Raw genomic sequence first — 55650 nt, 5'->3', positions numbered from 1 at the left:
CGAAGAACAGGATTCAGACCAGGATCAAGCGCTCAAGCGCTCTCGTCTCTCTTAATAACCGCCAGCCAGGAATGCCTGCATTCCTGGTTGGGGTTTTTGAGCTTTTTGCATTTTTTCAGCACGCTGTTGGGTGCTTCCAATTAGCCTTAAGTTTTTCTTGACGAAATGCTAAATTGATAATTCCAAATGTTATCGAAATCTCGCTAAAATGTCCTTCTCCCTCAGGGAGAAGGTGCCAACGGCGGATGAGGGGATCACACATCATTCATTAAATACTTATAAATAACATCCATTACTAAATTAAATTGTTGCTGTACTTCATTATTCCAATAACCTTAAAATTTCATAGCCTGAATTATTAAGAGAGTTAGTCCTTCTATTATCGTATTCATTTTGCCTGCACTCATTCTGCTGACCACCATCTATCTCAATAATTAGGGTCTGTTGACAATTCACTCTTTATAGGCGCAATATATTCTTGTTTTGCGCAAGATCTATCGATTCCGCGAACAAGTCGCGGAAAGTAGGCTTGAACATAATGAAAGGTCAACAGCCCCTAATTTTTTTTCGATACAAATGAAATCTACAATATAGGTACCAATAGGGCATTGTCTTCTGAATTTAAATCCTTGAACTCGTTGTGCCCAGGTGAGTTCCATATTTTAATGTCCATGCAGATGCTGTTTTTGCGTAGGCTTTTTGTATTACCAATTAATCCCATGCATTGAATTCATTTTTGGTTGGACTCAGTATTTTAATAGATAATTTTAATCGTTTTAAGATCCCCTCATCCGCCGTTGGCACCTTCTCCCTGAGGGAGAAGGACATTTTTGCGAGATTTCGATAACACTTGAAATTAAAGATTTAGCATTTCGTCAAGAAAAATTTAAGGCTAATTGGAAGGTTGGGTGTTCGTGATTCATTATTGTCAAATGAACTAAATTAATCTATAATGTTCAATTTTTCACCTCAAAGAGGTTAGTTGATCCAGTATGAACTCTTTAAAAACCCCATCGCAACACGCCGCACACCCCATCGCTCGCCGTATTCCCTGGACGATATGGAAACATGAATTTGATTATCAAGCGGTTGCTCAGGAACTCGCGTTCATGGATTTGGATTTCGACACCTTTTGGCAGCGTGTGAATCGTTGGTACAAACCTTATAAAGCTTTGTTGTGCATGTTCTTGGGGCATCAGGAGGCTTCTTCTGAAGAATTGTTATCTGTGCTCTTGAAGGTTAATAGGAACCATTTGCATGATGTGCTCAAGGCGCTGTTGGTTATGGGACGTATAGATCTTCTGGAGCGTTATATCACGCACCCTGATGTCAAAATGGCTCCTAAAGCTCTGCAACGCTTTTGGATTAGTGGATGCGTTACTGCTGCACAATACGGTACTCTATCGTTCATGCAATTTCTGGCACAGCGCTTAACACCTGCGCAGTGGTGGAATGCGATTGAAGCCGATGATTTTGCTGTGTACATCCAAGCAGCAGCAAATGGTCAAATGGCTTTTTTGCACTATCTTGAAAATAACTCCAATCCTATTAACCGACGTGCGGCTGTACTGGTTCAGAATTCTCGGGCATTCAGAGAGGCGTTATCAAACGGGCATACGGAGATAATAATACATCTGGATACCCTGATGTTACCGGAGTACAGGAACGCAGCGCTTGCAGCGGATGACTTTGGCGCTCTGCTAAAGGCCGCGGCAAACGGTCATACCGCTACCCTGGAATATGCCGAGCGATGGATGACGGAAGAGCACATCATGGCCATGGTTCAGACCAACCGATTTGAGGCGTACCGAAAGGCGGCTGCCAATGGACATGCGGATACCTTGCGGTACCTGGAACGCCGAATGAGTCCAGAAGACATCAATACTGCGATTCGGGAAAATCACTTTGAGGCCTATCAAGAGGCTGCCGCACAGGGATGTGTTGAGATTCTGCAGTATCTTGAGTCGCACATGACGGAAAAACAACGAACTGCTGCAGTTGTCGCCGGTTACTATCAGGCATACCGCCAAGCTGCTATAAACGGCCATGTCGCTGCCATGCAGTACCTGGAGTCACGAATGCTCTCCGGACGCAAGCCTGCCGCATTACGAGCAAATCAATATGAGGTGGTGCGAGCTGCGGCCGAAAGAGGCGATGTTCCGACCCTCGAGCAGTTGCAAACAGGATTAGAAGACTTTATCTGGAGAGAAGCACTGAGTGTCAATGATTTCGAAATCTATGGCAAGGCTGCAGAACAGGGTGATATGGCGTTCCTGCTGTATCTGGAACGTTGTATGACTGAGGAACAAATAGCTGATGCGCGCTCAATGTCTAACTATGAAGGCGATGGCTGCACGCCGTATATTCAGGCCATTAGAAACGGTCATATGGAGATGGTGCAGTACCTCGAATCCCGGATGACGTCTGAACAAGTATTCGAGGCCTGTCAATACAGTGATTTTAACCCCTATGCCTTGACGGACAATCTCGATATACTCAAACACTTGGAGTCTCGTCTGTCCAAGGTACAAATCTACAGTATTGTAAGTGCAGACTCCTGGTCAGCATACCAAGAGGTCTTGAGTGGTTCAAACCTTGCCATTACAGAGTACCTCGAAACTTTTATGACTGTTGATGAAATCAAGCAGAAGTTAAGGGCGCAAGATTATAACGTTTATCATTATGCGATAGGTTCTGGTTGCCTTTCGAACCTCAGGCACATAGAGCAATATCTGGATAAAGCAGAAATTCAGCAAGTGCTTCGAATAAATAACTACGAAAAGTACAGCTATGCCATATATCGTGGCTTTATTGATATTGTGAAGTACTTTGAAGAACACTTTCTATCGCATGAAGAAATTAGGAATATAATTCAATCCCATGGTTATGCATCGGCCCGAACTGTTTTATTAAGAAATAATGAAATCAGCGAGTACATTAAAAGGTTTATGACCCCTGAAGAAATAAATCAGGTGATCCGGAATAACCGTCTTGAGGAATGGGAATATGCTCTTCGCGGCAATAACCTGGAAATCCAGGATCTCCTTGAGGGCTTCATATCACTTGATGAAATGAAGTGGATGCTTCAAAAGAATAATTATCGTTTATTCAAAGAAATTGCCTCCAATGGTCATACCGAAACTCTTCAGCATCTGTTTGCACTAATGCCTTCGGATTTCATGGCGGCAGCACTGCAGTCGAATGATTATGAAGCATACAGAAAGGCTCTTGATAAGTGGCGGGTTGATGTCTTGCCTTACCTTGAGTCCTACATGCCTCCTGAACAAATTTGTGCCGCAATTGTGTCTAATAATTATCGATTGTATGTTTTGGCAATGCGACATCCCGACGTCGGTCCTTATGTGGAGAGACGATTAAAGCAACTGGGATCTCCTCAGATTCCTGACCGGGTTATCGCCGATATCTGCATTGATGCTGCGGCAGTTGGCAATACATCAATTTTGCGGCACCTGGAACGCTCGATGACTCCAGAGTTTTTGAATACTGTACTTCGATGCCTTTGCGGAATTGATGATTTTCAGGTGGTATTCAACACCGAGTCTTTTAGTGAATTTCGCCTCACCCGATGCGCCAAAAAACATCCCGATACACTGTGGCATCTTCTGCACTACCCGACATTTATAGATTGGGCGCTCTTGCACCAGGCGGAGTGTGGTGATGTATTGCCGGTATTTTTGTACGAGCGCTGTGAGGTATGGCGAGCTGAAGCAAGAGCCTTTACCGAGAGTAATCCAGACTCAGTCTTTACGTTGGATGAGGCGAATACCGCTTTTGCTCTGCGTGCGGCAATAGGATTTACTCGACATAACAATCCCTCATCGCAACAGCTTTTGCACTTTTTACTGCATCTACCCAGCGTACGTGCCCAGGCACATACGGTGCTTCTCAATGAGGAAAACGCACTCCTGCGTGCAGCAATTCGTCACCAAAACCAGGGGGCGATTCAACTGCTCATGGCAATACCGCAGGTGCATGATCTGGCGCAAGCCCATAATTATTATGCCGATGACGTTACCGGTGATGTGGACATCCGAACCATAGTAGAGGATAGGGAATCGTCTTTACGTGCTTTATCACCGTTGGAGCAACTTCGCTTCTCTCGTCTTAAAGAACATTATGCGCATACGGCTTTCCTCAGCACAGACCATTTAATGGAAGAGCTACGTGACTATCTACGCAAACGTTATGAAGCCAAACCGGCTCGCATCACTCTTCATGGAAAGGACCTCGTCCTGCCCCTGACCTGGGAGGCGTTTCAGCAGCTTGGCCTCAGCGGGGAAGCGCGCGCCAGTGCATTGAGGGCTTATTACGTACATGATGTGCATACTGCGCTGCGCTGGATACTGAAACCCAACCCATGGATGGCGGTTAATGCGTCCTTTGCTGAGGGGAAACCGGAAACGGGATTGGGTTATGCGCCATTTGAGGGATACAGCAAAGAGATTGTACTTCTTTGGGCTGCGGCAACCGACGAAAAGGCGGAGCCAACCCAGGGGCATACTCTTAAAGGGCGGATCAAACATTTTATCGCTATGCTTGCCCTCATCAATCGCGCCCATAACTGGGATAAAATACGTCCTGCAAAACGCCTTGATGGTAGAGAGGTTATGGAGTATTACGATGATCTGGAAGGCGATAATCCAAGTTGTTTTTCAGGGTGCCTGCGTCGTCTTTTTCATTCGATTATTGGCCATCCTCTGTTGCGTGCACTTGGAACAGAACTTCTTGATGAAGAACTTCGTGAGTTCGCACGAGGGTATTTTGCTTCCCGAATCACCCCTGATAACCTGAAGCAACTTGGTGATATAAAGCAAGTGCTGGTCGATATGGTCGCATTAAATGAGCAGCAGAGCGAACTTCTTCGTGGACTGGACATTTCTGAGCAGGAATTCAATGCGTTTATAGAGAAACTGTCTGAAAAATATAAAATGGAATGGAAGCCAGTCCATGTGGCGTATCTGAAAGAGCGTATTGCGCTTAAAGAAAGTGCCGCCTATCATGTCACTCGACTGTGGTCACTTGTCGATTTTCCACGGCTTCTCGAATCTCAAAAAATATCAGCCACCGCAACGGCATCGACCTCCGGTTTCTTCGCTGCAACCAGTGGAACCGCTTCTTCCTCAGTGCCTGTGAGCGACGACAGAGCGAAGCGCGATCGTCCTGATGAAGATTGCGAAGAACAGGATGCAGACCAGGATCAAGCGCTCAAGCGCACTCGCCTCTCTTAATAAAAGCCAGCCAGGAATGTCTTTATTCCTGGCTGGCTGTTTTGTCTTGTTGCCAGGAGCATTCCAAAAGACTGGCAGTTACCCATTGGCATGGCTATCCTAACCGGAAAGCCTGGTCATTTCGTCTTTTGCACAACCTGTTAATGAGCATCATCCCAATTTGCGCCTGTTCCAATAGAAACCAGTAAGGGAACAGACAGCTCAACCGTATGTTCCATGAGATCATGGATTTTTTTAGTACATGACTCGACTTCTTCATGACGTACTTCGAAAACCAGTTCATCATGTACCTGCATGATCATGCGGGCTGGAGGATTGATTTGCGAATTTTGCCACTTTGCTACGGCAAGCATGGTTTTTTTTATGATGTCTGCGGCTGTACCTTGCATGGGAGCATTGATTGCCATGCGCTCTGCAGCCTTTTGACGCATCATATTTCGGGCATTAATTTCAGGCAAGTACAGCCTTCTTCCAAATAACGTTTCTACATAACCCAGTTGATGCGCTTGCTTTCGAGTACGTTCCATATAGTCGAGTACACCGGGATATCTTTTAAAATAGGTATCAATGTAATGTTGAGCGTCCTGACGTTCTACGCCCAGTTGTTTGGCCAGGCCAAAAGCCGACATACCATAAATCAAACCAAAATTAACCGCTTTGGATTTTCTTCTTTGTTCCGATGTGACCTGATCGAGAGGGGTTTGAAAAATCTCACTGGCTGTGGCGGCATGTATGTCCCATCCATTGGCAAAAGCCTTCAGTAAATTGGTATCTTGAGACAGGTGCGCCATAATCCTTAATTCAATTTGAGAATAATCAGCAGCAAGAATGACACAGCCGGGAGGGGCAATAAATGCCGTTCGAATTAATCTGCCTTCTTCACTTCGTATTGGTATATTTTGCAAATTGGGTTCGCTTGAGGACAAGCGTCCAGTTGCCGCTACTGCCTGATTGTATGAAGTATGAACTCGATGAGTGTTGGGATTTATTTTTTTGGGCAAGGCATCTATATAGGTCGAAACTAATTTGCTTAAGCTGCGATACTCCAATATGACCGCGGCAAGTCTGAAGTCATAAGCCAGTTCCTGTAAAACAGATTCCGCCGTGGATGGTTGACCAGTCGGTGTTTTTGATAGAACCGGTAGTTTCAGTTCATCGAATAAAATCTCCTGTAATTGCTTTGGGGAATTGAGATTGAATGGTCTTCCAGCCAATTGAAGCGCTTCGTTTTCCAACTCTCCAATGCGCTCTTTCAATCGTTTGCCATGATCGTTCAGGGTTCTGGAGTCGATTAATACACCATAACGCTCCATATCAGCAAGCACGGTGAGTAAGGGCATTTCAATAGTCTGAAATACTTCGCGCAATGGTTCATCCATCATAGGATATAATTTATGGTGAAGCTGTAAGGTGATGTCGGCGTCTTCTGCGGCATAGATCCCTGCCTTGGCTACAGGTATCTGGTCAAATCTGAGTTGTTTCGCGCCTTTTCCGGCAATTTCCTCAAAACTGATGGTTTTAACGCCTAAATATTTTAATGCTAATGTGTCCATGTCATGACGTCCAGCACTGCTGTTGAGTACATAGGACTCTAACATGGTGTCGTAGGCTATTCCTTTTAAGGTTATGCCATGGTTCTTAAACACTTCATAATCGTACTTTATATTCTGGCCAATTTTTTTTATATCAGGATGTTCCAGTATGGGTTTTAAAGCGGTTAAAACTTCTTCCCGATTCAGTTGAGGACTGCCATCTGTATGTATTAAAGGGATGTACATCCCTTTGCCTTCCTCAATGGCCATTGAGATCCCAACAATTTCTGCTTCCATGAAGTCAAGGCTGGTCGTTTCAGTATCAACAGAAAAAATGGAACTTTGTTCCAATTGATTTAACCAGTGGTTTAATTGTTGATTGGTTGTAATGATTTCATAGGATTGATAGGACGCATTCGATTCATCCGTTTGAACGTGTTGATTTTCTTCCTGTCCTAATAATTCTTTAAGCCAGTTCTTGAATTCCAATTCACGAGTCAGGTCGATTAATTGTTCTTTGTCTGCTGGCTTTGGTTTTAAATCATTCAGGGTTAAAGGAAGATCCAGATCTGTTTTTATGGTGACCAGTTTTTTGGATAAGGCCAGTTGAGGGATGCAGGCGCGTAGATGTTCGCCAATTTTACCGCCAATGTCATCTGCATGTTGAATCAGGTTATCCAGAGTTTTGTATTCATCCAACCATTTGACTGCGGTTTTAGGGCCGCACTTGGTCACTCCGGGCACGTTATCAACCGAATCACCAACAAGCGTCAGGTAATCAATGATTTGCTCCGGTGCTACGCCAAATTTTTCTCGAACCCCCGCTTCATCCATACTGTAATTGCTCATGGTATTGATCAAGGAAACATGCTGGTTGACTAATTGAGCCATATCCTTGTCTCCAGTCGATATGACCACCGGCAAACCAAGTTCTGTTGCCTGACGGGCTAATGTGCCAATAACATCATCTGCTTCAACACCATCGATTATGAGCAAGGGCAGACCCATAGCCTGCAAAAGCTGGATTAAGGGTTGGAATTGAGAACTGAGTTCTACAGGCATGGGCGGTCTGTGCGCTTTATATTCAGGATACCACTCATCTCGAAATGTTTTTCCTTTTGCATCAAAAACCACCGCCAGTTCTTCAGGTTGGTAGTCCTTTATCAGTTTTTTTATCATGTTGGCAACCCCGTAGACTGCTCCAGTGGGTTGCCCTTTTGAATTGGTTAAGGGAGGGAGGGCATGAAATGCACGAAAAAAATAAGATGATCCATCAACCAGTATTAACGGGGCTTTCATATTTATTCCGCCTCTTGTGTGGCTAAACGCTTATTTAGGGATGCAACCTGTTCGGTCAAAGTTTTTATATTTTTGCGCATTAACGGGATGCGATTGACCGACAGTTCGTGTTTTATTGCCAAATCTTTTGGGCGTGCGGGATTGCCTAAATATATGGTTCCCTCTTTTAAATGTTTATTGGGTGGGACTCCTGTGCGAGCACCAAGAATAACACCATCGTCGATACGAACATGATCACTGACACCGACATTCGCGGCAAAAATCACGTTATTGCCTGTTGTCGTGCTTCCGGCAATCCCGGTAAAGCCGCATAAAATATTGTTTTTGCCCAATTTAACCGAGTGTGCAACTTGAACCAGGTTGTCAATTTTAGTCCCCTGACCAATCACGGTTGCCCCCATTGTGGCTCTGTCGACAGCGGTATTGGCACCAATTTCGACATCGTTTTCAATAATTACCCGGCCTAAATGAGGTACTTTAAGATGTTGTCCGTCGACAAAAGTATAGCCAAATCCATCCGAACCAATAACAGTTGATGCGTGAATCGTTACCCCTGACCCTATCTGAGTATTATCGTATACCGTTACATGAGCGTGTATGGTGGTGTTATCCCCCATTACGACGTCATGGCCAATGTGTATGTGACTTTTAAGGATGCAGTTGTTCCCTATTGTGCTTCCCGATTCAATCACGACGTAAGGACCGATAGACACGCCTTCACCCAGTTGAACGCCTTCACCTATAACCGCAGTTGGATGAATGCCTGCAGTTGCTTTTTTAGGAGGATTAAAATGATTGAGTAATTTAATAAAGGCCTTGAAAGGATGTTGAACCTGTATCAAGGGTTTGTTGGATTTTATTGTTGATTGACCCACTAATATGGCGGCTGCTTCAGATTGTTCTGCCAATTCAATATTGCCTTCACCCTCGGCAAAAACTAATGAGCCGGGAGTAATATTATCTATAGGGGATAATGAGGATATTAAAATAGAGTCATCACCTACTACAACTCCATGAACCAGATTTGCTATATCACAAAGTGAGGTATTCATTCATTAACCTTTTTATTCTGCAAAATAGATCGATTATATACCCCTTATTCCCCATTTTCGAGCGAATACGGAGATAAATCAGTACGGTTTCATTGTTTTGTCATATGCAGATGTGGGTTGTTAATTCGCTTTCGCGAGGATGATCTATAAAAAGTGAGGATCGTTTAGGAACAGGCGGGGAACATCGATATCGGAATTGTCAACAGACCTTAGGGGCTGTTGACATTTCATTATTTTCAAGTCTACTTTCCGCGACTTGTTCGCGGAATCAATAGATCTTGCTCAAAACAAGAATATATTGCGCCTATAAAGATTGAATTGGATCCCGTGAACAAGTCGCGGGACGTCGAAAGTTGAATTGTCAACAGACCCTAATATTTCAATAGAAAAAAAAACTTAAATAAGGTATAAAAAAAGGTAATGAGCAGTTAATTCAATGGTTCATTTTCTGAGTTTATTGGTCAGACTCATGTGAAATCAAAAGGATGGGATATGTTAAAAAGAATAATGATCGCTGGGTTAGGGGCTTCTTTTTCAATGAGTGTTTCTGCCGCAGAATTGGTTTATCAAGAAGAAATACCTGTACTTTGGTCGTCGATAATTACCTTAAGTGGCGGTGCTTCCTGGGCTTCTCCCGGGCAAAATCAATATCTGTATCCTGAACCGATTCCGCATTTTGATTACTATGCCTACAATTCGAAGACCGGTGTGATGGGAAATGCAGAAATTTTCTTTGGATTGCAGCGTATGGTTCGACCTAATATCCTGGGGGAATTGGGATTGGGTGTGGCTGGAGCCAGTGATGCCAAAGTGACCGGTACAGTCAATGTTGACGGGGTTCCTGATTTTTATTCATTTCAGTATAAAGTCAATCACGTTCGGGTTGAGATGAAGGGCAGGCTCATCGGAAATTTGGTTCAGCCTGTACAGCCTTATATTAGCGGCAGTTTTGGAGCTGGATTTAATAATTCACATGGATTCAACTCATTATCAGTCAACCCTTATTTATACCCATCGCCCTGGTTTGCTGATAGCACAACCATCGCCTTTTCTTATACTCTGGGCGCAGGGGTGCAGTTAATGCTTAATCCTAATTGGCAGGTTGCCGTTGGATATGAATGGGGAGATTGGGGTAAAAGTTATTTGGGGGATGATGGCAATACGATTTCCAAAGGACCGCGATTATCTCATCTTTATACCAATGAATTATTGTTTAGCTTAAGTTATTTGTTTACCTAGTGTTCTTTCAATGAGCGAAAGAACACCGGTGATGGTCAGCCTCTGTATTTGCGCAGTACTAATGCTGCGTTTGCACCACCAAAAGCAAAATGATTGGATAAAGCAATTTCAATCGCTTTGGGACGAGAGACATTGGGTACGTAGTCCAGATCGCAGGCAGGATCAGGGGTGTTTAAATTGATGGTGGGTAACAGGATGTCGTTCTGCAAACACAAGGTTGTGGCTATAATTTCCATGGCGCCAGCGGCACCTATTGTATGCCCTGTCATGGCTTTTTGAGCTGTGATGGGGATTTCATACGCCTTTGCTCCAAAAACAGATTTTATGGTCTCCGTTTCTGTACTGTCATTTAACTGAGTTCCGGTGCCATGAGCATTGATGTAATGGATGTCATTTATAGATAATTTGGCATCATTTAATGCGGCAGTGATTGCACGGGATTGGCCTTGAGAATTAGGTGCTGTGACGTGAAACGCATCGCAGCTGGCACCAAAACCAATGATTTCACCGAGAATTTTTGCTCCTCTTGCTTTAGCTTGCTGGAGCTCTTCCAAAATTAGTATGCCGGCACCATCGGCCATGACCATTCCATCTCGATTTAAATCGAAGGGACGACTGGCTTGAGAGGGGTTTTCATTGTTTGTTGACATGACGCGCAGTTTACACCAGCCAGCCATTACTGATTCCCAAATCAGAGACTCTGTTCCACCACATAACGCGGTAGAAATGTTTCCCTGGGATATTTGTTGATAAGCAGTGCCTATGGCTTCTCCGGAAGAAACACAGGCATTGGATATGGTGGAGTTGGGTCCACCAATACCAAAAGCAATGGCTACGTGATTCGCAACAGAGTTTGGCATTCCTCGAATCACACTCAAAGGCGGGATTTTTTTCCAGCTTTCAGTATAAAATGCCTTATAGCCTACTTCCAACTCAGGGTGACCACCAAGGCTTGTACCGATGTACGTTCCTGCAGACGCAAGATCTTCTGCCGTCAGCCCAGCCTGTTCAATCGCATGATGTGCACAATACAAGGCATACTGAGCTGCTTTGGGATAGCGTTTGCTTTTATTAAATTCTGGAAAATTATCCAGTGATAAATCCGTTATTTCCCCAGCAATTTGAGTGGTATAAGGGGACGGATCATAGGCTTGTATTCGTTTGATCCCACATAGACCCTGGATTGCGGCATTCCAAAATTTATTAATTCCAGTTCCAATGGAAGAAGTAATTTCCATGCCAGTGATCACAACCCTTTTTTTCATTAATGGTCCTTTTTATTCAATATATGATGCCTTCCTTTAGGCAGCTATCAGCAATACTAAAGGTGAGGTTTAAATAATGTCAAGCTCTAATTAATATTAGTTTCAGCGGACTTGAAGCAGCGTTTATGAACGAGGTCGGGTAGGTTCGTTAATCTAAAGCTGCCACGTTCTGTAGTGTTAATCATCTGAACATTATGAAGATACTGCCGAATCATAGTTTTTGTAATTGCTTTAAGTTTATTTCCCAGTAGTCACAGGCATTTTGGATAAGAAAACCCAGTCTTGAATACAAGTTAAGCGCTTTAAGATTATGTGTTTCAACATCCAGATTAAGGTGAGGTTTACCTTCGATTAATGCTTGATTGATGCAATAAGTAATTAAAGAGGTTCCTAAACCTTTACCTTGATATGCGGGTAATATGGCGATATCGGAAAGAGTGGCTCCATTTTCTTGCCAACGAATATGGGCTTTCCCAATGGGTTTGTTATTTTTTATTGCAATGATGATTTGGTATTCTCTTCCTTCGATTATATGCTGGAATCGCTCAACCGATTCGACGTAATGTTTGGGAAAGCAGACTTTATCAATGGCTGATAAAACAGGAATATCATTCATGTCGGCTTTACGAAAAGTCAACGATTTATTCGTATCAAGTAAAGGGTTTAACTCTTCCCGCTCCATGTTATATTCACTATGAAGGTAAGTAAATCCCTTTTCAAGTAACCATGGATCATTAAGATGTGAAGGACTTGAGAAAATCAATCGCTGAAATTCATGGTATTCAATAATGGGTATTATCGATTCTATGAGCTGCCTTGCTATTCCTCGTTTGCGTTCTGAGGGTTTTACCATAAGTGCGATTTCAACAGCATCTTCATAAAAGAAATAAGCACTTAAAAATCCGATTAACTCTTCCTTTTCATAATAAAGCAAGCTGGCTGGCAATGTACGAACCTGGCTCAATATATGGGTATAGGTATTGGGTATGCTTCCATCTGATTTTTTACAAATGGCCATTAACCCTTCGAGTTCCTTGAGTTGATGCTGATTAAGTTGGTTAAAGTTGGTAATCATAGTGGTGTTTATTATTTATATTTATTATTGCTAAGATTAGCGCGTTTTACCGAGAATTGCTTATTTTTTAGAAAAAAGTTTGAGATAAGCACCATAACCCCTTTGCGCCATTTGATCTTTGGGGATAAATTCTAAAGAAGCCGAATTAATGCAGTATCGAAGCCCTGTGGGTTGAGGGCCGTCATTAAAAAGATCCCCCAAGTGTGAGTCACCAATTTTTGATTTGACTTCAGTGCGTGTAAAAAATAGATAATGTCTGCCGGTATGCAAGGAAATAAATTGCATGTCGATGGGTTTGGTAAAACTTGGCCAGCCAGTTCCAGAGGAAAATTTATCAGTAGAGCTAAATAAGGGTTCTCCTGAAACAATATCGACGTAGATTCCTTCAGCCTCATTATCCCAATACGCATTTTTGAATGGTGGCTCAGTCGCGCCTTCCTGGGTCACTTCATATTGCAAAGGAGTGAGTTGCTTCAGTTTTTGTTCCTTATCAAATGTAGGATTTGCTTGAGTCAGAAAACTGATGAAACAAAAGAAGGCTACTAAAACGTATTTAATTGGATTCATGAGACCATACCTCTTCTACTCGAGAATCCCTGCCGCAACGGTATCGATAATATTTATAGCGAATCGGGTTTTTTTGATAATAATTTTGATGGTATTCCTCCGCGGGATAAAAATGTGTCGAAGGAGCTATTTCAGTATAGATATTGGGAAATGAAGGCATTAATGATTTTTTGATTGCTTCAGCCACTGTTTTTTGTTCTTCATTTAAATAGAAAACAGCGCTACGGTATTGATGCCCCTGATCACAGAATTGACCATTTTGGTTTGTTGGATCGATGTGTCTGAAAAAATAGTCAACGAGTTGTTTGTAGCTGAGTTTATTAGGGTCGAATTCTACCAGAACTGATTCTGCGTAGTTAGTCCCTCCAGCGGATACCTGTTCATAGGTTGGGTTTTTAATGGTATCACCATCATAACCAGAGGTTGTTGAGATGACCCCGGGAAGATGATCAAAATCAGCTTCCATGCACCAGAAACATCCTCCGGCAAAAATTGCCTGTTCGGTTTTGGCAAAGCCTATGGATGCTGTGAGTAGCAGGAGGCAGATAATAACTGAACGAATGAAGGGATCTTTCATGTTGGTTCCCTGTCTTGATGTTTCTGAGTGATGTCACATCATTGAATTAAGTTTAGTACAAATCAACAAGCAGGGTTGCTGTTTTTTTTAAATTCCATCATGCGTATCCATGCCGTTATACAAACCAGAATACAAAACAGCCATGCTAAAGGATTAAAATATTCGGGGCATAAGGTCATGACAATAAAGAAAATGAATGCTTCTGCTCGTTCCATTAAACCCGGGCTGTAGTGAAAACTTTTATGTGTGGTGTTGTTGGTAAATATCCCCACAACCAGAAAGCTGGTAATGCACAGCAGGATACTGCCTAACATCAAAATAGAGGCAAGGGCGTTTTGGACAGGATTCACTAAATAAAATGCAAAAATCACTGCAAATTCAACGGTTCGGTCAATGAGAATATCCATTGCAGAGCCAAAATCAGTTGATTTGCCTTGATAGCGGGCTAGTGAGCCATCAAGAGTATCCAGATACCCTGATACCAGGAGGCAGGCAATAGCTAAAAATGGTTTATTCAATAATAGGCACGGAATAAATAATAAACCAAAGAAGCCGGATAACCAGGTCATCGATAATGGTGTTATTCGCGTATTTAAACGGCGGACTAAAGGATCAACTAACAATCGTTGATAATGATGTCTTAATGTTTGTTCCAACATACTGTTTCCCTTCTTTGTTCATGAAGTCATGATTGCTGTGCTTTTTAAGCGGCTGCCCTGTTAAGAAGCCCTCCATTAACTAATGACAAAAAACACCACAAAAATCAGGCTTAAAATAATGACCAAGGGACTTTGCTTTTGTCGGGTTAACAGTTTGAGCATACTGTAAAGGATAATTCCTCCTCCAATACCATTTGCAATGGAGCCAGTGAAGGGAATCATCATGATGGTTAGCATGCATGGTGCGGTTTCACTAATATCGGGTAATTTCATATCGGTTAAATGTTTCATCATGCAACATGCTACATACAATAAGGCTGGACCAACAGCGAAACTTGGAATCATTTTGGCTAGAGGAAAAAAGAAGAGCATCAAGATAAATCCAGCTGCGATAACCAATGCGGTCATACCGGTTCTTCCACCCGCTTCAATTCCAGTAGCTGATTCTATATAGGGAGAGGTGCTTGCTGAACCCAAAAGTCCTGCTAAAGAGGATGCAGCGGCATCTGCAGTTAAACTGTAACTTAAACGTTTGGGATAATTGTGTTCCTGTTTGAATACGGTAGGATTGAGTAGTCCGATTAAAGTGCCTGTTGCATCAAATATGGCAATGAGGAAAAAGGTAAAGATAGCCTTTAATGCGGTTATACTGGTAAGACCAGAAAAATTAAGCTTTAAAAAAGTGGGCTCCATAGAGGGCGGTAAGGCAACCAAACCCTGCCAGGAAGTTAATCCGAGCATCAGACTCAATGCCGCGATACTGAGAATACTGATAATAATCGCGCCGGGTATGCGGTAATAATCAAGAGCTAATATCAGTAAAAAGCCTAAGAAAAACAAGCCGATTTCAGAATGGTTGAGATTTCCAAGACGCATTAAACTGTGGGGATCATCAATAACAATATGATTGGTTTGTAAGGCAATTAAGGCAATTAACAAACTAATACCAATTAAAATCGCAATTTGTAAATTGTACGGTATGGCTTCAATCAACAGGCGACGCAGGCCAGTCAAGGTGACCAACAGAAACAATAGACCTGAGATGAATACCATGGCCAGCGCATGCTGCCAATCAATTCCCATCCCCTGGACTACGCTATAAGAAAAATAAATATTTAATGCCATACCGGGTGCAACGCCAATGGGCGTATTGGCAATCAATCCAGTAAGGGCGCAGGCAAAAGCCGTAACCAAGCAGGTCGCGGTAAATACAGCCCCCTGATCCATACCCGCATCATGCAAAATTGCAGGATTAACGAAGGCAATATACACCATGGTAAGGAAGGTTGTCATTCCTGCCAGGACCTCGGTTCTAAGGGTGGTTCCATTCAAAAAATTGGATTTTAAAATGTTCATCAGAAGATAGATTGGTAGGAAAATATAATGCTACACAAAGACGAGGGTTATTTGCAACTGAACTGATGCGGTTTTATGAATTAAGCTGTTGGCACAAGTTGTTAGAAATTATTTCGTTGCCTAAATAATCAGTGATGATTTAACGGTTCAAATTAAAAATGGAAATTTGATATAGCGAGGACAATTTCTATTGTGATTAAGACAATAATAATGATTTCCAGGTTATGCCCATGACGGTTTTCCAGATAATTATTGAACATATCAAAAATCTCATTGAGCGTATCCAGTCGGTGGTTGATTGCATTAACTCTTCTTTGGATATGCAAATAACGCTCGAGCATGGTGAAATGCTCTTCGAGAGTGGGGTGCTGCCAAAAGTATTTGGGGTGATAAAGGAAATTACTGATTAGATTCAACTCACTCTTGGCCCCCAGAATTTCTCCAATGACCTGTTGGATTTGTTTACGGCTAATTGGCATTTCACCTTTATGAGACAAACTTTGAATCATTGGATTGTATTTATCAATCAGCGCTTCAATGATTGTTTCAAAATATTGCAATTTTACTGATTGAGAAAAACCATAGGACAAACTGAGCTTCAGCTCATCGCTGTCATCTTCCATCGTTAAACAGTCCACATCAAAGAAATCATGAGGTTCGATTGCTGTTTTGTTGGCGATTTGATAATGAAATTCATCATGGACTAATATCGCAACAGGCTTATCGATCAGGAGTTTAATCGTGTTCAGATAGTTATTGATTTCATATCGTTTAATGCCCCATGAAACGACTGTACCGTTCTTAAAAATAAACACAGTGTGATGTTTATGGGTATGAGAATTCAGTTTGAGCACATCTCGAGTTTTAGTTGAGTTGTATTCATTCGATAAATTTTTAAAATGGCTGTCTAAACGCGCTAAGTCAATCGATTTGGCAACACAAAAGCTTAAGCATTCCATGGTTATGATGATCCACAAATTGATAAGGCGTTTGCAGTACAATCAATTTGAGGCAAACGCCAATTATTAGCTTAAGTATACAATAATTTCAAAATTATTACACGCTATCTGCTGTCTCACGGCCTGGATAGGCTTTTTTCCGGTCGGTTGCTCCACCTAGCCATTGTGGGCATACTTCCAGAACTTCCGCGATTTTATCCAGTTGTTCCTTATTTGGAAGTACATGACCAAAAATCATTGAGTTTGCCAAATGGCGCGTAACTCCAAATACTTTTGAAACTGCTTTGGTTTTTTCAGTTAATTCTTCTGGAAAGCCCAGCGCAGCTAATTCGCGATTAAAGCGTTGTGAAAACACTTTACTGTTCATTTTCTCGCTCCATGAAAAAATAATTAATTCAGCACTGCCTTAAGGAGTGGCTGACCCTACATCAACACCTCGTCAATCCATGAACCAGGTAAGAGTGTTATAACTTATTTTTTTTCAATAGCAAAGACTTTTTATTAAAAAAATCAATTATTTTCATTGAGTTATCGTGTACATAGCAATATGCCCAAGGAATGTTCGTCTAGAAAAATGAGGGGGCATATCCGCCAATTCACTGTCTTATGACAACAATTTAACAGTACATTGGAGGATTGAATCATGATTCAATCCTTTGAATAGGACGGAGGTACTACCATTAAGGTCACTGTTGTAAACTGTTGTCGGTATTTATTGCTAAGGGGGATTTCAACACACTTAAAATCCTGGGCTAAAAACTGTGTTTTTAATTGATGATTTTTGATTGGGTCACATCCTTGTATAACCATCATCAATCCCTGCCTTTTTAATTCCCGTTTATCAAGCCATGGACTGAGTCTAAATGAATAAGCTTCAAGCAATTTGGGCCTGTTGGGTAGGTAGGCAGCAAGGTAATAATCGTAATTTTCATCGCCAGCTACATAGCGCAAGGGCTTATTGGTAAAGTGATTCCAATAGCGTTGTGCTTCCTGGGCCAACATATAACTGGGATTATTGGTTCGGGTGTATTTTGAGGAACAATAGTTGGCAGCCATATAGATTCCCAGACTGCCTGAATGTATTAATAACGCCATAAAAAGCAGGGGTTTTAGAAGCGCCGTTCTGCTTTTTAATTGAAAATAGGACATTATTGCTGGCACTGTGAATGAAAAGAATGGAAAACCCCATTCAGGCTGTATTTTCAGGCCAACAATAAATGAGATTAGAATAACCAAACATAAAGGAGCAATTCCCAGATAAACTAAAAAGTTCCATTTCTCCTTGGGTTTTTCATTACGAGCGGGATGTATTCGCTTGGTTTTAATCAACAGAATCAGTATTGCCAGTGCCGGCGCAATGTGCCCTAGTTGTTCACGTAACGCTTTGATGGGATAGGACATATGAGGGTGAAGTGTATAATAACTTGGGTCTTCACTTACTTTGCCATGAATAAACTCCAGGGTTAAAAAACCATGTTGGGCTACAGACATTAGATGCGGTGTGAGTATCAATAGTGTGAGTCCCATAGCCATCACTAATTTGAATAAAAATTTATATTCAAAATGCCTTAGCAGATAGATCAGCGTAATAAAAATGATGAGCAGGGATTCATATTTAGCCAGTATTGATCCTGCTGTGACTAGCGCCAAAAAAATCCAGTCTTGTATTCGATTTGTATGGATGCAGCGATCAAAAAAGTAACAGATCATGATCCAAAAAGGGAGCATGATGGTGTTTTGATTAAATTGAAGAACGAAATTAGCTTGATAATACAGGCAAAAGGAGGACATCATGCATGCGACAACAGCATCTTGAGAGCCTAAATAGCGTTTTGTTAATAGGAATATAAACAGCAAACTCGTCGATAAACATAAAACACTTGCACTAAAAGTCGCCACTTCATTATTGGCGAAGAGAAGACTCATAAAATTGATAAGCCAGGTGCCAAGAGGAGGATGGCGATTATAGCTCCATGACCAAGAGTGTCCCCAACTCAGGTTTTGTGCGGAGTCTGGTAATACTGATTGGTATCCAATAGAAGGGATCAAGATATAAATTAATGAGAAACCCAGAATAAAGAAGCCGAATACCTGTTTCGGATTAGTCGCTTCTGCATCGCGCATCAGGTATGTCTTCAGTGCTGATAAAGGACTAAACAAGTACTGTGTACGCATTAATATTATCCTGTTTGGGCTGAAAATGAACCCAGTGTATTCGATTGCCTTATTCTATGGAAGCATGGAACAAATCTTCTGTATTCAGAAAGTCAATCATAATGGTTTTCGCTCAACCTGCAAGCAAATCTGACTTTTCCCCAAGATTCTATATTTGTGACCAAGAGTCAGGGTCTTCGCTGCGAGAATTCGGCTTAGATTTATTTAACGGCAGTTACCTGATGCTGAGACATAGTTGATCCAATTAATCTGCGCAGTTATTCTTGATTTTGCGATCAAAGCTGCACCACGAGGGGGTTATAGAGCAATTGCCAATAGCCCCTATATTACGGTGGTATTATCATTAGTCAGTTTTAGACGTCATGAACAGAGCTTAATCGAATAGAATACTGCTATTAAACTGTTGAATGTCCTTGCCATTCGCATGCTGTGCAACGTGATTAATTGAATTCAATAACGGTGTGGGCTTGAAAAAATGATGCCCCGCACAGATCAGTGTTCCGGTTCCTGATAATGAAGCACCAACTGCAACAGATACCGCACTGGCACTTCCTGCTGCTAAACCGGTGAACAATGCACCGGGGCCTGTCCATGCACCTAACGCGAAACCGATGCCAAAGCCGATCACTGCAGCAATGACCGTAACAGCCGCAGCGTATGCCAGAGCTAATAGGGCACTTTTTAGTTCGTAATGTGTTCCTTTAATCGCTTTGTTACACTTTGCGACGAATGATTTTAAGCAGGGTTCTTTGTCATATATGGTTGGATCTTCAAGTGCGTCCAGTAGATTATGTGTTTCAATTCCCAGTATTTTGATGATTTTCGGGGATAAATTCTGGGCTTTATTGTTTAACTGATCCAGCGCACGATACAATTCAGAATCTTCAATGCATCGGTTTCGAGCATTTAGAATAGTCTTTCTTTGTTCGATTTCGTTGAGTAATTCTTGCGTTTTCTTTAATTCTTCTTCTTGTCTGAGCAGGACCAATTTGCGTACTTCTAAAGTAATGAGATTCAATAATTCCTGTGAACCATTTGCATTCCTTGCCGAAGTGGATAAAGCCGCTAAAAAGGGAATAAGTGCAAATTGTTGTTGTGCGTTCTCAAGAGCGTTTGGTAAAGCCGCATCGCTTTTAGTTCCTACCAATATTAACAGTGCATCAGGATTGAGTTGTCGGAACAGGGCAAGGTCATCATTGAGTTCATCGATTGTTTGTTGATCAAGGGCTTTGGATAAATCGACACAAACAAAGCCAAAATCTGAGTTGGGGAAAAAACATGAAGATAAGCCTTTATATTTGGGATTCCCGGACATATCCCATAAGCTTAGTGGAGTCTTTTTTATTCCTTCTCTATCTGGAATTTGGATGATGCTAAAATCAGCCCCAATTGAGCGGTTGTATCTTTGGCCGGCTTGATTAGTATAATCAGGATTGCTCAGCTGTTTAATTAACTCTGTTTTACCTGCACCTTCCGCACCAAAAATAAACGCTTTTAGTAACATTTTATTTATCTCAAGTTTAAGTTGTGCGTTATTATACGTCAAAGTGATAAAATCACAACCACTAATTGCCTTGGATTGATCCAGTTCATTATCTTCTCTTCGAGGAGTTCTATTGGGTTTTATAAATAATTCGGATTGAATTGATTGAGTTGTGCATGTCAAAAAATAATAGGAATGATCCCGGGACACATCAAGGTGTAACCCGGGATTCAGGATTAGCCCTGGTTTGAATCAGATGAGTTTCTCGCAAAATAATTCAAATCCAGTTCTCGTGCAGCTTTTACATCATCAAGACGTTTTACGGGTAGGGTATGAGGCGCATCTTTCAGCAGATTAGGATTATTCGCAGCCTCCTCTCTGATGGTTTTCATCGCTTGAATGAAACCATCCAATTCTTCTTTACTTTCAGTTTCAGTAGGCTCTATAAGGAGGCATTCCGGTACAAGCAAAGGAAAATAGGTCGTGGGGGCATGATAACGGTAATCCAACAGTCTTTTTGCCAAATCCATTGCCGTAATGCCGAAGCTCTTTTTCTCAGGACTCAAAGTCAGAATGAATTCATGAGAGGCTCTTCTACCAGGATAAGCGGGTGTAAATCCTGCTGAAGTTAATTTTTTGAGTAAATAATTGGCATTAAGTGTGGCGTATTCAGAAACGCGTAATAAACCTTCTTTACCTAAAACAACCATATAGAAATAAGCTCGCAGCAAAATACTGGCATTACCCATAAAGCAGGATAAGCGGCCAATGCTTTGTGGATAATCTTGTTTAGTAGCCCATTGATACTCTGATCCCGTCTTTTTCACAACAGGCAGGGGCATAAATGGAACCAGCCTTTTACTGACCGCGACAGGACCTGCACCTGGACCTCCGCCACCGTGGGGTGTAGCAAATGTCTTATGCAAGTTGAGGTGCATTACGTCAAATCCCATATCACCAGGTCTTACTTTTCCAAGAATGGCATTAAGATTGGCACCATCGTAATACAGTAACCCCCCTGCTTGATGCACCAGTGCAGCAATTTCTTTGATTTGCCGCATAAATAATCCCAGAGTTGAGGGATTGGTCAGCATGATTCCAGCTGTTCTGGGACCTACTTTACTTTTCAATTCTTCCAGATCAATGTCACCGTCTGCGCCGGTTGTAATTTCAATGACCTTAAAACCACACATGACTGCAGATGCTGGATTAGTTCCATGGGCTGCATCTGGAATCAGCATTTCATCACGAGCTGTATCCCCTCGTGATTGGTGGTAGGCCTTGATCATGGCTACCCCCGCAAACTCACCTTGCGAGCCTGCCATCGGCGTTAGAGATACTCCTGCCATACCGGTGATTTCTGCAATGTTGTTTTGTAAACGGTACAGTGACTCCAGGAAGCCTTGACTGTCTCTTTCCAGCGCTAATGGATGTCTATTGGCAAATCCAGGAATAGAGGCGGCTTTATGAACTCCTCGAGGGTTGTATTTCATGGTACAGGAGCCCAGAGGATAAAAATTGGTATCAATTGCAAAATTTTTATGGGACAAGCGGGTATAGTGGCGCACAACCTGTAATTCAGAGCAGGCGGGCATTTTGGGTGGAGTTTTACGTTGAAACTCAGCCGGTATCGCATAGGTGCTGTCTGTAATTTTAGGAGCCTGAGCTAAAGACTGCCGTCCGTTTTTGGATAATTCAAAAATCATCATAATAGGCCTTCCGTTTTTTGAATAAGTTCTTTGAACTCGTCTCGATACATCATCGGAGTGAACTCGATAAAGTGGTATTCAGCTATTTCAGCCAGAAAATAAGGATCTTTTTTAAATATAGATTCCAGGTATTCTCTATCATTAGTGTTGGCGATGATAATACCACCGGTTCGTGGCTTCATAGGACCTGAAAACAGCAAAAGTCCTTGTTTGTAATAGTAATCAAGAAACTCTCTATGAGCCTGCAGATATTTATCTACTTCATTAAGAGGGGTCAGATACGTTAATTGTACGATAAACATCAGGCACCTCGCTTGGTCATAATGGCGTTTAATGTTCGCGCATAAGTTGCGATTTCTTCTGGAGTACGCATTTCAGTAGCACAAACCAACAAAGTATTGGCCAGTTGTGGATAGTGATCGCCTGGTGCATACCCTCCTGCGATACCTGCATCTGCCAATTGCTTTAATACCTCGTCAACCGGTCGATTCAGCTTGAGTAATGCCTCATGAAAATAAGGGGCTTTGAACACGTGTTCGACGCCCTCAATTTCGATGAGTGCTTTTACTAAATCATGAGTATTTTGATGGCACTGACTGGCAACTTGCCGAAGCCCATCAGCTCCAAGTAAACTCATATGTATCGTAGCGGCAGTAACTAGCAAGCCTTGATTCGTACATATATTGGAGGTGGCTTTGGCGCGACGTATGTGCTGTTCACGGGCTTGCAGGGTCAGGCTAAACCCTATTTTGCCTTCTTTATCAACGGTACAACCGATCAATCGCCCAGGCATTTGACGCACATGGGCCATTCGAGTACTTAAAAAGCCAAAGTAGGGTCCACCTGATGCCATAGGGGAGCCTAAGGGTTGTCCTTCACCACAGGCAATGTCAACTCCGTGCGTACCCCATTGACCAGGAGGGTTCAGTAAGGCCAATGACACGGGATTGACGCATGCCACGCTGATCGTCTTGTTCTGATGCGCCCAGTCGGTGAGTTTGTCTACCTGTTCCAGACAACCAAAGAAATTGGGTTGTGCGATTACCAGAGCGGTAATATCTTCCCCAGAATATTGTTCCAAAGCAGATAAAGCAGTGATCCCTTGTTGCTCATCGAATGGAAGAGTAAGCACTTCAATATGCTGATTACGTACAACTGTTTCGATGGTTTCGCGATATAAGGGATGTACTGTGCCGGCTATTAATACTCTATTGGTTTTACTGTATTTATTCACTCTGACCGCCATGAGTACGGCTTCTGCAAGCGCAGTGGCGCCGTCATACATAGAGGCGTTTGAAACTTCCATACCCGTTAATTCACAGATCATTGTTTGGTATTCATACAATAACTGTAACGTCCCTTGACTGGCTTCAGCTTGATAAGGGGTATATGCAGTTAAAAATTCACCGCGAGACGCAATATCCCACACCGCCGCAGGAATATGATGCTCATAACATCCTGCTCCGATAAAACAGATACCGTTACGGTTTTTATTTGCTAAATGCTGCGCTTCTTTCAGCATATCCATTTCATTGATGCCAGAAGGCATATTTTGAAATCCGGCATATTGCAGCGATGAAGGTATTTCATCAAACAATGCCTGAATTTCGTTGACGCCAATCTGCGCCAACATTTCTTTGGTATCTTCAGGAGTGTGTGGAATATAAGGCATGATTAATTTTCCTCAGCTATCTCGTTTTGATATTGATCAGCACTCAATAATTCGTTAATTTCATTCAGATTACTGGGTTTGAGTTTAACCAGCCAACCCGCGATATAGGGATCTGTATTCACAATAGCTGGATTCTCAACCACCGAATCATTAACGGCAGTTACCACACCACTGATTGGAGCGTAAAAATCTGAAGCAGCTTTAACGGATTCAACAACACCTAATTCCTGTCCCGCACTGACTTCATCACCAATTTCAGGCAGTTCAACAAATACCATATCACCAAGTAATTGTTGTGCGTGATCGGTAATTCCTACAGTAACTTCATCTTGACCTGATTTTAACCATTCATGTGTTGCTGTGAATTTTAAATCATTCATTATTTTATCCTTATATAGAGTGCTTTTTTTACGAGAATTAAGTTAGATGGCTTTTCCTTGTTTCACAAAACGTGGTTTTCCTACTTGTGCTGGAACCAGTTTACCTCGTATGTCTACCATGACGGTGTCACCGGTTTCTACTGGAACGCGTGCCAGAGCAATCGAGTGCTCCAATGTTGGAGAATAACTGCCACTGGTTATTATTCCATCAGTGCAACCTTCAATAATCACTTTTTGACCATGACGCATGATGCCTTTATCCAATAGAGTGAGTCCAACCATTTTTCGCTTAACTCCCTGTTGTTTCTGGGAATATAAGGCACCCATACCGATAAAGTCTCGATCTTGAGGCTCCCATTTGACGGTCCAGGCGAGTCCTGATTCAAGAGGAGTGGTGGTTTCATCCATATCTTGACCATAGAGCATCATGCCTGCCTCCAGTCTGAGAGTATCTCGGGCGGCTAGTCCGCATGGTTTTGCTCCGGCTTTTACTAAATCATCCCATAATTGAGTAATAAGCTCCTTGGGAACGATGATTTCAAATCCGTCTTCTCCGGTGTACCCTGTGCGAGCAAAAAACCAGTTATCCACATCCACACATTCAAAGTTGGTCAGGGTTGAAACCGCATCGATTTGAGCTGGGCTTAGGACAGTCAAGGTTTTGGCTATGGCATTAGGACCTTGCACAGCAATCATCGCCAATTCTTGTCGTTCTTGTAATCCTACAGCAAATCCTTCACTTTTCTTACGAATCCAGTTGATATCATTTTGTCGTGTTGCTGAGTTGAGTACTACTCGATAATTATCTGAGGCACGTTGATAAACGATTAAATCATCAATAATGCCACCATGTTCATTGCACATACAGCTGTATAATGCTTTGCCATTATGGTGTAATTGATCGACGTCATTAGTCAGTAATTTACGCAAAAATTGACGTCCACCGGCACCAAGAATATCAACTATAGTCATATGTGATACGTCAAAAATACCTGCATCTTTGCGGACAAAATGATGTTCGTTGAGTTGTGAACCGTAGTGCAGAGGCATATCCCAGCCATGAAAATCAACCATTTTTGCGCCACTTGCCAGATGGGTGGCGTGAAGAGGGGTTTTTGCAATCATTGCATATCCTTATTTATCACCTTGATGCTTGTGATTATACTCGTTGCGATTAAATTTGCGAGATTTAGCTTTTGATTTTTCACATTATTAGATGAAATAGCTATATACTGTAAATTTAAGGGATTTTTATAATGAATTGGCTTAATTCTGGGAGATGGGTGCTGGATTTAGGTTGGTTGAGCTTTCTTTTCATACTTTTAAGGCATTTTTGGCGAAATCGATCAGACTTGGTGCAGTCAAAATCCTGGTTAAAGGTTAAAGGCCATATTATCCGTTGTGACTGGACCAAAGTGGGGCATAGTCACTGGCCTAAGGTTGAATACAGTTATCAGGTTCAGGATAAAGACTTGATTGGCGAGTATTTGTTTTTAGATACGTCACACAACAACCCCAATTCCAAATATGCCCGTCTGGTTGCATATAAAGCTGCGATGGCCTTTAAAGAGAACTCAGAAATTGATGTGTATTATAATCCGAATAATCCGGAACAGTCTGCTTTGGATGTTACTATTCCGGTTAAATTAAATTTTATTGTTATTGTACTTTGCAGCTTAATCGTTTTTCATATTGGGTTCATTGTTTATCGGATTATTGGGTAGTTTTTTCGGTTTCAGGAGTTTTACACTCACATGGAGGCTCTGTAATCCCGGCTTGTAAACTGGTTACAGCAAAACCTCTTACTCCTTGTCCTGAAGGCGCCTGGGTAAAGCTTAAGACAACCTTTAAATTTTGCTGCTGTTGGTATTGTGGATTTTTATAAACAACCAGCACTGTCATGGTTGCTTGCCAATGAGTTGGATCCAGTGTTGTTAATACAGGGGGTTGGGTGGCAACTGCGGTGACTTCGTATGAATTTTTCTGCACGGCTTCCGGTAATTTCGAGTCATTAAGGGCTTTGGTATACGCTATCCAGCCATCAGATGTAAAATATTTGGCAATTTCTTTCTGCTGTTGCAAGTAGTTTTTAAAGTCAAAAGTATACGTTGCTATAATGGCTTCATTTGCCCAGACTGCCAATTGCGTTCTATCTGGCGCTGCGATTCCTGTATGGGGTGCCAAAAACAATAATAAGCCAGCTGCAATAGTAAACAGTTTAGTCATCGATGTATTCTCAATAGTGGTATGGTTCCAGTTTAGTCCTATTGTGCGGGACTTACCTCAACATTGTGATGAATCATGGTACGTGTGTCCATACATCATGAGCCAATTAAAACTGATTGAAAGTTTAATATAAAAAAAACCCCGGTTAAAGTACCGGGGAACATTATGTGTCTGAATCGGATGGTTACAGACACTACCCCGCATAAAGAGGGGAAAGCGGGGCAGAGTATTCGGGGGGGAATACTCACAGATTTAGACACGGGGTTCGCAAGAAAGTTCAATATTTATTCAAAAAAAAATACAATTACCCACGTCATCTCGAACGTAGTGAGGGATCTCTCAATACAGGCAAAGCACCATATTCAGGAGATCCCTCGTTGCAATCGGGATGACGGCTCTCAGTTTCGTCATCAATTTAATGCTCCTTGTTGTAATAATATTGGCTTCTGTGTAAAATTTCGGCCCTTTTAAATTATGGATATTAAATCAATGTATTCAAGTAAATTTTTTCAAATGTTCGAGGGGGCATCCAGTACTCCTGCAATTAGAAATGAACTCTTACAACACAGTGATATAGAGCATATATTGTCCCATGCTCAATCAGGTTCTCTAGTGGTTTTAGACATTGATGATACGATAGGGCGAGTACCTCAAGCTATAGGCCTTGATTCCTGGTTTCGTCTGAGATTACAACAACACGCTGCAGATGGACACACTCCATCTCAAGCCCTTCTTTTGACTATCGAGATTTACAATTTGGCTCAATTGGCTTCAACAGAGATGGTGCCTGTCGATAAATCCAAAAATGTCGCTGATATTATTGAGCAATTAAAGAAAAATCAGGTAACTGTCATTGGTTTAACTGCTCGAAATCACATCTTGACTGACAAAACACTGTCGTTGCTTGATAGTCTAGGGGTGTCTTTTAGCAGTGGAGTTCTAAACGATGCCACTTTTACTCTTAATGACAAGCTCGTGGAAATTAAAAACGGAGTCATTTTTGCAAACGGCAATGACAAAGGCCACTGTTTTGAGTATGTGGTAAGTCAAGGCTATTTATTACGAGACATTGGCTCTTTTCATAGCATCGATTTTGTAGATGATAGTGAGCGAAATTGTCACGCTGTGCATGCTGCCTTTGAACGAATGAACATTACTATGAGTAGAGTTTGGCATTACCCTTATGCTGAACTGCACTTAACGTTTACAGCGGTTGATCAGAAACGTGCTGATATTCAAGAGCTGCATTTATTAGAAAAACAAGTTTTATTAACTGATGAAGAAGCGGATCAATTACTGTCTGCTCCCTGTTCTTCATTTTAATTGCGAGCACAAAGCCTGGATTACGTTATCAAGATGTCGTTCTCTTAATGGCGAGTACAATCTTATCCATGTTCTTTGTTTTAATTATGAAACGATCCAGGCAAAACACCGGGGCAGGGAGGCTCTTAGTATAAAATAACACGGTATTGATCCAAAATAGAGATCTTGCCAGATCATTTTGCCTTGGTAAATCGCATGACGTATACAGCTTCGCACCATTTTGTGGTATTTTATTTGCAGTGGGACTTACGAAAATGCTTACTACGAAATGCTTACTAAGCCCTGTCTAAAAATAAGGTATATAAGCTATGGTTCGTAACAGCCGTTTTTATTCTGCAAACCCTGATACAGTCGGCCGATTCATTAATCGCTGGGACATCCTGTTACTTATTTTAATCTTTTCCGTTTTGTTCTTTTTAGGCTGGGCTGGATCGCAAATGGCCACCCCGTATCAGTTGGGTGATCAGATCCCTATTTCTTTGGCTCCCTCCAATCTTCCTTTTTATGCTTTGCGCACTGTTTTACGCTTATTTATCGCTTTAATTTTTTCCATTATATTTACGTTTATAGTGGGCGCATTGGCCGCTAAAAACCGTCGGGCAGAGCAAGTCATTATTCCTGCTATTGATATCTTGCAATCCATCCCCGTACTCAGTTTTTTATCCATTACGGTTACAGGCTTTATTCATTTGTTTCCCAACAGTTTGTTAGGCCCTGAGTGCGCTTCCATTTTTGCTATATTTTGTGCTCAGGTCTGGAATATGACCTTTGGCTTTTATCAATCATTAAAAACTTTGCCTCATGACTTAAAGGAAGTTTCATCCATGTTCCGGCTTTCGGCATGGCAGCGATTCTGGAAGGTGGAAGTTCCATTTTCCATGTCCGGATTATTATGGAATATGATGATATCTATGTCGGCAAGCTGGTTCTTTGTGGTTTTATCTGAAGCCATTTCTGTAGCCCATCAAAACATCCGATTACCTGGTGTTGGGTCATACATCGCTTTGGCTATTGCCCAGAAAGATTTGCATGCGGTGGGTTATGCGATACTGACGATGATGATCGTCATTTTCTTATACGACCAAATTCTGTTTCGACCTTTAATTGCCTGGTCGGAAAAATTTAAAGTGGAACAATCACCGGATGAATCGGAATATCAATCCTGGCTTATTGACTTGATTCGCGGCAGTCGGTTGATGAAACGATTTACCAAGGGAATTGGGATATTAGTCGGTGGTTTTGTGAACGCCCGATGGTTACGCATCAGTGAACCTAAAGCGGTCAAGGAGATTGATTTTAAACGGCAGAAGCGTCTAGATCGGATATGGAGCGCTCTGGTTCTGTTGTCTATAGTCAGCGGCAGTTGGTTGTTATTAAGATTTATTCTTGCTGAACTAAAGGTCAGCGATATTGTGCATGTATTTTTACTTGGAGCGGCTACAGGAACACGAGTTATCGTGTTAATTATATTAAGTTCGTTAATATGGATACCGGTTGGAGTATGGATAGGTTTAAGACCTCGAATAGCTCAAAAGATACAACCTGTAATACAGTTTGTCGCTGCCTTTCCAGCCAATTTATTTTATCCTCTGTTCGTCATCGCCATAGTTGAGTTTCATTTAAGTGTAGAAATATGGGTTACTCCGCTGATGATTTTGGGAACTCAGTGGTATATTTTATTTAATGTTATCGCTGGGGCATCAAGCATTCCAAGGGACTTATATCTTGCTGCGGATAATTTTGGTCTGAAAGGATGGAATTGGTGGAAGCGCCTGGCCTTGCCCGGTATTTTTCCATTTTATATCACGGGCGCAATCACTGCCGCAGGCGGCGCCTGGAACGCCAGTATTGTGGCTGAATGGGTGAGTTGGGGAAACATTACGCTTCAAGCGACTGGATTGGGGGAATACATACAAGCCAGTACAACAGCTGGTGATTTTCCAAAAATTGCTCTGGGGACTGCGATGATGTGTATTTATGTTTTGGCTTTTAATCACCTCATCTGGCGTCCACTCTATCGATTAGCTGAAGAGCGTTTTAATTTTAATTGAGGCACTTATGTCTGAAACCATTATTGCCATAGAAAATCTGAGGAAGTCTTTTAAAAAGGCTTCTTCTCAGGATTTGTTGGTCCTTGAGGACGTTAATTTCAAATTACAGGAAGGTGAAATAGTCGCTTTATTGGGAAAATCCGGTTCGGGAAAGTCGACCTTGTTGCGGATTATTGCCGGATTGGTTGCTCCTTCGAGCGGAACGGTTACTTACAGAGGAAAACCGGTTACCAGACCTGTGGAAGGAATCGCCATGGTCTTTCAATCTTTTGCGTTGATGCCTTGGCTGAATGTGCTGGAAAATGTTGAACTTGGACTTGAAGCACAAGGAGTCAGTCGTGATGAACGCAGGCATAGAGCGATCGAAGCCATCGATATCATTGGTTTGGACGGTTTTGAATCTGCATTTCCCAAAGAGTTGTCGGGAGGAATGCGGCAACGGGTCGGTTTTGCTCGTGCTTTGGTCATTAACCCCGACGTTTTGCTAATGGATGAACCGTTTTCGGCGCTCGATGTTTTAACTGCAGAAAACTTAAAATCCGACTTGCTGGAACTCTGGAAAGAAAAGAAAACCAACACCAATGGGATATTATTGGTCACCCATAATATTGAAGAAGCGGCTACTCTTGCGGACCGTATTGTTATTTTTGGAAATGATCCTGGATATATTCGTGCAGAATTACCGGTGACTTTGCCACAACCCAGAGATCCTGAAACGCCAGAATTTCGTGCCTTAGTTGATAAGATATATACTTTAATGACGACGGGTCCTAAAGAAAAGGCGAAGCGTGCGCAAAGAGAACGTCAGATTGGCTTAGGCTACAGATTGCCTGATGTTGAGCCTTCAGAATTATCCGGATTGATTGAAACCATGAAGTCATTCGAGGAGCGCATCGATTTACCTGAGCTTGCTGATGAGCTCATGATGAATATTGATGATCTGTTCCCTATTCTTGAAACTCTGGAAATTCTTGGATTTGCCAAGGTATCAGCCGGAGACATTCAACTGAGTGATTTGGGAAAACAGTTTTCCGAGGCTGATTTGCAGGAGCGCAAGCAGTTATTTGCTCAACGACTATTGGAAAAAGTACCTCTTGCCCGCTACATCCGCAGAGTTTTAGATGAAAAAGTAGGGCATCGTGTTTCTGAGGAGCGTTTTTTAAGTAAATTGGAAGATTATTTGAGCGAGAAGGAAGCGGATCGCGTTTTACGAACAATGATTGACTGGGGGCGTTACGCTGAAATATTTGCCTATGATTTCAATACTGGAATTTTAAGTTTGGAAAATCCGGGTAAGGGTTTATAGGGCGAGGCTTGGGTTTACACCTTATTGAGACATGGCGTTTACCCTCTTTGTTTGTTTCCCAAATCAAGTAGACCTGATAAGGGAAACAAACGAATCGATTAAGCAGATTTTCGTAACAGATAATCTAATATCTGGAATAAACGTTCCTGGCTACCAGCCATTTGCAGATCGGTTTTATATTTGCTGTTGATTACAAACGCAGGAACGGCATTGATTTGATAACCAGCCATTAAGGTCATGCCATTTTGCACTCGCATATCAATCGTCGGTGAGTTTTCAAAAGCACTTTTGGCGATTTCTCTATCAACACCATGAGCTATAAAAAAATCAATCATGGATTGTTTTGATGCCAAAGGTTTTTTCTCTTCCTGGATGGCTTTGAATAATTGAGGATTCAGTTTGTCTGATAAGGCTAAGGTTTTGGCAGTATAGTATGCTTTTGCATACAATTCCCAATCAGGTTTGAACACTACTGGAACGCGCTCCAGTTGCACATGGCTCCCCAATTTTCCTGCCCATTCATTAACTGACGGATCGATTTTATAGCACCAGGGACAACCGTAGCTGAAAAACTCGGTAACTACGGGGACTTTACCTTTATTTGCCGATTGTTGGGGATTGCTAACCAGTTGGTAATCTTTCCCTTCTACAAATTGGGCGGCAAAGGCCATAACAGGTAACAATAATAAAATACTGACTAATTTTCTTAACATGTTTTATTCCTTAATATAAACCTTCAATATAATGGGCTACTGCTTCCATATCATCCTGAGTCATCCTGGCGCTGATATCTTGCATGATATGGTTTAGGTCATTTGTTCGTTTACCGTCTTTAAATGCCTGCAACTGCATCACAGTGTACTGTGCTTTTTGGCCTGAAAGAACAGGAAAACCTGCCTGGGCGTTACCTGTTCCTTTGGGGCCATGGCAAGCAATACACGCAGTGATGTGTTTATTAAAATCACCACCTCTATAAAGTTGCTCGCCTCTTTGAAGGTATTTTTTAGGTGTAGAGCCTTCAGCGAGCGGCATTTTAGCATAGAATGACGCCAAGTCATTCATATCTTGTTCATTAAGATGGGCTATCATTGCAGTCATTGTAGGGGCGATACGCACCTTGCCTTCTTTCATGTCCTTTAATTGTTTGACCAGGTATTGTTGATGTTGGCCTGCAAGATTAGGCCATTCTGGGGAAGGACTAATGCCTTGTTGACCGTGACAGGCCGCACATACTTGAGCCAAATCTTGCCCTTTTGGGGGATTTTCCTGCGCGTATAGAACTAATGGAAAGCATAAGATGAGAATGAGCGCTAATTTTTTCATCGTTATCTCATAATAAATTGATAATTTAATGGTACACTGCTTAGGTCAAAATCCCAAAATGAAATTATATTCCATGTTAGTAAATTTATATTCTAAAGCAGTATTTTTAAAAAGTGCAGCCCGAGTTGACCAATTACCTGAGGATACAGGCTATGAAGTGGCTTTTGCAGGCCGATCAAATGCTGGTAAATCCAGTGCTTTAAATTGTTTAACCGGTATAAAAAGCCTTGCCAGGACGAGTAAAACACCAGGTCGTACACAATTAATCAATTTGTTTTCTTTGGACGAACAACGCCGATTGGTTGACTTGCCGGGTTATGGATATGCAAAAGTAGCGCTGCAAGTGAAATTGGAGTGGCAGAAAAATCTGGCGCATTACCTTGAGGTACGAGAAAGTCTGAAAGGGCTGATTCTGTTAATGGATGTACGCCACCCATTAAAGGATTTGGATCAAATGATGGTGGATTGGGCTTTGAATCGACAGCTTCCGGTGCATATTTTATTGACTAAATCGGATAAATTAAGCCGCAGCGAAGTAAAAAATACAGTGCTTAAAGTGCGTAAGCACTATGATTTGGCAGATCATTTGATTTCAGTGCAATCGTTTTCATCGCTTAAAAAAGACGGTATTGATGAGTTGGTTGCACTATTAAACTCCTGGTTTGAGTTAGACTTGGTATGACTTGAACACGAGTGATCGGGATACAATCTAAGTTTAGAGTGTTGTATACAAAATCATCTCCCTTTCAAGCAATCATTCGTAGAGTTTTAAATCAGGATATGTAGACAATAGAGAACTACTCCTCTATAGGACGCTTACCGGATGTTCCTGTTTAAGGGACCATCCGGGTAACAAAATCAAACAACCAAATTATCACCGACCTAAGTCGTTCATCAGCTCTTCAACAACATGTGGGTTGGATAAAGTTGATAAATCGCCTAACTCGGAAGTATGCTCTACTTCATGGCCCGCTATTTTGCGCAAAATCCGACGCATTATTTTACCCGAACGGGTTTTGGGTAAATCAGTTGCAAAATAAAGTTCATCTGGCTTGGCTATAGCGCTAATTTCTTCCTTAACTTGCTCGATTAAAGCTTCTTTTAATTGATCGCTGCCAACATAACCCTGCTTTAAAATGACAAAGGCGAAAATCCCTTGTCCTTTTATTTCATGGGGAATGCCTACTACACCAGCCTCCGCTACACTGGGATGGCTGACCAGGGCACTTTCAATTTCTGCGGTACCCAGGCGATGACCTGAAACATTCAAGACATCATCAATGCGACCAGTAATCCAGAAATCCCCATCTTTATCCCTTTTAGCCCCATCACCGGTAATATAATATCCGTTCATCAAATAGGTTGTACGATACCGTTGATGATCTCCTGCGATTGTTCTTGCGATGGAAGGCCAAGGATATTTAATCGCTAAGGAACCTTCTCCTGCTCCATGAATTTCAAGCCCTTGTTCATTTAGCAGTACTGGAACAATGCCTGGAATAGGATGACTGGCTGATCCTGGTTTAATTAAAGGGTCATCATGCCTTGGACTAATCATGATGGCTCCTGTTTCAGTTTGCCACCAGGTATCAACAACCGGACATTTTCCTTGCCCTATTTTTTGATGATACCAGTTCCACGCTTCCGGATTAATCGGTTCACCAACTGTTCCTAATAGGCGAAGAGACGCTCTGGAACTTGTTTTTAACCACTCGTCACCGGCACGCATTAATGAACGAATGGCCGTAGGTGCAGTATAAAATACATTGACCTGATATTTATCAATAATGTGCCAGTTTCTTGCCGGATTAGGCCAGGTAGGTATCCCTTCATACATCAGGGTAGTAATTCCGTTGCATAGGGGACCGTATACCACATAGCTATGACCAGTAATCCAGCCTACATCCGCAGTACACCAAAATACTTCGTTTTTTTGGCAATTAAATATCAATTGATGTGTATACGCTGCCTGTACCAGATAGCCGCCAGTCGTGTGAACTACACCCTTAGGCTGTCCCGTACTTCCCGAAGTATATAATATAAACAGAGGATCTTCTGCATTCATGGGTTCAGGTATGCATTGGGCAGAAACTTTATGCTTGCGTTCATGCCACCAATGATCGGTTTTGGCATTGAATGAAACAGGGGAATGGTCTTTTTTAATAATTAAAGTGTGCAGGTTCAGATTGATACTGGCTTCATCTGCCTGTTCTTTCAAATTAACGCTCTTCCCACCGCGTTTAAAACCGTCCGCAGTGATCAAACATTTACACTCTGAAGCGATTAAACGCTGTCTTAAGGCATGAGCTGAAAACCCTGCAAAAACTACTGTATGGATTGCACCTATTCGCGCACAAGCCAGCATTGCAATCGCTGCCTCTGGTATCATCGGCAAATAAATGGCTACTTTATCTCCTTTTTTAATATTCAAAGACTTCAGCACATTACTCATTCGACACACTTCCTCATGTAATTGTGCGAAAGTCAGAGTACTCTGTTCTTGTTCGGTATCTCCTTCCCAAATAATGGCTGGATGGTTGGCTCTGTGAGGTAAATGCCTGTCAAGGCAATTGACGCTGACATTTAATTGGCCGCCATTGAACCAGGAGACATCACCGTCTTTAAATCCACCTTCAAGAACAGTATCCCAGGGACGAATCCAATCAAGAGTTTGGCTGGCGATCTCAGACCAAAATTCAGTTAATGATTCCAGCGTGTTGCTTAGTTTTGGGTGCGATAAATGAATTGAGCTCATTTTAAACCTCTTCCCCTTTGGCAATCAGTTTGATAATTGCAGAAAAATCAAGCTCCCCAAGACCTTGATCGATAAAGTATTGATACATCTTCGTAACATGGGCTCCCAATGGGGTTTTTACATGAGCAGACTGAGCTGTTGCCTGACTTAATTTTAAATCTTTTAACATCATGGCTGCAGCAAAACCCGGTCTGTACTCGTTATTGGCGGGTACATGTTCCAATACTCCTGGAACAGGAACGTATTTGGTCATCGCCCAACATTGTCCTGATGAGTTACTGACTACTTCAAAGAGTTTTTCAGCGGATAATCCCAGTTGATCTGCCAAAATAAACGCTTCAGAAACAGCGACCATTGAAATACCAAGAATCATGTTATTGCATATTTTTGCTGCCTGACCACTACCAGGACCACCAGTATGAATCATTTTTTGTCCCATATTGGCAAGAATAGGTCGCGCGGCATTGAATGCGTCAAGATCACCACCCACCATGAAGGTCAATGTTCCGGCAGCCGCTCCAGCTACACCTCCTGAAACGGGTGCGTCAACAGAACGCAGATGACGTTCTTTTGCCAGCTGATGGAACTCGCGTGAAGAATTTACATCAATAGTAGAGCAATCAATGAACAAAGTATCCGAATTGGCTTTGTTGAATAATCCGTCAATTCCCTTGCATACCTGTAATACTTGTTCTCCCGTTTGCAGCATGGTAATCAAGACATCCTGATCGTTAGCTACTACTTGCAGGCTGCTTGCAACCAGGCCCCCTGATTCAGCAAAATGAGTTCGGGCTGACTCTTGCAAGTCAAACCCTGACACCTTATGTCCCGCTTTAATCAGATTAATAGCCATGGGCAAACCCATATGCCCCAATCCTATAAATCCTATTCTAGCCATTGATAACTCCATAATAATTGATAGTGATCCGTTGTCTCAGCTGATATTAATGAGTAGGCATAGCAAAAGCGCTTCCTTTTAATTGGGTGACGGGCCATTTACTGGTCACTGTTTTACGCCGCGTATAGAAATGGATGCTTTCTTCTCCATGCATGTTGGTGTCTCCAAATGAGGAGCGTTTCCAGCCTCCAAAAGGATGATTGGCAATGGGTACTGGGATAGGGATATTTACTCCTATCATGCCTACTTGTACTTTTTGACTGTATTCACGAGCGGTAAATCCATCGCGAGTAAAAATGGCAGTACCATTACCGTATTGATGCCTGTTTACCAGAGCCAGGGCTTCCTCAAAATGATTCACCCGGACTATGACGAGTACCGGTCCAAAAATTTCATTTTGATATACTGACATGGGTTCAGTAACCTGATCAAAAAGACAGGGACCTACAAAGAATCCTTGAGGGTATTGTGGGTGCTTGAAGGATCTGCCATCAATAATTAATTGGGCACCTTCACTGACGCCTTTGTCAATTGCAGCCAGAACTTTTTGACGGTGAGCACTACTGATCAATGGCCCCATGTCGGTGCCAGCAACATCTCCGGCATCAATTTTCATCGCTCGTATTTGTGGCGCCATTTTGGCAATTAAATCATCAGCGGTTTGATCGCCCACAACAACTGCCACCGATAAAGCCATACATCGTTCGCCAGCAGAACCATATGCCGCACCCACAATGGCACTGGCTGCTTGATCCAAATCAGCATCAGGCATGACCACGCAGTGATTTTTTGCCCCGCCAAAGGTATGAGCCCGTTTTCCATAAGCTGTAGCGGTAGTATAAATGGACTGCGCCACGGGTGTGGATGCTACTGCAGTAAATGCGGCTATATCAGGATGAGCCAATAAATGGTCGACGGTGACTTTATTACCTTGTAAACAATTGACTACTCCAGGAGGTAAACCGGCATCATTTAATAGCTCCATTAAGCGTATTGGAGCAGAAGGATCTTGTTCAGAAGGTTTTAAAATAAAGGTATTGCCACAGGCAATGGCTGGGATCATCATCCAGATGGGTACCATTACCGGAAAATTAAAGGGCGATACTCCTGCGCATACTCCCAGCGGTTGTCTGAAGGTAAGGCAGTCGATATGGCTCGCTACATCTGCAGAGAAATCTCCTTTAAGCTGGTTGACTAAACCACAATGTAATTCGACTACTTCTATGCCGCGTGCAACGGAGCCTTTAGCATCATCCAGGGTTTTTCCATGCTCACGGGTAACAATACGAGCCAGATCCATTTGATGTTTTTCTAATAAGTCTCTGAATTTAAAGAGGATACGTGCTCTTTTGATTGCAGGGGTTTCCGCCCACTCAATTCCTGCTTTCTTTGCAGTTGCTACTGTTTTGTCACACAAAGTTTTCGAGGCAAAGTGAACTTCACCAATAGTCTCACCCAAGGCTGGATTGAAAATTGGATGGGCTTCAGTAGTAGACTCATTGATCAGTTGGCCACCTATAAAATGCGGTACGTTATATCCCATTGTTAAACTCCTTTTTTATGATGTGTAATAAGCGCCGTGTACAGGTGCTTAAGTGAATCGCATGGTATATTGCTGGATTCGTTTAAAGTGATGCGTTATTGAACTGTTTTAGCCGATATCGAAACATCATCAAATTGCAAACGAGTCGTCAAATTTAAAATACAGCAGCAAGCGTTTATTCAGTTATTTTTTTCAAGGTTACCTGATATTGACGTCTGGTTTTGTTTTTTTGCGAACCGAGTGTTTCCACTACTTCGAAATGCAGAGGATTCCCTGCGTTTTCCAGTGCATTTTGTACGGCGTCATCAATACCTGCCTCAGAAAACCCTACAAAATCTTCTATACTTTTCATAGACATCCTTTTATTATTTATCCAAAAAAATATAGTTTAGCATGAAGTAAAACTATTAAGGTACTCAACTTCCTGATATCTTAACTGAGAAAATAATTTTAATGGCGAAGCATATGATTGTTTCGTTGGATTATTTGTACAATAATGAAAATAAAAAGCAGTAAGGGAATAAGCTATGGGAAAAGGTATAATTTTACGTGTTTTGGAAGGTACTGTAATATCGCCTGAGTTATCTCGTACATTAGATACTCTCATACCCAATTATCAAATTGAATATTTTCAGGAAAAACCCAATTACAGGCGTAGCTATGAACGACGCATAAACAGTCTTCATGATGCATTTTTGTTTATGCTTGATGCGTATCCCCTGGATCCCAAATTTACTGCCTTAAAAGCTGAAACGCTAAAAAATTATGCTGAAGAATTTAAAAACACCTGTGATTTAGCAAAAGATTCTGTTGAAGAGTTACAAACGGAGCTGGAGGCATACACTGCCAAACTGGTAGAAGTAATATCTACATCCTGGGATTGGCCGAAAGGCACTGCTTTTCACGAGAGTGTTGCCTGTTTGAATGAAGCAGAGCAGTATGTATTAATGAGTCGAGGTCGTCCTGATTTGGCTACATTAATGCCCATGCAAACGGAACATGGAACAGAGTATGTTTTACAATATGATGAGTCACTTTCTCCTTATACTGATGAATTTATAGCCGAATTAAATGAAATCAAATCAAGAAAATATCCAAAAACACCGGTCTGGTTTAAGAATACTGAAGAATTTCAAAAGGAGTACTTTACTAATCTGGATTTAAAGCCGCTAAATGCGACCTCGATCATCCAGGACATCAATTCTTTTTTGGACAGCTGGATTGAGATAAAAAGATCATCACTCAATATTGCTGCGGAATTAGAACAAATTCATAAGGATATTCAGCCTTATCCCACCTGGTATAAGGATAAAACGGATGATTCTCGAGCTAAGGGCTTTAGTAAGGCTCAGAAAGCAATGATCAAAGTTTTGGCTGCAGAACCTGACAAATTTGATGCGAATTTAACTAAATTTAGAGAATTTATAGTAGCAAAGAAACACAGTATTGCATTCCAGAATTCTCTTGATAATTTATCCAATATTCCCTTGTGGTATTGGTCTCTTTCGAAGGTTCAGCAGAGCTTTTTGGCTCATGCTCTGCAACAGACGGATCGTGTGGAAGATGCCGTGACCTTTTTATCCAGTCGTCACAGGACCTTGCCTATTCCAGCAAACTATGCAGCCCATAGTTTATTAAAAATTAATCCTGAAGTGGTTCAATCGGATCACACCTATGAGGTTAAGCATCTCTATGGAAAACGCTTTAGATCCAGTCATGTAGCAAGTCGTGATGTTTTAGAGTCTCCGGAGTCTGTTCAACAGCGCCATAGCGATTCTAATTTTGCCAAAGTTACGGAACACGCAAAACCTGGGCAGATGTGTTTATTTCAAACGCTAATCAGTCCAATCCATGCAGTTGATTATCTCCCTTCACTGGTTTCGGAGAGTTTGTCTGTTCCACCTGATCTGGAATTATTCAAAATCGCGCGTTCGACTGTTGAAAGAAGTGGGAAGACTGCTTCTGTTTTACAACACAATCATCCGTTTAACTATGCAAAATATATTTACTATACCGCATCAGATGATGCGAGTAGTCTCTATTTATTGATGACTGCACGGACTTATGTGGCCAATAACCCAGGATTAGAGGAGCTTTTAGAAGAATATCAACAAGTCCTGGGGTCCCCTCTTGGCTCAGCGACTTTTTGGGATTATGAGGGAAGAGAGCTGTTTTTAACTTCTTTAGAGCAACTGATTACCCTTACTATAGACGGTCATAGCTATGGGTCCTGTGTGAGCGGCAAAGATAGAAAAGCCATAGAGTTAATGCATACTGATGCCATGATTTTATATAAAGACAAATATGGAGTTTGGCCTAAGTTTGGCGTACCAAGCGATAAAATGGAGCGTATTAATTTTGTTAATCTATTCGCCGATATCTATATGTCTCGACATCAGCATGAGCATGCAGGACAAAATGCTCCAGGATCAGATGGTATTAAAACCCCGGAGATGTATTTGCCCGCTGATATTATTGAGGCAATTAATGATCGTTTAGGTACCAGAAATGGTGTGAAATATGATGACTTGATGGCTACAGGCAACGAAGTTAAAAATATCAGTAAAAACCTGAAGTCCTATTTTGTATCAGACAATGAGTTGTTATGTAAATTAACGGCCAGACAATTAGGCGAGGAAGTGTGTACTAAACTTTATGATGCTTTAAGCCCCTTGATAGCAGAGGAAAGTCGATTCTGTAAACCTAAAGAATGGGGTTTGGGGTTGTTTGATAAGAAAAAATCCACCTCGTCACCCGCAGGGATCACCAAAATTCGCAATTTGATGCAAGATAAAAATGCAGGTAATGATAATATATTGCGACTGGAAAAAATATTTTTAGAAGTTTTAAATCGACCCGTATCGAATTCAACGAGAACAAAAGAAACGAACTCAGTATATGATCGGATCCGCAATATATTAGGATCAGTTTTTGCAGTTGGTGATGAAAGTCTTGAAGTTCTTGCTGATGCGGCAATAGCAGAGTGGTCTGAATTGTTTGAGGCTTCCAAGCGAGCGAACAGCAGTGCCGTAGCATATTAGTCACAGGTTGTTGGCTGTATAAATCCATAATACAGATGCATTTGTTCCAGGGTCTTTTGATTGTTGAGAGAATCAGATCATTCAAAAGCCCTATAAAGTGTGTCTTGGTTTTAACTAACTTGTTGTAGATGGAGTCGCTTGTTACAGCAGATGCTCCAGCCCATAAACCAAGGTATTCAGTCCTCTTACTTTCTGGCAAGCAAGCAGTACCCCTGGCATAAAGCAGCGACGGTCAATGCTGTCATGAGTGATGGACAGTGTTTCTCCGAGGTTACCGAAAAGAACTTCCTGACGAGCGAGTACCCCAGGCAGACGTAAGGAATGTATATTGATGTCATGGTGAGAGCCACCCCGAGCACCCGTTATCAATTCTTTTAATTCCAGTGTATTTTTTTTATTTTTTCTTGCTGCAGCAATCATTTCCGCTGTTTTTAATGCCGTTCCTGACGGGGCATCCAGCTTTTGCTGATGATGCGTTTCAATGATTTCCACTTCAGATAAATATTCTGAAGCCTTAGCTGCAAAAGTCATCATTAAAACTGCGCCAATTGAAAAATTGGGGACAATAATTCCGCCCAGCTGTCGCGATTCACAGGCTGCAGTTAATTCCTTGATTTGGCTGGAAATTAACCCGGATGTACCAATCACAGGACTAGCTCCATGTTGGATAATAGTTTGAGCATTATCATAGACGCAATCTGCTCGGGTTAAGTCAACGACGATTTGAGCGTTAGTGTTTTTTATGGCTTGACTGAGATTATCTTGTTTTGTTAGCTGGGCTACTAATTCAAAAGCAGGGTGATTAGCCAAAGTTTCACAGGCAAGGGAGCCCATTTTACCTTTTGCACCATTAACAATAACGCGAGTTAACATGAGTTCTCCAAATGGTATGATTTAAAAATTGGTTATGGATTATTCTTCTATTTCTTGTTTGGGTGCCGTTTTGACAGGGTGAACGGTGCGCCAGGCCCAAATTGCTGCGAAGGGCCATCCAATGACTGTAGCCTGCATAATTAACGCGACAATAGCGCCTCCGGGATTATCATGAAGCAGAAGAACAAGCCACGGAAATAAAATAGCCAGAATGGACATAATTATTCGTTTCATTATGAATCTACCTATTATTAAATATTTAATTATAGGCTTATCTTAATGCATTTTTCTAACCGGATACAAATTAAAGAGTTTGTTTGCCTTGATTTTAGCAATGTGAATTGCTCCAGAGTACTTGCAAACAACCGATAAACATTGTACATTGTGCGCTCATTTCTAAAGTGAATAACCGTATTATTCCATTTTCTAATTTCGGACATGAAAACCAACAGTGCACGGTCATCAATAGACCTTATCCAATCAAATAATTTGGGTTCATTTCACCCTATAATACTTTCTACAACAAAGGTACCATAATGAGAAAACAGGAGCTGCATCCACGCACCGCTGTAATCAATAAATCCCAGAAAAATCAATCCAAAAGGGCTCGATCCGAAGCATTGGTTTGGCTGGCTGCTAATTTCCCCAGTGCATTTGATAATTCAATACGAATTCGCCCCTTGAAAACGGGGATAATGGATGACATTTTGCAGTATGCAGACAAAGCTGCAGAAGCAGGTATTTCTAAAAGTAAATTAAGAGAAGCCGTTGTAGTGTTTACACGTCGTCTTGACTACCTGGCATGCCTGAAGGCTCGCGAAAAACGAATTGACTTGCAAGGTAATACAGTCAGTGATGTTTCTGAAGAAGAGGCAGAGCATGCTGCAGCCAAGATTAAAAAGAGAGTAGAAAAAAGCGTTCGAAACGCGCGCAAAATCGTCGCAAGCAAAACCGCATCACAACCAGCCAGCGCAACGCATCAACATACCATGGGGTATAGCAAGCCTGTCAGTCATACATCTTCAGCCTCTAGTGAAGATTATCTGCCTACTTATCCAGTCAGAGCTCCCGCATTTAGTAGTCAGCACGCCGCAGCTCAACCGGTTAGGACCGCTTCTGTCGTGGTGAAACACAAAACCACAAGGCAATATGATCCTGATGCAGTGGCTCGTCTGAAAGAAAAATTGGGATTATCTCGTAATGCAGAAGTTAAAAAAGAGACAGTCGAATAAATGAATATTCGAATTTTATTTTTAAGTTTATTATTCGTTCACACCGCCTGCGCTTCCCCCAAATTTGTTGCATCAGCTCCCTTGTTTCGTGGTATCTATGAATTTAATGGGGCTGAATTATGCGCCACTGCCAAACAAACCTTAGCCTATTTGAATAAAGGTTCCAGTTATGATCCGCAGGTGATTCATGGTGGTAAGGTGGTCACTGTTTCATTAAACCGTGTTAAAGCTACTTTAATTTTTATTTGCCAAAATCAGGAACGATTTAACGACCCGGATTTTGTTAAGCAGCATTTTGATTTTATTCGTTGGTATCCTGATAAAATTCAAGCAAATAAAATAGCAACGAATAAACCCTTGCTAAAAAATCTGCCTAATAATCGCATATTAATGACCAAATATTATGTTCATCTTGCTAAGGCTAGTTCAATAAAAACGCCCAGGATGCCTTATGCTCTTTACGGCTTGCCAGCTGATGAACGCGGTTTAACAATTGAAGAAGCAGACTTAAAACCCGAATTAATTCGCTTAAAGTATGGTAAGCAAGCTATTTTAGGCGGTGCGCTTAAAAATAAACCTGTTCCAGTATTGGCTTACTTAAGTCGTGAAGACTTGGAGGCCGCTTTGTTACAAGGTACGGTTGTCGCTGATTTTGGCACACATGAAAATAAAATTTTTAATGTCCACAGAACAAATAATATCGCTTATGATCGGACTAAAGCACCTTATCAACAGGAGCGATATTGGTATTTTAAGCAAGTGGATGGAATCAAAGGTTATGGTAAAGACGCGGATCATAAAATCACTGTCAATCCCAAAGTTACCTTTGCCGCTGACTTGAAGGAGTTTGGTCTGGGGAAAGTGTTAATGATTCAGTATCGAGAACAATCCGGAAAACTGATTTCAAGGGCAGGAATATTGGCTGATACAGGAGGTGCGTTCGCTGATAATTTATATCAAGTTGATTACCTTGCAGGAAGCTACCCGGGTAAAGATGCTTTTTACCAAAATACACGACATTTGCCTGATTACGTAGATGCCTATTTCATGATTTTAAAAGATGACCAATCTCATTAAGTATAAGGGTCTGTTGGCATTTTATCTATTTTTTCCTAGATCCCGCGCTTTATGCGCGGGATCTATTGCATACGACTTATATAGCAATGGCCAAAAGTCTTTGATTAATTAAGTAATGAGCCAATACTCTCTAATTAAGCATGAGGACTAGCTGAATTTGAAGCTTCATCTCGTGCTTCAGGCTTTTGTGACTCTTTTATGTCACGTTTCATACTGAGTAATTGATTTTTAATTGCTTGTTCATGTTCCTTACATTGTGTCGGACCAGGATTGGCATCCCTATCGAAGTCTTTTTTTAAATCCGCTCTGGAGTTGATATTGTAAGATACATCAACTACATTATTGGTTTTCATCGAAAGCGTTTCAGTAAAGTTAAGGGCATTTTCTACGAACTGCGCTGCTTTCAATTGTCCATCGGCATCATTAGTGAAAGCACCGGATCTTTTTTCACCGAAATTAGGATCGTAGTAGGTCAATTTGAACTGCCCACCTTCCATATGGGTAATTCTCATTCCTGTAGTATGGCCGGTTTTTTCTTCTTTACAGCGCATGAAGAACTGGATGCGATCTTTTTCAGGGTTTTCTACGATATCTTTAACGATGCTTTGAGCAATCTCTGATTTTTTTTCTTCAGTATAAGGTTTACTTTTTTTGTCAAAAGCCTCGTTATGTCTGCTTTTTACTTCTTGATTTCTTTGTAGAAAAGCGATTTGGCGCACCATGGGCATATCGCTATAGTCCACACCGCTGTTAACTTCCTGGCGTAAATTGTTGTGGAACTTATCAGTAACCAGCCAGGTGCCCGTTAACCCCATACATTCCCCAGAGGGATCTAGTAGGTTACTTTTTTTGGCGAAGGCTGTTTGAGAAAAATGGATGAAGTTAATGGATATAAAATTAAGAATACGAGCAAAAATGTTATAGGTACCATGTTTTGATGTATCCAGTGCTTTTATATAATTATTTTGTGTCTCCTTATCTAAAGAAAAAAGGGTTTCACTCATAAAGTCTTTGTGGGCTTCGCTTAATTTGACGTAATCAAATGCGCTTACATTTTTTAAAAATTCGGTTACAGCTTCTGGTTGCTTTTTCTTAAGAATAATAATTTCTTCAGCAATTGTTCTATATCGTTCTTTACTCACCCCTAACCAGGCCGATTTATCCTGATACCTGAAGAGTAGCGAGGATTTATCTATTGTATTTCCCATGATGTGTGCTTTTAGTGGCTAATAAATTAAGTATAGCTAATAAACGGTGATTTGTTTAAATTTTAATCTAAAAAGTGGTTGTACTGAGGTAAGTGAGTTCGCAGACAATTTTCAGACAGAACGTTAATCACCAATTTTTTGTTTCAGTGGACGCTGAGTGTAGTTTCATCTCTTTTTTCCCACGTCTCTTGAATTGTTTTTGGTATTTATGAGGGTCTTAATTAAATTCACCTGTTAATAATGCGACCATTACTCGATTCCGCGCAAAAAGCCTGACTCTTGTTCACAAATATAGAATCTTGGAGAAAAGTCAGATTTGCGTGCAGGTTGAGCGAAAACCATTCTGAAAAAGCGCAGCATAGATGGCTATGTGAGCATTTTTTAGAATGGTTTTCGCTCAAGATGCACCAAATATGGCTTTTCGGTGAGTTGTGCACAAGAGACAGGCAAAAAGCCCGGAGGCTTGGCGAAGGAAGTAATGGTCAACAGACTCTAAAGTTCAACTGAAATTATTTCCATACAGTTAGTGCCACCTGGTGTTCCAATCGTTCTGCCTCGAGTGAATAAAACATAACCATTTTTATTAATGAGTTGCGAATTGACTAACTCCTGAATGATTTCTTGGCTGAGATTTTGGTGATCCAGATTATGGTAGTCAAGATAAATGGGATATACATTATTAACCAGACACAAACGTCCTACGGTTCGCTTATTGGCAGATACAGCAATAATAGGGACGGTACTGTGTTGCCTCGAGATCCAAAGCGCTGTATCACCGGATTCGGTCAGAGTAATGATTGCCTGGATTGGAAAATGATTGGCTGCGTGCATGGTTGCCATGGCTATGGCTTGATCTGCGCGTTGATAATGGCATGACTCAGGATCGGCATGATAAAAAAAGCTGGCGTGCTTTTCTGCGCTTAAGCAAATTTTATTGACCATGGAAATTACTTTTATCGGAAATTGACCGCTTGCTGTTTCGGCAGAGAGCATGACGGCATCGGTTCCATCCAATATCGCATTGGCTACATCAGATACTTCGGCTCGAGTTGGTTGAGGATTGCTTATCATGGATTCCATCATCTGAGTCGCAGTGATGACGACTTTATCTAAAAGACGGGTTTGCTCAATAATGTGTTTTTGGATGGCTGGAACTTCTGCAGCACCTACCTCAACTCCCAGGTCGCCTCTGGCTACCATTATGGCATCCGCTTCCTGAATAATGTCGGTTAAGTGATCCAGCGCTTCAGTTCGTTCAATCTTGGCAATTATAGGGGTGATTTTGGCGCCAAATTCAGTCATCAATGCCCGTGCATTACGAATATCCTGGGCATCCTTTACAAAGGACAAGCTAATATAATCCACCTCGGCCTGAATTGCAGTGCGCAAATCGTTGATGTCCTTTTCCGTCAGGGTTCTTGCTGCCAGTCCGCCTCCTTTCCTGTTTAATCCTTTCAGATCAGTGAGTACGCCACCTTCAATGACATGGCAATGAATTTTGGAGCCCGCAATGTCAGTCACTTCCAATTCAATCAATCCGTCATTGAGTAACAGATGATCCCCTGCATCCAGTTCATCGGCCAGATTGGGATACGCTACGGAGACTCCCTGATGATCCCCCAGTTCACCTTTGGATTGACAATCCAGAATGAAATTCTGGCCATCAACAAGGGTAATGGATTTGTCTTTAAAACGTCCAATTCGAATTTTCGGACCTTGTAAATCCGCCATAATGGCTATGGGATGATTTATTTCCTGGGCAATTTTTCGCACGAGAGCTATAAGTTCAATGGCTGAGGCATCAGCATGAGAAAAATTAATACGCACCACATCGACTCCGGCACCAAGCATTGCACGCAAGGTGGCCGGATCTTTACTGGCTGGGCCAAGGGTCGCTACAATTTTAGTCCGTCTTAACATCTTTAGCCCGCTCCTGCAAAATGGCTACTGCTGGCAGAGTTTTTCCTTCCAGACACTCAAGAAATGCTCCACCTCCAGTGGAAATATAGGAAATTTGATTATTCAAATCATAGAGATCTACTGCAGCTAAAGTATCGCCTCCGCCTGCAATGGAAAATGCATCACTTGCCGCAATCGCAATGGCAAGTGCTCGGGTTCCATAAGCAAATTGGGCAAACTCAAATACCCCAACCGGACCATTCCAGATGATGGTTTTAGCTTCATCTATGATGTCGACGTAGTCGCTCACCGTTATTGGACCAATGTCAAGAATCATGTCATCTATAGCCACATTTGCCAAGGTTTTATTAAAAGCTGGGCAGGATTCACTGAATGATTTGCCTACTACCACATCACTGGGCAAGGGGATTTTGCAGCCTTTTTCTTCAGCCAGTTTAAGGATCAGACGTGCTTCATCCAGAAGATCGGGTTCATACAAAGAAACACCAATTTCAAATCCCTGTGCCTTTAAGAAGGTATTGGCTATTCCACCGCCAGGAATTAGATAATCCACCATGCCTACCAGCTGTTTCAGTAAACTCAGCTTGGAAGAGACTTTTGCGCCTCCCACTATGGCTACAATGGGTTTTTTAGGATTCTTGAGCACCAGCTGCAACGCTTCAAGCTCGCGCACCAGCAATGGGCCTGCAGCCGCTACAGGAGCGTATTGTGCTACGCCATAAGTAGATGCTTGTGCTCTATGCGCAGTTCCAAACGCATCCATCACAAATACATCACACAGATTCGCTAATTTTTTAGCCAGGTTCTCGTCATTGGCTTTTTCACCAGGATTAAACCGTACATTTTCACAAATGACTAATTCACCTGGTGCAATCTCAATTCCGTCAAGATAATCACTGACAAACCGTACAGGATAATTGAGGTTTTGTTTTAAATAATCAGCAACCGGCTGTAAGGAGAAGCGCTTTTCATAGCGCCCTTCTTCCGGTCGACCAAGATGGGAGAGTACCATCACTGCTGCGCCTGCATCGAGGGCTGTTTTCAATGTTGGCAGTGCTGCCCGTAATCTTTGGTCGCTGGTTATTATCCCATCTTTAATCGGCACATTAAGATCTTCACGAATTAAAACCCGTTTACCAGCCAGGTCTACATCGCTCATTTTTATCAGATTCATGCGTTATCCTTTAACAATTCATCATTTGGTGTGCTGTATCGATCATACGATTGGAGAATCCCCACTCATTATCATACCAGGCAACTACTTTTACCAGATTACCTAATACTTTGGTTTGAGTTGCATCAAAAATGGATGATGCGGGATTGTGATTAAAATCGCAAGAAACCAAGGGGTCGTCATTAATATGTAAAATTCTGCTTTTTGCCTGACGTACAAGATTGTTCACTTCTTCAACGGTTGTTTCACGTTTTGCTGTAAAGGTTAAATCAATTACAGAAACGTTAAGCACGGGTACACGCATGGCAAAACCATCCAGTTTACCTTCAAGTTCAGGTAAAACAAGACCTACTGCTGCAGCAGCACCAGTTTTGGTTGGAATAATCGATTGAGTTGCTGAGCGTGCGCGCCGTAAATCTTTATGGCTGCCATCCAGGAGCATTTGATCTTTAGTGTAGGCATGAACGGTATTGAGCAAGCCGTGTTCTATACCCAGTCCATCATTCAATGGTTTGACTACTGGAGCCAGGCAGTTTGTGGTGCAAGACGCATTGGATACTATCGTGTCGCTTGCTTTGATAATATGATGGTTTACTCCGTAAACTACGGTTGCATCAACCCCTTTACCAGGTGCTGAAATTAATACCTTTTTAGCTCCGGCAGTAATATGTTGCATGGCGGCCTCTCTATTGGTAAAGAACCCAGTGCATTCAAAAACGATATCAATATTTAAATCCTTCCAGGGAAGATTTAATGGATTGCGTTCAGCAATGACCTGGATGTTGTGGCCATCGATGATGAGCATATTGCCTTCCACTGATACATCCGAACCGAAATGTCCGTGGGTTGAATCATGACGGGTTAAATGTGCGGTGACATCAATACCCGATAAGTCGTTGATTGCCACGATCTCAAATTCATTTTGTCTGTTGTATTCAAAAATCGATCTTAAAATGCAACGACCAATGCGGCCATAGCCATTAATTGCGACTCGTATTGCCATGCTACTTCTCCGATTTGGGGTGCCCTACTCATATTTGTTTTTGACAAATATATCCTTTTGACGTTTAAAAGGCGCGGGTTACACAAGTGTTTGTTTTGTTAATCTGTCCAATGTATTTAGTATCTGTTCCACGGTAATTCCCAGGTAGGCATAAGCCTCTGCCGCTGGTGCAGAAACACCAAAGCTATCCAGGCCTATCACGGCGCCATCCAAACCAACAAATTGATACCAGTACGCAGTACTTGCAGCCTCAATTGCGATACGGATCCGAACATCACCAGGCAATACCTGATTTTTATAAGCAGCATCCTGAGCCAAAAACCGTTCACCGCACGGCATGGATACTACTCTGACATTTAGCCCTTTTGAATTGGCTTGTTCAGCAGCCTGAATGGCCAAATGTACTTCTGACCCGGTTGCTATAAACAGCGCATCAGGCTTTCCTTCGCAGTCCTTAATAATGTATCCGCCTTTTTTAATCAATTCTGCAGCCTTCTCACTGTGGGGTAGGGCTGGTAGATTCTGTCGGGAAAGCAGTAAGGATGCTGGTCCATTATGATGCTCTAAAGAGTCTTGCCAGGCAACAGCAGTTTCCATTAAATCTGCAGGACGCCAGACGGTCATGCCTGGAGTCATTCGCAACATCGCGGCATGTTCTACAGGCTGGTGGGTTGGGCCATCCTCTCCCAGCCCAATTGAATCGTGGGTGAATACGTAAATTACACGTTGATTCATTAAGGCGCTAAGACGAACCGCATTCCGAGCATAATCAGAAAAGACCAGGAAGGTTCCTCCGTAGGGTATAAAGCCGCCATGAACAGCAAAACCATTCATCATGGCTGCCATTGCAAATTCACGAACCCCATAATAGAGATAGTTGCCTGAGTAATCTTTGGTTGTTATCGGCTTGCTGCCTGACCAGTCGGTATTATTGGAACCGGTTAGATCTGCTGAGCCACCCAACATTTCGGGTAGCAACGCTGCAAAATATTCAATGCACTGTTGTGAGGCCTTTCTTGTGGCTATGGACTTTTGATTGGCGCGGCATTGATTAACAAATGCAACGGAAGCTTCTTGCCAGTTATCGGGCAGATCACCATTAATACGACGTAAAAATTCAGCGTTTTCTTCAGGAAAACATTGCTGATACTCATGCTGGAGCTGCAACCATTGTTGCTCTTCCTTTTCACCTTGTTCTATATGATTCCATTGCTGTGCAATGGCGTCGGGAATGACGAACGGTGCATGCGGCCAGTTAAAATACTGTCTTACATTGATTATGTCATCTGCACTGAGGGGCGAGCCGTGTGATTTTTCACTTCCGGCAACAGAAGAACCAAGTCCAATGATTGTTTTGCACATAATCAGGGTGGGTTGGGTTTTATTTGCTCGGGCTTCAATAATCGCCTGCTCAATGGCATTCATGTCGTGCCCATCAACCGCTTCAATTACTTGCCAGTTATAGGCTCTAAAGCGGGAAGCTGTATCATCAGTAAACCAGGATTCAACCTTGCCATCAATGGAAATTCCATTGTCGTCATAAAATACAATCAGCTTTCCGAGTTCCAGAGTCCCGGCTAACGAACAGGCTTCATGAGAAATACCTTCCATCAAACAGCCGTCACCAACAAAGGTATAGGTATAATGATCAACCAATTCAAAGGGAGCACGATTAAATTGACTGGCCAGTATTTTTTCAGCCAAGGCCATTCCTACAGAATTAGCCAAACCTTGGCCCAATGGTCCTGTTGTCGTTTCTACTCCTGGGGTATGTCCTTGTTCCGGATGCCCTGGTGTTTTAGAGTGTAATTGACGAAAATTTCTAAGCTCTTCAATGGACAAATTATATCCTGTGAGGTGAAGAAGCGAATAGAGCAGCATGGAACCATGGCCATTGGATAATACGAAACGGTCTCTGTTAAACCATTGTGGATTTTTGGGATTGAATTTTAAGAATTTTTTCCATAAAACAGTTGCTATATCTGCCATCCCTAATGGCATTCCAGGATGTCCCGATTGAGCCTGATTTACGGCATCAACGCTTAATATGCGCACGGCATTAGCTAATTCTTTGGAAAGATTCATGCGAACTCTTAATGCATTTAACTGAGGCGCTATTGTCGCTCAGAAGGCATAAATCAGCAAGAAAACCATTCATTTTTAGTTGCAACTCATGTAAATTCCTTTCTTTAATGTTTTTAAAATTTTACTTATTGTTTATATTTTGGCATAATGTACCTGTTTTTGTATCCTTTTGGATGAAAGGGCGATTTGGCGGTGCAACACCAAATGATTAAAGCCAAAAAGAAACGAATTTGAGATCCAATAGGTTATTGCAGGAAATCATGACCCCAGTTATTGTGCATTTGCAAAGCAGTTTCCCCGATTTGCTTCAAGTTGCAGAGAGTAATTCACTGCAATGGTCTTTTGATGAGCGCATTAAATTGCTTGGGCTCGAATTCTATAAGAAAGTGGTTCTTAATCATCCTCTTCTCAACATGGAATACAGCATCTTATGCCACCAAATCCGACATAATTTTTCTTATCCTGGACACATCAGCCAGGAGCAGGTCATCGAGCAATTAAAAGCCGCTTTAATGCTTGCTCAGTTACTGGAGGAGGTTCATTTACATTATCTTGTTGTCCCGCGTGAAGTATCGAGATTACAGCGCCATCAACAAGTTTATAAAACCCTGCTCGAGGAACAGGCTGGAGTGAAATTTTCTTCCGGGAATTCCATGATAAAACCCTGTCAACCTGAATTCTCATTGACTCAATACGTCAGGGATAATACGGCACAGATCAATTGGTTTAGACTTCTTGTGGCCCGTACCAAACGGGTATTAAATTTTTTAGATCTTGTTGGAACGGGTTATGAAGCATATCATTATTGTGTCGGAATAATGGATTATTACACCAATCCTTTTTTTGACTATCTTGCCTGGAGCTTTTTTATCCCCCGTTTAACAGCGAATCTTTATCTAATGGCAAAGCATACCATCTTATGGCCAGACATGGATGCTAAAGAAAAAATGCTGGGTTGGCATGTTCGTTTTATGGCTCAACTGCAACGCCGTTGGTTTGAATTGGGTAATGATTTGGTATGGGTTAGTGTGGGATTACTTAATTGTTTTGTATTGACCGGTACCTTAGCTCCTTTAGCGATTTACTTAACCTTGTTTGCCTTCGCGTTTGATATTGCCAATTCGAGTTTAAGAGCGTACATCGAATTAAATCGACTTTATAAATTGCAAGATGAATATAAAAAAATGGGCTTGGCAACGAATAATGAAGAAGAAAGAAAGGCAATTAAAGAGCATCAGAATTATATTAATCATCGAATTGAGTTCGAAAAACAGCGTTTAGGCTTGCACCTTGCAGGAACCTTGGCCATATTTATAGGCATGAGTCTTGCTATACCAGTTCTGGCAGTAAATCCGGTTCTTCCTTTTATCGGTGCTTTATTAATAATTATAACCTGGGCACTTACCTTTGCGTTAACCCGCAAGGTGGAGCTGTCCCGGCCTAATGATACAGTTGAAAAACCTTCTGGTGTTGTACAATTTGGTCTGTTTGCCAGGAAATCTGACGGACCTGTGAAACCCGTTCTTACTCCGGCAGACTCAATAGAATTGTCAGAGAATGGCGATACATCATTGAGTTGTGGGTAGAGTCTTAAGCAATTGATATGCTATGCTTTTAAGCATTCATTATCAGACCAGGGTATAACATGTCATCGCCAATCGGATTGCCACAATTTAGCCATATAGACATTGCCGGATTCAAGACTCATCTGGAAGCATTATTAAAAGGCCATTTGGAACAAATAGATAGTGTACTTAAGGAAAATCAACATTATACCTGGGATAATCTGATGTATCCCTTGGATGATTTGGCTGACTCTCTGGAACGATTCTGGTCGCCTATGTCCCATCTTCATGGGGTAATGGATTCCAAAGCCTTACGTGAGTGTTATGATGCATGTTTACCGTTATTGTCTGCCTACGAAGCGGCTATAGGCCATAATCATCGATTGTATGAAGCAATTAAATCTATAGACACGCATGCTTTAAATCCTGCACAGCAAAAGATAATCGAAGACAGCCTTCTGGATTTTGAGTTATCAGGCGTTGCACTGTCCAAGAGCGATAAAAAACGATTTGAAGCGATTCAGGCCCGGTTGGCAGAGCTGTCGAATCAGTTTGGCAATAATGTACTCGATGCCACGCAGGCATTTACTCTGCATATTACCGATGCTCATCGATTGACCGGTTTGCCCGAACATGCGATGAATACCGCAAGAGAACTGGCCAAAGAACAAGGTCTGGATGGTTATGTTTTGACCCTTGAGTATCCTTGTTTTCAAGCAGTAATTACTCATGCGCAGGATAGAGCCTTACGTGAAGAGATGTATCAGGCCTATGTCACGAGAGCCTCAGATCAGGGGCCGAATGCCGGAACTTACGATAATACTGATTTGATCAACGAACAATTGGCATTACGCCATGAAAAAGCCCAACTCTTGGGATTTAACAATTATGCAGAACTCTCCCTGGCAACCAAAATGGCTGAATCAACCAGCCAGGTCACTACATTTATGACTGACCTGGTTGATAAAGCGCGTCAACAAGCTCAGCAGGAATTTGCTCAATTAGAACAGTTCGCCGCAGAGCAATTTGATTTGGCGCCAGTGAAACCCTGGGATGTCGCCTTCTTGTCTGAGAAAAGAAGACAGGATCTTTATGCCTTATCTCAAGAAGAATTACGCCCCTATTTTCCTCAACCCAAAGTGATGCAGGGTTTATTTACCATAGTTAAAAAACTCTATGGAATGACTATAGAGGAAATCCCCGGCGTTGATGTTTGGCATAAAGACGTACAGTGTTTTGGTGTTATTGATGAACACAATCAGGTTCGCGGTTATGTTTATACGGATTTATATGCCAGGCCTAATAAGCGGGGTGGCGCGTGGATGGATTCACTACAAAGCAGGCGAAGACTTGATGATGGAACATTGCAGCTTCCCATTGCTACATTAACCTGTAATTTTGCAAAGACTTCCACGACGAAACCAGCAACCTTGTCGCATGACGAAGTGATTACTCTGTTTCATGAATTTGGGCATTGCCTGCATCACCTTTTGACTCAGGTGGATTATTTAAGTGCTTCAGGTATTAATGGGGTGGAGTGGGATGCCGTTGAATTACCCAGTCAGTTTTTTGAAAACTGGTGTTGGGAACAGAGCGCCTTGTCTTTATTGACCGCTCACGTGGATACTGGCGAGCCACTTCCTGTCTCATTATTTGAGCGCTTAATCGCTGCGAAGAACTTTCAATCGGCCATGGCCATGTTAAGGCAGATGGAATTCTCTCTATTTGATTTTCGCATTCATCAAGAATTTAAAGCAAATGCAAGCTCGTTGGTAGCCGATATTCTTGCTGATGTACGTCGTAAAACCAATATTATTCCCATTGCGCCTTACAATCGATTTCAGCACAGCTTCAGCCATATTTTTAGTGGCGGCTATGCTGCAGGATACTACAGTTACAGTTGGGCTGAAGTATTATCCAGCGATGCTTTTTCTCGTTTTGAAGAAGAGGGCATCTTCAATGCAAAAACCGGCCATGATTTCTTAAAATATATTTTGGAAGTAGGTGGTTCCAAAAAAGCCGCATCGGCGTACAAAGAATTCAGAGGCCGTGCTGCAACAGTAGACGCTTTGCTTAGACATAATGGCATTCAGTCTTAATAGAGTTTCAGATATTAAGAATACTAAAAGGACAAAACACCGGCCAGCAGGCTAATTGGTCTGCTAGCTATGGGGCTGTTAAGCCCCAAAGCACTCAGTTTCGCTCTTCCATATGCCGTCGCGCCTCATCTCCACGGAAAATTTTATGGTGTTTTCGGTGTTTGTGTTATTAATGAAAATGGATTTACCCCGCTTAACGGAATAGCCTTGTATTAAAAAAGAATGGAGGGCATCTCCAGAACGACAGCTTTCAACTATTCCTCGCCGCGAACTGATATATCCCCTCAAATTTACTGCAATTATTTTTTAGCAAATTTGAGTGGATATATCAGGCCGCGAAGCGGAGTTAAATGACACAATATTTTCTCTGTACATGACAAACAACCTGTCTTGCCCGCGCAGGCGGGCAACCATTCATCAAAATTAACCGATGCTAAAGAGTCAGAGGGGATTATCTTTCTCCCCAGTTAAACTCTCTTTCAACTAGCAGCTCCCCTCTATATCACTTCTTTATTTTCTCTTTACATGCCAAACAACCTGTCTTGCCCGCGCAGGCGGGCAACCATTTTTCAAAATAAACCGATGCCAAAGAGTCAAAGGGGATTATCTTTCTCCCCGTTTAAACTCTCTTTCAACTAGCAGTTCCGCTCTATATCACCACTTTATTTTCTCTTTACAAGACAAACAACCTGTCTTGCCC

At 41.9% G+C, this 55650-nt stretch carries 45 protein-coding genes; 12 read left to right on the top strand and 33 right to left on the bottom strand.

Going from position 1 to position 55650, the window contains the following annotated elements:
* Positions 1 to 321 precede the first annotated feature (321 nt).
* Entirely contained in the window at positions 322 to 456 is a 135-nt protein-coding gene (locus G543_RS19595) for a DUF559 domain-containing protein (RefSeq protein WP_082650303.1), read from the bottom strand.
* 38 nt (positions 457 to 494) lie between these two features.
* Positions 495 to 659, bottom strand: a complete 165-nt coding sequence (locus G543_RS18835) for a DUF559 domain-containing protein (protein WP_081675701.1) — start codon at positions 657 to 659, stop codon at positions 495 to 497.
* Positions 660 to 992: 333 nt separating this feature from the next.
* Here G543_RS18835 and G543_RS0116290 point away from each other — a divergent pair, with 333 nt between their 5' ends.
* Positions 993 to 5249, top strand: coding sequence for a sel1 repeat family protein (locus G543_RS0116290; protein ID WP_028385478.1), 4257 nt, complete (start codon positions 993 to 995; stop codon positions 5247 to 5249).
* Between the two features lie 140 nt (positions 5250 to 5389).
* Here G543_RS0116290 and polA read toward each other — a convergent pair whose 3' ends face one another.
* Positions 5390 to 8080 (bottom strand): DNA polymerase I, encoded by a 2691-nt coding sequence (gene polA, locus G543_RS0116285; RefSeq protein WP_028385477.1) that lies wholly within the window; start codon positions 8078 to 8080, stop codon positions 5390 to 5392.
* A gap of 2 nt (positions 8081 to 8082) precedes the next feature.
* Positions 8083 to 9132, bottom strand: coding sequence for a UDP-3-O-(3-hydroxymyristoyl)glucosamine N-acyltransferase (gene lpxD, locus G543_RS0116280; protein ID WP_028385476.1), 1050 nt, complete (start codon positions 9130 to 9132; stop codon positions 8083 to 8085).
* A 492-nt stretch (positions 9133 to 9624) separates the two neighbouring features.
* Between lpxD and G543_RS0116275 the strand changes: the two genes are divergently transcribed.
* Positions 9625 to 10371, top strand: coding sequence for an outer membrane protein (locus G543_RS0116275; RefSeq protein WP_028385475.1), 747 nt, complete (start codon positions 9625 to 9627; stop codon positions 10369 to 10371).
* 35 nt (positions 10372 to 10406) lie between these two features.
* Here the strand turns inward: G543_RS0116275 and G543_RS0116270 are convergent, their stop codons facing one another.
* The 15 genes from G543_RS0116270 to gcvT form a co-directional block, all read right to left on the bottom strand.
* Positions 10407 to 11636 carry a beta-ketoacyl-[acyl-carrier-protein] synthase family protein gene (locus G543_RS0116270; protein ID WP_028385474.1) on the bottom strand — a complete coding sequence of 410 codons (1230 nt, stop codon included), beginning with the start codon at positions 11634 to 11636 and terminating at the stop codon, positions 10407 to 10409.
* Positions 11637 to 11847: 211 nt separating this feature from the next.
* Complete coding sequence (locus G543_RS0116265) at positions 11848 to 12711, bottom strand: GNAT family N-acetyltransferase (protein ID WP_028385473.1); 864 nt, start codon at positions 12709 to 12711, stop codon at positions 11848 to 11850.
* 60 nt (positions 12712 to 12771) lie between these two features.
* Positions 12772 to 13278, bottom strand: a complete 507-nt coding sequence (gene msrB, locus G543_RS0116260; protein WP_028385472.1) for a peptide-methionine (R)-S-oxide reductase MsrB — start codon at positions 13276 to 13278, stop codon at positions 12772 to 12774.
* On the bottom strand, positions 13265 to 13855 hold the full coding sequence (msrA, locus tag G543_RS0116255) for a peptide-methionine (S)-S-oxide reductase MsrA (RefSeq protein WP_035922590.1): 591 nt from the start codon (positions 13853 to 13855) through the stop codon (positions 13265 to 13267). Before msrA ends, msrB begins: the two co-directional genes overlap by 14 nt.
* Positions 13856 to 13917: 62 nt before the next feature.
* A complete protein-coding gene (locus G543_RS0116250) occupies positions 13918 to 14514 on the bottom strand; it encodes a CDP-alcohol phosphatidyltransferase family protein (protein ID WP_028385470.1) in 597 nt (198 codons plus the stop codon).
* Positions 14515 to 14589: 75 nt separating this feature from the next.
* Positions 14590 to 15870 carry an NCS2 family permease gene (locus G543_RS0116245; RefSeq protein WP_028385469.1) on the bottom strand — a complete coding sequence of 427 codons (1281 nt, stop codon included), beginning with the start codon at positions 15868 to 15870 and terminating at the stop codon, positions 14590 to 14592.
* 152 nt (positions 15871 to 16022) lie between these two features.
* Complete coding sequence (locus tag G543_RS0116240; protein ID WP_028385468.1) at positions 16023 to 16829, bottom strand: RMD1 family protein; 807 nt, start codon at positions 16827 to 16829, stop codon at positions 16023 to 16025.
* A 97-nt stretch (positions 16830 to 16926) separates the two neighbouring features.
* A complete protein-coding gene (locus G543_RS0116235; protein ID WP_028385467.1) occupies positions 16927 to 17196 on the bottom strand; it encodes a hypothetical protein in 270 nt (89 codons plus the stop codon).
* Between the two features lie 281 nt (positions 17197 to 17477).
* Positions 17478 to 19004, bottom strand: a complete 1527-nt coding sequence (locus G543_RS0116230; protein WP_028385466.1) for a glycosyltransferase family 39 protein — start codon at positions 19002 to 19004, stop codon at positions 17478 to 17480.
* A 373-nt stretch (positions 19005 to 19377) separates the two neighbouring features.
* Entirely contained in the window at positions 19378 to 20697 is a 1320-nt protein-coding gene (locus tag G543_RS0116225) for an ADP-ribosylation factor-like protein (RefSeq protein WP_028385465.1), read from the bottom strand.
* A 26-nt stretch (positions 20698 to 20723) separates the two neighbouring features.
* On the bottom strand, positions 20724 to 22196 hold the full coding sequence (gcvPB, locus tag G543_RS0116220; RefSeq protein ID WP_028385464.1) for an aminomethyl-transferring glycine dehydrogenase subunit GcvPB: 1473 nt from the start codon (positions 22194 to 22196) through the stop codon (positions 20724 to 20726).
* Positions 22193 to 22498: a YciI family protein gene (locus G543_RS0116215; RefSeq protein ID WP_028385463.1), complete on the bottom strand. Its 306-nt coding sequence runs from the start codon at positions 22496 to 22498 to the stop codon at positions 22193 to 22195. Before G543_RS0116215 ends, gcvPB begins: the two co-directional genes overlap by 4 nt.
* Positions 22498 to 23868, bottom strand: a complete 1371-nt coding sequence (gene gcvPA, locus G543_RS0116210) for an aminomethyl-transferring glycine dehydrogenase subunit GcvPA (protein WP_028385462.1) — start codon at positions 23866 to 23868, stop codon at positions 22498 to 22500. The genes G543_RS0116215 and gcvPA overlap by 1 nt, the downstream gene beginning before the upstream one ends.
* Before the next feature lie 2 nt (positions 23869 to 23870).
* Positions 23871 to 24248, bottom strand: coding sequence for a glycine cleavage system protein GcvH (gene gcvH / locus G543_RS0116205; RefSeq protein ID WP_028385461.1), 378 nt, complete (start codon positions 24246 to 24248; stop codon positions 23871 to 23873).
* A 42-nt stretch (positions 24249 to 24290) separates the two neighbouring features.
* The gene (gene gcvT, locus G543_RS0116200; RefSeq protein ID WP_028385460.1) at positions 24291 to 25373 is read right to left on the bottom strand and encodes a glycine cleavage system aminomethyltransferase GcvT; all 1083 of its coding nucleotides are present in this window, start codon (positions 25371 to 25373) and stop codon (positions 24291 to 24293) included.
* A gap of 131 nt (positions 25374 to 25504) precedes the next feature.
* On the opposite strand from gcvT, the gene G543_RS0116195 reads away from it, so the two are divergent.
* Positions 25505 to 25972 (top strand): DUF3592 domain-containing protein, encoded by a 468-nt coding sequence (locus G543_RS0116195; RefSeq protein WP_028385459.1) that lies wholly within the window; start codon positions 25505 to 25507, stop codon positions 25970 to 25972.
* Here the strand turns inward: G543_RS0116195 and G543_RS0116190 are convergent.
* Positions 25962 to 26474, bottom strand: a complete 513-nt coding sequence (locus G543_RS0116190) for a DotI/IcmL family type IV secretion protein (RefSeq protein ID WP_028385458.1) — start codon at positions 26472 to 26474, stop codon at positions 25962 to 25964. The two genes, G543_RS0116195 and G543_RS0116190, sit on opposite strands and share 11 nt — an antisense overlap.
* A gap of 489 nt (positions 26475 to 26963) precedes the next feature.
* Between G543_RS0116190 and G543_RS0116180 the strand changes: the two genes are divergently transcribed.
* From G543_RS0116180 to G543_RS0116170, 3 genes are all read left to right on the top strand, one after another.
* The gene (locus tag G543_RS0116180) at positions 26964 to 27797 is read left to right on the top strand and encodes a DUF2608 domain-containing protein (RefSeq protein WP_028385456.1); all 834 of its coding nucleotides are present in this window, start codon (positions 26964 to 26966) and stop codon (positions 27795 to 27797) included.
* Positions 27798 to 28105: 308 nt separating this feature from the next.
* Positions 28106 to 29848 (top strand): ABC transporter permease, encoded by a 1743-nt coding sequence (locus G543_RS0116175; protein WP_028385455.1) that lies wholly within the window; start codon positions 28106 to 28108, stop codon positions 29846 to 29848.
* A 7-nt stretch (positions 29849 to 29855) separates the two neighbouring features.
* Positions 29856 to 31154 (top strand): ABC transporter ATP-binding protein, encoded by a 1299-nt coding sequence (locus tag G543_RS0116170; RefSeq protein ID WP_028385454.1) that lies wholly within the window; start codon positions 29856 to 29858, stop codon positions 31152 to 31154.
* Between the two features lie 98 nt (positions 31155 to 31252).
* Here the strand turns inward: G543_RS0116170 and G543_RS0116165 are convergent, their stop codons facing one another.
* Complete coding sequence (locus tag G543_RS0116165) at positions 31253 to 31867, bottom strand: thiol:disulfide interchange protein DsbA/DsbL (RefSeq protein WP_028385453.1); 615 nt, start codon at positions 31865 to 31867, stop codon at positions 31253 to 31255.
* A 10-nt stretch (positions 31868 to 31877) separates the two neighbouring features.
* Positions 31878 to 32477 (bottom strand): c-type cytochrome, encoded by a 600-nt coding sequence (locus tag G543_RS0116160; RefSeq protein ID WP_028385452.1) that lies wholly within the window; start codon positions 32475 to 32477, stop codon positions 31878 to 31880.
* A 73-nt stretch (positions 32478 to 32550) separates the two neighbouring features.
* Here G543_RS0116160 and yihA point away from each other — a divergent pair, with 73 nt between their 5' ends.
* Positions 32551 to 33159 (top strand): ribosome biogenesis GTP-binding protein YihA/YsxC, encoded by a 609-nt coding sequence (yihA, locus tag G543_RS0116155; protein ID WP_028385451.1) that lies wholly within the window; start codon positions 32551 to 32553, stop codon positions 33157 to 33159.
* 192 nt (positions 33160 to 33351) lie between these two features.
* Here the strand turns inward: yihA and acs are convergent, their stop codons facing one another.
* The 4 genes from acs to G543_RS18830 all read right to left on the bottom strand — a co-directional run bounded on the left by acs (position 33352) and on the right by G543_RS18830 (position 38025).
* Positions 33352 to 35232: an acetate--CoA ligase gene (gene acs / locus G543_RS0116150; RefSeq protein ID WP_028385450.1), complete on the bottom strand. Its 1881-nt coding sequence runs from the start codon at positions 35230 to 35232 to the stop codon at positions 33352 to 33354.
* Between the two features lies 1 nt (position 35233).
* Positions 35234 to 36130 (bottom strand): 3-hydroxyisobutyrate dehydrogenase, encoded by an 897-nt coding sequence (gene mmsB / locus G543_RS0116145; RefSeq protein WP_028385449.1) that lies wholly within the window; start codon positions 36128 to 36130, stop codon positions 35234 to 35236.
* A 46-nt stretch (positions 36131 to 36176) separates the two neighbouring features.
* Positions 36177 to 37673 carry a CoA-acylating methylmalonate-semialdehyde dehydrogenase gene (locus G543_RS0116140; protein ID WP_028385448.1) on the bottom strand — a complete coding sequence of 499 codons (1497 nt, stop codon included), beginning with the start codon at positions 37671 to 37673 and terminating at the stop codon, positions 36177 to 36179.
* 175 nt (positions 37674 to 37848) lie between these two features.
* Positions 37849 to 38025, bottom strand: coding sequence for a dodecin domain-containing protein (locus G543_RS18830; protein WP_081675699.1), 177 nt, complete (start codon positions 38023 to 38025; stop codon positions 37849 to 37851).
* A gap of 175 nt (positions 38026 to 38200) precedes the next feature.
* Between G543_RS18830 and G543_RS0116130 the strand changes: the two genes are divergently transcribed.
* Positions 38201 to 40714, top strand: coding sequence for a hypothetical protein (locus G543_RS0116130; protein WP_028385447.1), 2514 nt, complete (start codon positions 38201 to 38203; stop codon positions 40712 to 40714).
* A gap of 141 nt (positions 40715 to 40855) precedes the next feature.
* Here the strand turns inward: G543_RS0116130 and dapB are convergent, their stop codons facing one another.
* Together dapB and G543_RS0116120 are read right to left on the bottom strand one after the other, a co-directional pair.
* Positions 40856 to 41587, bottom strand: coding sequence for a 4-hydroxy-tetrahydrodipicolinate reductase (gene dapB, locus G543_RS0116125; protein WP_028385446.1), 732 nt, complete (start codon positions 41585 to 41587; stop codon positions 40856 to 40858).
* A 39-nt stretch (positions 41588 to 41626) separates the two neighbouring features.
* Positions 41627 to 41821: a hypothetical protein gene (locus G543_RS0116120; RefSeq protein WP_028385445.1), complete on the bottom strand. Its 195-nt coding sequence runs from the start codon at positions 41819 to 41821 to the stop codon at positions 41627 to 41629.
* Positions 41822 to 42123: 302 nt separating this feature from the next.
* Here G543_RS0116120 and G543_RS0116115 point away from each other — a divergent pair, with 302 nt between their 5' ends.
* Together G543_RS0116115 and G543_RS0116110 are read left to right on the top strand one after the other, a co-directional pair.
* Complete coding sequence (locus tag G543_RS0116115) at positions 42124 to 42819, top strand: ProQ/FinO family protein (RefSeq protein WP_028385444.1); 696 nt, start codon at positions 42124 to 42126, stop codon at positions 42817 to 42819.
* Entirely contained in the window at positions 42820 to 43896 is a 1077-nt protein-coding gene (locus G543_RS0116110) for a hypothetical protein (protein ID WP_028385443.1), read from the top strand.
* A 134-nt stretch (positions 43897 to 44030) separates the two neighbouring features.
* On the opposite strand, the gene G543_RS0116105 is transcribed toward G543_RS0116110, so the two are convergent.
* The 5 genes from G543_RS0116105 to tkt form a co-directional block, all read right to left on the bottom strand.
* Entirely contained in the window at positions 44031 to 45104 is a 1074-nt protein-coding gene (locus G543_RS0116105) for a hypothetical protein (RefSeq protein ID WP_028385442.1), read from the bottom strand.
* A 492-nt stretch (positions 45105 to 45596) separates the two neighbouring features.
* Positions 45597 to 47024 (bottom strand): pyruvate kinase, encoded by a 1428-nt coding sequence (gene pyk, locus G543_RS0116100; protein WP_028385441.1) that lies wholly within the window; start codon positions 47022 to 47024, stop codon positions 45597 to 45599.
* The gene (locus G543_RS0116095) at positions 47008 to 48198 is read right to left on the bottom strand and encodes a phosphoglycerate kinase (RefSeq protein ID WP_028385440.1); all 1191 of its coding nucleotides are present in this window, start codon (positions 48196 to 48198) and stop codon (positions 47008 to 47010) included. The genes pyk and G543_RS0116095 overlap by 17 nt, the downstream gene beginning before the upstream one ends.
* 10 nt (positions 48199 to 48208) lie before the next feature.
* Positions 48209 to 49201 carry a type I glyceraldehyde-3-phosphate dehydrogenase gene (gene gap / locus G543_RS0116090; protein ID WP_028385439.1) on the bottom strand — a complete coding sequence of 331 codons (993 nt, stop codon included), beginning with the start codon at positions 49199 to 49201 and terminating at the stop codon, positions 48209 to 48211.
* A gap of 78 nt (positions 49202 to 49279) precedes the next feature.
* Positions 49280 to 51286 carry a transketolase gene (gene tkt, locus G543_RS0116085; protein ID WP_028385438.1) on the bottom strand — a complete coding sequence of 669 codons (2007 nt, stop codon included), beginning with the start codon at positions 51284 to 51286 and terminating at the stop codon, positions 49280 to 49282.
* Positions 51287 to 51546: 260 nt separating this feature from the next.
* On the opposite strand from tkt, the gene G543_RS0116080 reads away from it, so the two are divergent.
* Positions 51547 to 52872, top strand: coding sequence for a hypothetical protein (locus tag G543_RS0116080; protein ID WP_028385437.1), 1326 nt, complete (start codon positions 51547 to 51549; stop codon positions 52870 to 52872).
* A gap of 59 nt (positions 52873 to 52931) precedes the next feature.
* Positions 52932 to 54950 (top strand): M3 family metallopeptidase, encoded by a 2019-nt coding sequence (locus G543_RS0116075; RefSeq protein ID WP_028385436.1) that lies wholly within the window; start codon positions 52932 to 52934, stop codon positions 54948 to 54950.
* Positions 54951 to 55650 lie beyond the last annotated feature (700 nt).

This window comes from Legionella moravica DSM 19234, from assembly GCF_000423305.1.
GTDB classification, from domain to species: Bacteria; Pseudomonadota; Gammaproteobacteria; order Legionellales; family Legionellaceae; genus Legionella; species Legionella moravica.
This window is presented reverse-complemented; position numbering and strand designations above follow the sequence as displayed.

Coding starts and splice junctions, on each gene's coding strand:
- G543_RS18835 (WP_081675701.1), bottom strand. CDS start 659: ATGGAACTCACCTGGGCACAACGAGTTCAAGGATTTAAATTCAGAAGA.
- G543_RS0116290 (WP_028385478.1), top strand. CDS start 993: ATGAACTCTTTAAAAACCCCATCGCAACACGCCGCACACCCCATCGCT.
- polA (WP_028385477.1), bottom strand. CDS start 8,080: ATGAAAGCCCCGTTAATACTGGTTGATGGATCATCTTATTTTTTTCGT.
- lpxD (WP_028385476.1), bottom strand. CDS start 9,132: ATGAATACCTCACTTTGTGATATAGCAAATCTGGTTCATGGAGTTGTA.
- G543_RS0116275 (WP_028385475.1), top strand. CDS start 9,625: ATGTTAAAAAGAATAATGATCGCTGGGTTAGGGGCTTCTTTTTCAATG.
- G543_RS0116270 (WP_028385474.1), bottom strand. CDS start 11,636: ATGAAAAAAAGGGTTGTGATCACTGGCATGGAAATTACTTCTTCCATT.
- G543_RS0116265 (WP_028385473.1), bottom strand. CDS start 12,711: ATGATTACCAACTTTAACCAACTTAATCAGCATCAACTCAAGGAACTC.
- msrB (WP_028385472.1), bottom strand. CDS start 13,278: ATGAATCCAATTAAATACGTTTTAGTAGCCTTCTTTTGTTTCATCAGT.
- msrA (WP_035922590.1), bottom strand. CDS start 13,855: ATGAAAGATCCCTTCATTCGTTCAGTTATTATCTGCCTCCTGCTACTC.
- G543_RS0116250 (WP_028385470.1), bottom strand. CDS start 14,514: ATGTTGGAACAAACATTAAGACATCATTATCAACGATTGTTAGTTGAT.
- G543_RS0116245 (WP_028385469.1), bottom strand. CDS start 15,870: ATGAACATTTTAAAATCCAATTTTTTGAATGGAACCACCCTTAGAACC.
- G543_RS0116240 (WP_028385468.1), bottom strand. CDS start 16,829: ATGGAATGCTTAAGCTTTTGTGTTGCCAAATCGATTGACTTAGCGCGT.
- G543_RS0116235 (WP_028385467.1), bottom strand. CDS start 17,196: ATGAACAGTAAAGTGTTTTCACAACGCTTTAATCGCGAATTAGCTGCG.
- G543_RS0116230 (WP_028385466.1), bottom strand. CDS start 19,004: ATGCGTACACAGTACTTGTTTAGTCCTTTATCAGCACTGAAGACATAC.
- gcvPB (WP_028385464.1), bottom strand. CDS start 22,196: ATGATGATTTTTGAATTATCCAAAAACGGACGGCAGTCTTTAGCTCAG.
- G543_RS0116215 (WP_028385463.1), bottom strand. CDS start 22,498: ATGTTTATCGTACAATTAACGTATCTGACCCCTCTTAATGAAGTAGAT.
- gcvPA (WP_028385462.1), bottom strand. CDS start 23,868: ATGCCTTATATTCCACACACTCCTGAAGATACCAAAGAAATGTTGGCG.
- gcvH (WP_028385461.1), bottom strand. CDS start 24,248: ATGAATGATTTAAAATTCACAGCAACACATGAATGGTTAAAATCAGGT.
- gcvT (WP_028385460.1), bottom strand. CDS start 25,373: ATGATTGCAAAAACCCCTCTTCACGCCACCCATCTGGCAAGTGGCGCA.
- G543_RS0116195 (WP_028385459.1), top strand. CDS start 25,505: ATGAATTGGCTTAATTCTGGGAGATGGGTGCTGGATTTAGGTTGGTTG.
- G543_RS0116190 (WP_028385458.1), bottom strand. CDS start 26,474: ATGACTAAACTGTTTACTATTGCAGCTGGCTTATTATTGTTTTTGGCA.
- G543_RS0116180 (WP_028385456.1), top strand. CDS start 26,964: ATGTATTCAAGTAAATTTTTTCAAATGTTCGAGGGGGCATCCAGTACT.
- G543_RS0116175 (WP_028385455.1), top strand. CDS start 28,106: ATGGTTCGTAACAGCCGTTTTTATTCTGCAAACCCTGATACAGTCGGC.
- G543_RS0116170 (WP_028385454.1), top strand. CDS start 29,856: ATGTCTGAAACCATTATTGCCATAGAAAATCTGAGGAAGTCTTTTAAA.
- G543_RS0116165 (WP_028385453.1), bottom strand. CDS start 31,867: ATGTTAAGAAAATTAGTCAGTATTTTATTATTGTTACCTGTTATGGCC.
- G543_RS0116160 (WP_028385452.1), bottom strand. CDS start 32,477: ATGAAAAAATTAGCGCTCATTCTCATCTTATGCTTTCCATTAGTTCTA.
- yihA (WP_028385451.1), top strand. CDS start 32,551: ATGTTAGTAAATTTATATTCTAAAGCAGTATTTTTAAAAAGTGCAGCC.
- acs (WP_028385450.1), bottom strand. CDS start 35,232: ATGAGCTCAATTCATTTATCGCACCCAAAACTAAGCAACACGCTGGAA.
- mmsB (WP_028385449.1), bottom strand. CDS start 36,130: ATGGCTAGAATAGGATTTATAGGATTGGGGCATATGGGTTTGCCCATG.
- G543_RS0116140 (WP_028385448.1), bottom strand. CDS start 37,673: ATGGGATATAACGTACCGCATTTTATAGGTGGCCAACTGATCAATGAG.
- G543_RS18830 (WP_081675699.1), bottom strand. CDS start 38,025: ATGAAAAGTATAGAAGATTTTGTAGGGTTTTCTGAGGCAGGTATTGAT.
- G543_RS0116130 (WP_028385447.1), top strand. CDS start 38,201: ATGGGAAAAGGTATAATTTTACGTGTTTTGGAAGGTACTGTAATATCG.
- dapB (WP_028385446.1), bottom strand. CDS start 41,587: ATGTTAACTCGCGTTATTGTTAATGGTGCAAAAGGTAAAATGGGCTCC.
- G543_RS0116120 (WP_028385445.1), bottom strand. CDS start 41,821: ATGAAACGAATAATTATGTCCATTCTGGCTATTTTATTTCCGTGGCTT.
- G543_RS0116115 (WP_028385444.1), top strand. CDS start 42,124: ATGAGAAAACAGGAGCTGCATCCACGCACCGCTGTAATCAATAAATCC.
- G543_RS0116110 (WP_028385443.1), top strand. CDS start 42,820: ATGAATATTCGAATTTTATTTTTAAGTTTATTATTCGTTCACACCGCC.
- G543_RS0116105 (WP_028385442.1), bottom strand. CDS start 45,104: ATGGGAAATACAATAGATAAATCCTCGCTACTCTTCAGGTATCAGGAT.
- pyk (WP_028385441.1), bottom strand. CDS start 47,024: ATGTTAAGACGGACTAAAATTGTAGCGACCCTTGGCCCAGCCAGTAAA.
- G543_RS0116095 (WP_028385440.1), bottom strand. CDS start 48,198: ATGAATCTGATAAAAATGAGCGATGTAGACCTGGCTGGTAAACGGGTT.
- gap (WP_028385439.1), bottom strand. CDS start 49,201: ATGGCAATACGAGTCGCAATTAATGGCTATGGCCGCATTGGTCGTTGC.
- tkt (WP_028385438.1), bottom strand. CDS start 51,286: ATGAATCTTTCCAAAGAATTAGCTAATGCCGTGCGCATATTAAGCGTT.
- G543_RS0116080 (WP_028385437.1), top strand. CDS start 51,547: ATGACCCCAGTTATTGTGCATTTGCAAAGCAGTTTCCCCGATTTGCTT.
- G543_RS0116075 (WP_028385436.1), top strand. CDS start 52,932: ATGTCATCGCCAATCGGATTGCCACAATTTAGCCATATAGACATTGCC.